The sequence below is a fragment of the Haloferula sp. BvORR071 genome (assembly GCF_000739615.1).
Classification (GTDB): domain Bacteria; phylum Verrucomicrobiota; class Verrucomicrobiia; order Verrucomicrobiales; family Akkermansiaceae; genus Haloferula.
The window spans coordinates 227,276-284,946 of sequence record NZ_BATP01000023.1; the positions used below are offsets into that span (position 1 = coordinate 227,276).

At 62.6% G+C, this 57,671-nt stretch carries 45 protein-coding genes, 1 tRNA gene and 1 pseudogene (2 of these 47 running past the window's edge); 24 read left to right on the plus strand and 23 right to left on the minus strand.

The features are described 5' to 3' along the window. Together BV071_RS12840 and BV071_RS12845 are read right to left on the minus strand one after the other, a co-directional pair. A protein-coding gene (locus BV071_RS12840) for a PVC-type heme-binding CxxCH protein (protein WP_035607442.1) crosses the window boundary here: on the minus strand, positions 1–3,507 show its 5' portion. Its footprint begins 1,431 nt before the window's first position; 3,507 of the gene's 4,938 nt are visible here — the first part of the coding sequence; the start codon lies at positions 3,505–3,507; its stop codon lies beyond the left edge, outside the window. Between the two features lie 104 nt (positions 3,508–3,611). Next, on the minus strand, positions 3,612–4,463 hold the full coding sequence (locus BV071_RS12845) for an AraC family transcriptional regulator (protein ID WP_035607444.1): 852 nt from the start codon (positions 4,461–4,463) through the stop codon (positions 3,612–3,614). A gap of 122 nt (positions 4,464–4,585) precedes the next feature. On the opposite strand from BV071_RS12845, the gene BV071_RS12850 reads away from it, so the two are divergent. After that, positions 4,586–5,026, plus strand: a complete 441-nt coding sequence (locus BV071_RS12850; RefSeq protein WP_035607447.1) for a cupin domain-containing protein — start codon at positions 4,586–4,588, stop codon at positions 5,024–5,026. A gap of 28 nt (positions 5,027–5,054) precedes the next feature. Here BV071_RS12850 and BV071_RS12855 read toward each other — a convergent pair whose 3' ends face one another. The 8 genes from BV071_RS12855 to BV071_RS12890 form a co-directional block, all read right to left on the minus strand. Beyond that, positions 5,055–5,438: a hypothetical protein gene (locus BV071_RS12855; protein ID WP_265594380.1), complete on the minus strand. Its 384-nt coding sequence runs from the start codon at positions 5,436–5,438 to the stop codon at positions 5,055–5,057. Between the two features lie 276 nt (positions 5,439–5,714). Continuing rightward, complete coding sequence (locus BV071_RS12860) at positions 5,715–6,158, minus strand: hypothetical protein (RefSeq protein ID WP_035607462.1); 444 nt, start codon at positions 6,156–6,158, stop codon at positions 5,715–5,717. Further along, the gene (locus tag BV071_RS12865; protein ID WP_265594381.1) at positions 6,155–6,445 is read right to left on the minus strand and encodes a hypothetical protein; all 291 of its coding nucleotides are present in this window, start codon (positions 6,443–6,445) and stop codon (positions 6,155–6,157) included. The genes BV071_RS12860 and BV071_RS12865 overlap by 4 nt, the downstream gene beginning before the upstream one ends. Further along, entirely contained in the window at positions 6,426–6,977 is a 552-nt protein-coding gene (locus BV071_RS12870) for an RNA polymerase sigma factor (protein WP_035607474.1), read from the minus strand. Before BV071_RS12870 ends, BV071_RS12865 begins: the two co-directional genes overlap by 20 nt. Before the next feature lie 12 nt (positions 6,978–6,989). Then, positions 6,990–7,463, minus strand: coding sequence for a Spy/CpxP family protein refolding chaperone (locus BV071_RS12875; protein WP_035607476.1), 474 nt, complete (start codon positions 7,461–7,463; stop codon positions 6,990–6,992). A gap of 252 nt (positions 7,464–7,715) precedes the next feature. Beyond that, positions 7,716–12,239 (minus strand): Calx-beta domain-containing protein, encoded by a 4,524-nt coding sequence (locus tag BV071_RS12880; RefSeq protein ID WP_265594382.1) that lies wholly within the window; start codon positions 12,237–12,239, stop codon positions 7,716–7,718. A 139-nt stretch (positions 12,240–12,378) separates the two neighbouring features. Beyond that, positions 12,379–13,692 (minus strand): homoserine dehydrogenase, encoded by a 1,314-nt coding sequence (locus tag BV071_RS12885; RefSeq protein ID WP_035607481.1) that lies wholly within the window; start codon positions 13,690–13,692, stop codon positions 12,379–12,381. A gap of 84 nt (positions 13,693–13,776) precedes the next feature. Further along, positions 13,777–14,097 carry a hypothetical protein gene (locus tag BV071_RS12890; RefSeq protein WP_052573281.1) on the minus strand — a complete coding sequence of 107 codons (321 nt, stop codon included), beginning with the start codon at positions 14,095–14,097 and terminating at the stop codon, positions 13,777–13,779. A 90-nt stretch (positions 14,098–14,187) separates the two neighbouring features. Between BV071_RS12890 and BV071_RS32890 the strand changes: the two genes are divergently transcribed. Both BV071_RS32890 and BV071_RS12900 read left to right on the plus strand, forming a co-directional pair. Beyond that, positions 14,188–15,540 (plus strand): OmpA family protein, encoded by a 1,353-nt coding sequence (locus BV071_RS32890; protein ID WP_052573282.1) that lies wholly within the window; start codon positions 14,188–14,190, stop codon positions 15,538–15,540. 88 nt (positions 15,541–15,628) lie between these two features. Then, the gene (locus BV071_RS12900) at positions 15,629–16,432 is read left to right on the plus strand and encodes an HAD hydrolase family protein (RefSeq protein WP_035607483.1); all 804 of its coding nucleotides are present in this window, start codon (positions 15,629–15,631) and stop codon (positions 16,430–16,432) included. A gap of 37 nt (positions 16,433–16,469) precedes the next feature. Here BV071_RS12900 and BV071_RS12905 read toward each other — a convergent pair whose 3' ends face one another. The 3 genes from BV071_RS12905 to glpK all read right to left on the minus strand — a co-directional run bounded on the left by BV071_RS12905 (position 16,470) and on the right by glpK (position 20,316). Next, positions 16,470–17,066: a trimeric intracellular cation channel family protein gene (locus BV071_RS12905; RefSeq protein WP_035607486.1), complete on the minus strand. Its 597-nt coding sequence runs from the start codon at positions 17,064–17,066 to the stop codon at positions 16,470–16,472. Positions 17,067–17,279: 213 nt separating this feature from the next. Continuing rightward, positions 17,280–18,839 (minus strand): glycerol-3-phosphate dehydrogenase/oxidase, encoded by a 1,560-nt coding sequence (locus BV071_RS36075; protein ID WP_035607489.1) that lies wholly within the window; start codon positions 18,837–18,839, stop codon positions 17,280–17,282. After that, positions 18,826–20,316, minus strand: coding sequence for a glycerol kinase GlpK (gene glpK / locus BV071_RS12915; protein WP_035607491.1), 1,491 nt, complete (start codon positions 20,314–20,316; stop codon positions 18,826–18,828). The genes BV071_RS36075 and glpK overlap by 14 nt, the downstream gene beginning before the upstream one ends. A 93-nt stretch (positions 20,317–20,409) precedes the next feature. On the opposite strand from glpK, the gene BV071_RS12920 reads away from it, so the two are divergent. The 6 genes from BV071_RS12920 to BV071_RS12950 all read left to right on the plus strand — a co-directional run bounded on the left by BV071_RS12920 (position 20,410) and on the right by BV071_RS12950 (position 28,177). Then, on the plus strand, positions 20,410–22,128 hold the full coding sequence (locus BV071_RS12920) for an ABC transporter ATP-binding protein (RefSeq protein ID WP_035607494.1): 1,719 nt from the start codon (positions 20,410–20,412) through the stop codon (positions 22,126–22,128). A gap of 26 nt (positions 22,129–22,154) precedes the next feature. After that, positions 22,155–22,454 (plus strand): hypothetical protein, encoded by a 300-nt coding sequence (locus tag BV071_RS12925; RefSeq protein ID WP_035607496.1) that lies wholly within the window; start codon positions 22,155–22,157, stop codon positions 22,452–22,454. A 423-nt stretch (positions 22,455–22,877) separates the two neighbouring features. Further along, a tRNA-Gly gene (locus BV071_RS12930) sits at positions 22,878–22,952 on the plus strand. A 1,146-nt stretch (positions 22,953–24,098) separates the two neighbouring features. Beyond that, complete coding sequence (locus tag BV071_RS12940) at positions 24,099–24,947, plus strand: 50S ribosomal protein L11 methyltransferase (RefSeq protein WP_035607504.1); 849 nt, start codon at positions 24,099–24,101, stop codon at positions 24,945–24,947. A gap of 219 nt (positions 24,948–25,166) precedes the next feature. Then, a complete protein-coding gene (locus BV071_RS12945) occupies positions 25,167–26,333 on the plus strand; it encodes a pyridoxal phosphate-dependent aminotransferase (RefSeq protein ID WP_035607507.1) in 1,167 nt (388 codons plus the stop codon). 251 nt (positions 26,334–26,584) lie between these two features. Beyond that, positions 26,585–28,177, plus strand: coding sequence for a CotH kinase family protein (locus BV071_RS12950; RefSeq protein WP_052573284.1), 1,593 nt, complete (start codon positions 26,585–26,587; stop codon positions 28,175–28,177). Positions 28,178–28,256: 79 nt separating this feature from the next. Here the strand turns inward: BV071_RS12950 and BV071_RS12955 are convergent, their stop codons facing one another. Continuing rightward, a complete protein-coding gene (locus BV071_RS12955) occupies positions 28,257–29,000 on the minus strand; it encodes an EI24 domain-containing protein (protein WP_035607510.1) in 744 nt (247 codons plus the stop codon). A gap of 172 nt (positions 29,001–29,172) precedes the next feature. On the opposite strand from BV071_RS12955, the gene BV071_RS12960 reads away from it, so the two are divergent. Together BV071_RS12960 and BV071_RS32895 are read left to right on the plus strand one after the other, a co-directional pair. Next, on the plus strand, positions 29,173–31,704 hold the full coding sequence (locus BV071_RS12960; protein WP_052573285.1) for a discoidin domain-containing protein: 2,532 nt from the start codon (positions 29,173–29,175) through the stop codon (positions 31,702–31,704). Positions 31,705–31,866: 162 nt separating this feature from the next. Further along, the gene (locus BV071_RS32895; protein WP_052573287.1) at positions 31,867–32,760 is read left to right on the plus strand and encodes a TIM barrel protein; all 894 of its coding nucleotides are present in this window, start codon (positions 31,867–31,869) and stop codon (positions 32,758–32,760) included. A 7-nt stretch (positions 32,761–32,767) separates the two neighbouring features. Here BV071_RS32895 and BV071_RS12975 read toward each other — a convergent pair whose 3' ends face one another. Further along, entirely contained in the window at positions 32,768–33,682 is a 915-nt protein-coding gene (locus BV071_RS12975) for a LysR family transcriptional regulator (protein WP_035607520.1), read from the minus strand. 91 nt (positions 33,683–33,773) lie between these two features. Between BV071_RS12975 and metE the strand changes: the two genes are divergently transcribed. The 3 genes and pseudogenes from metE to glyA all read left to right on the plus strand — a co-directional run. Continuing rightward, the gene (gene metE, locus BV071_RS12980; RefSeq protein ID WP_035607523.1) at positions 33,774–36,116 is read left to right on the plus strand and encodes a 5-methyltetrahydropteroyltriglutamate--homocysteine S-methyltransferase; all 2,343 of its coding nucleotides are present in this window, start codon (positions 33,774–33,776) and stop codon (positions 36,114–36,116) included. A gap of 29 nt (positions 36,117–36,145) precedes the next feature. Then, positions 36,146–37,042 carry a methylenetetrahydrofolate reductase [NAD(P)H] gene (metF, locus tag BV071_RS12985; protein ID WP_035607526.1) on the plus strand — a complete coding sequence of 299 codons (897 nt, stop codon included), beginning with the start codon at positions 36,146–36,148 and terminating at the stop codon, positions 37,040–37,042. Positions 37,043–37,095: 53 nt separating this feature from the next. Then, positions 37,096–38,310 (plus strand): annotated as a pseudogene (gene glyA, locus BV071_RS12990) (serine hydroxymethyltransferase); the annotation flags it as partial. 70 nt (positions 38,311–38,380) lie between these two features. On the opposite strand, the gene BV071_RS12995 reads toward glyA, so the two are convergent. Continuing rightward, complete coding sequence (locus BV071_RS12995; protein WP_035607529.1) at positions 38,381–39,049, minus strand: DUF4230 domain-containing protein; 669 nt, start codon at positions 39,047–39,049, stop codon at positions 38,381–38,383. A 195-nt stretch (positions 39,050–39,244) separates the two neighbouring features. On the opposite strand from BV071_RS12995, the gene BV071_RS13000 reads away from it, so the two are divergent. Then, positions 39,245–39,745 (plus strand): hypothetical protein, encoded by a 501-nt coding sequence (locus BV071_RS13000; protein WP_035607704.1) that lies wholly within the window; start codon positions 39,245–39,247, stop codon positions 39,743–39,745. Between the two features lie 20 nt (positions 39,746–39,765). On the opposite strand, the gene BV071_RS13005 is transcribed toward BV071_RS13000, so the two are convergent. From BV071_RS13005 to BV071_RS13015, 3 genes are all read right to left on the minus strand, one after another. Beyond that, the gene (locus BV071_RS13005; RefSeq protein WP_265594384.1) at positions 39,766–40,743 is read right to left on the minus strand and encodes a hypothetical protein; all 978 of its coding nucleotides are present in this window, start codon (positions 40,741–40,743) and stop codon (positions 39,766–39,768) included. A 108-nt stretch (positions 40,744–40,851) separates the two neighbouring features. Then, on the minus strand, positions 40,852–41,190 hold the full coding sequence (locus BV071_RS13010; protein ID WP_035607534.1) for a hypothetical protein: 339 nt from the start codon (positions 41,188–41,190) through the stop codon (positions 40,852–40,854). A 3-nt stretch (positions 41,191–41,193) separates the two neighbouring features. Beyond that, the gene (locus tag BV071_RS13015) at positions 41,194–42,219 is read right to left on the minus strand and encodes a hypothetical protein (RefSeq protein ID WP_265594385.1); all 1,026 of its coding nucleotides are present in this window, start codon (positions 42,217–42,219) and stop codon (positions 41,194–41,196) included. A gap of 274 nt (positions 42,220–42,493) precedes the next feature. Between BV071_RS13015 and BV071_RS13020 the strand changes: the two genes are divergently transcribed. The 3 genes from BV071_RS13020 to BV071_RS13030 all read left to right on the plus strand — a co-directional run bounded on the left by BV071_RS13020 (position 42,494) and on the right by BV071_RS13030 (position 45,572). Beyond that, the gene (locus BV071_RS13020) at positions 42,494–43,471 is read left to right on the plus strand and encodes a phosphoglycerate dehydrogenase (protein ID WP_035607538.1); all 978 of its coding nucleotides are present in this window, start codon (positions 42,494–42,496) and stop codon (positions 43,469–43,471) included. 83 nt (positions 43,472–43,554) lie between these two features. Beyond that, on the plus strand, positions 43,555–44,652 hold the full coding sequence (locus tag BV071_RS13025; RefSeq protein ID WP_035607542.1) for a sugar kinase: 1,098 nt from the start codon (positions 43,555–43,557) through the stop codon (positions 44,650–44,652). Between the two features lie 179 nt (positions 44,653–44,831). Beyond that, positions 44,832–45,572, plus strand: coding sequence for a hypothetical protein (locus BV071_RS13030; RefSeq protein WP_075090899.1), 741 nt, complete (start codon positions 44,832–44,834; stop codon positions 45,570–45,572). Here the strand turns inward: BV071_RS13030 and BV071_RS13035 are convergent. The 4 genes from BV071_RS13035 to BV071_RS13050 are packed head-to-tail and all read right to left on the minus strand — an operon-like array spanning position 45,556 to position 50,662. Beyond that, positions 45,556–46,863 (minus strand): MFS transporter, encoded by a 1,308-nt coding sequence (locus BV071_RS13035; protein WP_052573291.1) that lies wholly within the window; start codon positions 46,861–46,863, stop codon positions 45,556–45,558. The genes BV071_RS13030 and BV071_RS13035 overlap by 17 nt on opposite strands. 45 nt (positions 46,864–46,908) lie before the next feature. After that, positions 46,909–47,589 carry a response regulator transcription factor gene (locus tag BV071_RS13040; protein ID WP_035607545.1) on the minus strand — a complete coding sequence of 227 codons (681 nt, stop codon included), beginning with the start codon at positions 47,587–47,589 and terminating at the stop codon, positions 46,909–46,911. Continuing rightward, the gene (locus BV071_RS32900; protein ID WP_052573293.1) at positions 47,586–49,145 is read right to left on the minus strand and encodes a HAMP domain-containing sensor histidine kinase; all 1,560 of its coding nucleotides are present in this window, start codon (positions 49,143–49,145) and stop codon (positions 47,586–47,588) included. The genes BV071_RS13040 and BV071_RS32900 overlap by 4 nt, the downstream gene beginning before the upstream one ends. A gap of 38 nt (positions 49,146–49,183) precedes the next feature. Then, positions 49,184–50,662: a hypothetical protein gene (locus BV071_RS13050; protein ID WP_265594386.1), complete on the minus strand. Its 1,479-nt coding sequence runs from the start codon at positions 50,660–50,662 to the stop codon at positions 49,184–49,186. 169 nt (positions 50,663–50,831) lie between these two features. Here BV071_RS13050 and BV071_RS13055 point away from each other — a divergent pair, with 169 nt between their 5' ends. From BV071_RS13055 to BV071_RS13080, 6 genes are all read left to right on the plus strand, one after another. Continuing rightward, positions 50,832–51,986, plus strand: coding sequence for a vWA domain-containing protein (locus BV071_RS13055; protein WP_035607551.1), 1,155 nt, complete (start codon positions 50,832–50,834; stop codon positions 51,984–51,986). Between the two features lie 56 nt (positions 51,987–52,042). Next, positions 52,043–52,558, plus strand: a complete 516-nt coding sequence (locus tag BV071_RS13060) for a rhodanese-like domain-containing protein (RefSeq protein WP_081885971.1) — start codon at positions 52,043–52,045, stop codon at positions 52,556–52,558. Positions 52,559–52,605: 47 nt separating this feature from the next. Then, a complete protein-coding gene (locus tag BV071_RS34255) occupies positions 52,606–53,565 on the plus strand; it encodes a rhodanese-like domain-containing protein (RefSeq protein ID WP_075090900.1) in 960 nt (319 codons plus the stop codon). 47 nt (positions 53,566–53,612) lie between these two features. Beyond that, complete coding sequence (locus BV071_RS13070; protein ID WP_035607555.1) at positions 53,613–54,314, plus strand: response regulator transcription factor; 702 nt, start codon at positions 53,613–53,615, stop codon at positions 54,312–54,314. After that, the gene (locus tag BV071_RS32905; protein ID WP_052573295.1) at positions 54,311–56,059 is read left to right on the plus strand and encodes a HAMP domain-containing sensor histidine kinase; all 1,749 of its coding nucleotides are present in this window, start codon (positions 54,311–54,313) and stop codon (positions 56,057–56,059) included. The genes BV071_RS13070 and BV071_RS32905 overlap by 4 nt, the downstream gene beginning before the upstream one ends. Before the next feature lie 103 nt (positions 56,060–56,162). After that, on the plus strand, positions 56,163–57,671 hold the 5' portion of the coding sequence (locus BV071_RS13080) for an ABC transporter ATP-binding protein/permease (RefSeq protein WP_052573296.1). It continues 255 nt past the right edge of the window; only the first 1,509 of its 1,764 coding nucleotides appear in the window; its start codon is at positions 56,163–56,165; its stop codon lies off the right edge, out of view.

Sequence of the window (57,671 nt, forward strand, 5' to 3'; positions counted from 1 at the left end):
CGACTTGCCGGTATCCGTGCGACTGGCGATCTGCGCCCGCGGGATCTCGGTCTCGCCGCCCGCGCTCTTGATGAAAAGGCTGCCCTCGGTCTCACGGCTGACGAAGCCGGAGAGAGATCGTCCATCCGTGGTGCTGATGTTCCAGACATGGTAGCTCGGCTCGACCTCCCGGTTCGGATCGACAATGTGGGTCAGCAGGGCTTCCACACTGTGAACGCCGATGCCTTCCAGCACGGGGCCGATCAACGCGCCTTCACCACGGAAGTTGTGGCACACCGCGCAGGAGGCAAAGAGCGCCTTGCCGGCCTCCGGGTTGCCCGGTTTGCTGACTTCCGGGAGCAGGCGCGCGATCACCGCATCCTTCGCTTCCACCGCCCCGCGCAGTCGCTTGAGCATCGGCGCGGCGTGCTCCTTCACCGCAGCATCCGGGTGATCGGCCAAGCGCGCGAGCACCGGCGTGCCGGTGACCTGCACGGAGAGGCTGCCGTCGTTCAGCGCGTCGCTTAGGGCCATCGCCGAAGCCGGTCGGCCTAACAGGGCCTCGATCGCCTTGGCCTTTTCTCCTGCGGGCAAGGAAGGCAGCACCGCAAGCGTCAGCTTGGTCGCATCGCCCGACACATTCCCCAGCACGGTATCAAGGATCGCACCACGCTGCGGCGACTCGCGGGTAAGCCCGTCTTTCAGGGCAGCGATCAAGGCAGCAGGCAGAACCGGTAGATTTCCCAGCGAAGCAAGCACCTGGGAATCCTGCGGCGCTACCGCGAGGATCCGCTTCACCGCTTCCTCCACCTTCGCCGGATTGGCGGGCACCGCAGACAACGGCAGAGCCGCGGCGGCGATCTGCGGGGAATTGCTGGCCGCGAGTTGCTCCATCACTTCGCCCAGCTTCGGGCTCGCCGGCAACTTGCGTCCACGCAATGAAGCCAGGGAAGCCACTGCGATCTGCGGGCTCTTGCCACCGGACTTCGCGATCGCTTCCAGCATCGCAGGCAGGACCGCGGCATCGCCACTGAAGGCATCGAACAACTGCGCGGCAAGGCCCGCCTGTTTGTCTGCTTCACCCGAGGCCAGGGCAGCAGCCAGCACCTGTGCCGGCTGCTTGCGCGCAAGCCGTGCAATCGCGGCACGCGTCCAGCGGTCATCGGACTTCGCTTGGAGTGCCACCAGCACCTCAGCCGGCAAAGCGGCATCCGCCGGAAGCCCCGCGAGCCACTGCAAACGCACCCGGGCATCCGCTTCCCCCGGCAGGCGACGGCCCAACTCTTCCAACACCGGAGCTGTGGCAAGTTCCGGATGAGCACCGATCACACGGCCGACCGTCACACGCAGCGCAAGATCGCTATCGCCAATGGCAGAGATCAGTTCTTCGGACTTCAAAACGCCAGCGGCAGAGCGGATCCAGAGCGCGTGCAGTCGCGCCACACCCTTCGCATCGCCCAAACGGTTCGCGGCGGTCTTCAGGTCGCCTTCTTCAATCAAGCGCTGCGCCCGGAAACGGATATCGCGGTTCGGGTGCGACAGCGCGGCGATCTGACCATCGAGAGTCGTTAGCTCTGCCTTCGGCAGCGGCTTCGATTCCTTGTGGCTATAGCGTTGGATCCGGCCGAAGTAGTGATCCCGGTCAGGACGCGCCGCTTGATTGTACCACAGGTGGATCGGCCCACGCGGGTCGTTGTGCAAGATCGCCTGGTTGTAGAAATCGATCACGTAGAGCTGGCCATCCGGGCCGACTCGGGTGTCGATCGGCCGGGTCCAGAAGTCGCGGGTCGCGGAGAACTCCTCCTCGCGGGTCTTGGCCGCGGAGTAGGTCGGGCCATCCGGAGTGAGCGCCTCATGGTGGATGATGTGCACCGTCGGCTCGGCGGTGAAGTAGCCCATCTTCCAAACATCCGGCCAGGCACCGCCTTCATACACCGCGCAACCACAGGCCGCGGTGAAGGAACCGATCACATCGTTCGGCTGGTTCTCCACGATTTCCTCCCAGGACATCAGCGGCTTCACGGGACGCAGGTGCACCATCACCTGCCAGGACGGCTCGCGGCCCAGGCCACCCTCCGCCATGATCCGGTCGGACACCGGCACGTGCATGACCAGATCGCCGGAAGTCGGCTGGGTGAAGATCAGCTCGCCGTCCGTGGTCATGTCCACGCCCCAGCAGTTGCCCGACTTGGCGCTGACCATCTCGATCGCGGAGCCATCCGGCTTAAAGCGCACGATGCCCGAATTGATCGCACCGAAGTCCTTGCTGCCATCTCCCGAGGTCACCTGGCGCGAGCCGGCGTAGCCGTGCGTCGCGTAGATCCAGCCATCGAGACCCCAGCGGAAGTTGTTGATCACCGCGTGGCGATCCGAGGTGCCAAGACCCTTGTAGAGCACCGTGCGGGTTTCCGCCCGGCCATCGTGGTCGGCATCGCGCAGGTAGAGGATCTCCGGCGCTTGGCCGACGATCACTCCGTCACGGTAGAAACAGAACGCCGTGGCGAGATCGAGGTCATCGGCGAAGACCTTCTTCGAATCCATCACGCCGTCGCCATTCGTGTCCTCCAGCATCGTGATCCGGTCGCGACCGGGACGGTTCACCGGCGCAGGCTTCACCAGGTTGCTGTCGCGATCCCAGTACGCATACATCGACTCCGGACCACCGCCTTCCTTGCCCTCGGGATATTCCAAGCTCTCCACCACCCACAGCCGCCCCTGCGCGTCCCAGTCCAGATTCAGCGGCTTGGAGATCAGCGGCTCGGCCGCCACCAGGTTCACCTTGAAGTCCGGATGCACCTTCAGCGACTCCAGCGACTTCTCCGGCGAGAGCGGCCCGCCCGGCGGATAGACCAAGGTCGCAAGGTCCTCCTTGGTGTTGAACTCATCCACGTTGTCGCGCTTCGCGGACCACGACAGCGAGCGGCGCAGCATCGCCCGGATCGCCGGATGCGTGAGTGTCTCCGCGTTCTTGCCCGGCACGAAGAAGACCACCCGGCCCTTGCCGACTTCCTGCGACCAGATCATCGGCGAAACGCCATAGACATAGGGCTGCGGATCGGTGCCCTTGAGGTGTTTCTTGTTAGGCGACCAAGTGGTGGCCAGCACCTTCGAGCCCTTCTCCGGCTCGAGGCCATGGAACATCTCATCATTGATGTCGAAGTTTGAGACCCCCTTGGTCACCGCATCCTCGCGGCCCGGCGGGGTGAAGAAGAGCGGCACCTCGCCCGCCCAACGCTGCAGCTCGCCCTTCGCCCAAGGAGAGGCCGGAATCGCATCGTGCACCAGCACCACGCCGCCACCCTTCTCGGCATAGCCGCGGATGCGCTCGCGCTCCTCCGGCGTCCACTGGCCCTTGGTCACAAGGATGGCGTCGGCCTTTTGCAAATCCGCATCGGCCGGCATCGCCTCGTGCGCACTACTCGCACCGGCGATCGCCTCCTTGGATTGCAGATAGAACTCGGGCGCCGCGGCGTGGGCACTCGAGATGGCCAGCAGGATGGCCGTTAATCGGGAAAGTCCGGAGCTCATGGGTTGGGGTAAGAAGGAACGGGAATCAAACTTGCCCCTCATACCGTCCACCGGAAGGACTTCCTCGCAGCGGCAGCAGAAGGGATACGGACATGTGGATTTCTTCAGCGGCGCTGCTCGGAAGGCCGCCAGCCGATCCACTTCTTGAAGGTGTTCGAAAAGGTGTGCGGATTCGTGTAGCCGATCTGGCGAGTGATGGTTTCCACCTTCTCGTCGGTGGTCGCCAGCAAGTGCCTCGCCTGCTGCATGCGCAGGAAGGTCACCTGCTGCATTGGGCTGCGTCCCAGCTCGTTCCGGCACAGGCGGCGCAGGTGCTCCTTGCAGACGCACGCGCGGTGCGCGAGTTCCTCCAAGGACCACGGATACTCCAGGGAGTTCTGCACCTGCTCCCATAGCTTCCACAACCGGGCATCCGCCTGGTGCGGCTGGGCGAAACGCAGGACGTAGGAGTGGATCAGCTCTGTCCACAGGTGCAGCATCGCCGGCGCGGCATCACCCTTGCATTCGGCATGCAGCCCTTGGATCGCATTTAGCAAGGGCTGGGGATCATAGGCCCCGAGCACTGGCGAAGCGGCGGAGACGATCGGATTCGACTCCCGCGACTCGCGGTAGCGGACCCAGCACATCAGCCACGGTTCCTTGCCCGTCGCCTTCATCGCATTGCTCACGAAGGGCGGCAGCAGGCAGGCATGCCCCGCCGCGACCCGCTTCCACTGGCCGTCCACCTTCACCAGCCCGCTGCCACTCAGACAGGCGAGCATGAAGGTCCCGGACTGGTCCGGCCGCGACATCTCATACGGCTCGCGCATTTCCAGCAGCCCGAGGTGCGCGATGTGGTGCTGCGCCAGCAAAGGACACAAGGGACTGGCCAAGATCCAGTCGCGCGCATCGATCTCATCCCCCCGCACCACATGGCTGCGGATAATCTCGGCTTCGGCGGTCGACGAAGTGGGCATTCCTTCCAGCCTAGCCGGAAGCCGCCCGGGATCAAGGACGGGAAATGTGGATATTCGATATCCCGACTCGCACCTGAATAGCTTGTCGCCCCCCGCAGCCATCGTAAGAGTGCAGATCCGATATGAAGCGCTTCGTCCAAGAAGGTGAGCAATACTATGAAACCAACCCCTGGACCCACAACGAATGGCTCGTCCGCCCCGACCTCGTCGCCGCGGAAAATCTCCTGATGGTCCGCGCAACCATGCCCCCCGGCCACTGCCACCCCTTCCACCGCCACCCGCACCGCGAAGAGATCATCCACGTCGTCTCCGGCCGCGCCGAACAGTGGGTGGACGGCGAATACCGCATCCTCGGCCCCGGCGAGATCGCCCACCTACCAGCCGGAGTCGTCCATGCGACCTACAATCCCTTCGATGAGACCTTGGTCTTCCATGCAATCCTCTCGCCAGCAAAGCTGGAAGAAGGCTTGGAAGCCGCCCCGGATCCAGAGGATGTGTCCGCTGAAGAACCTTGGCGCTCGATTCGCAGTGGCATGACACCTTGCAAGATGCTGGGGGAGTGAGTGCGCCGCCCTGAAGCCCGACACGGACCTATTCAGTAGCGTTCTCCGGATCTTGCTGTGAAGCACCGCGAACCTTCTCAATGCCCGCAAGGAATTCCGCAGGGACACCATGCAACTTGCCTCCAAGAAGGGCATCGCGATCAAGACCAAGCCTCCCGTCTGCTCCGGTGCCGCAAAAGTGCTTTTCTGCGCCGGTTGAATGGAAAATCCAGATGGTGGATTCATCCTGAATGTATACACACCAAGGTTCCTTCGGATCGATATAACCTTCGACGCTCTTGAGGTCGGTAACCGCACCGGGATGCTGCGTTTCAGAGAGAGGTTTCAGCCGAGTCTCAACGTTGATTTCTCCATTCTTGTCTTCAAATACTTTCACCCAACATCCCGATTGACCGATGGGATAGTATCCCACCTTCTCCACCATACGAGAGTATGCAGAACTCTTTGGAGGATGGAGGGCTCGCGAGCTCCAAAGCTGCACTCCAACCAACGCGACGATCGCAGCAATGACAGGTACCCATATTCGCTTCATGACAAGCAGCCCCACCCCGGAGTCGATTACTGACAAAAAAGAGGTATCGCATGGTAGGATGCAAGCGGGAATCAAATGACGCAATCGGGGTCTGCTGATCCGGAAAATCTGACAATGTGCCCAATGCCGGAGAACGATCAGAGCAACAGCAGCCGGTCAATCCCCCAGCCCCCACGGACGCAGGCGCTCACCGGCATACTTGCGGAGCGCCTCGCGTTTCCCTTCAGGCAAGCGCGTCGCGATCCGCTCCACGCTATCGGCCGCCAGGACGCGCACATCGTGCCGCAATCCCGAGCGGATTTCCATCAGCTTGCCGCGGCTTGCTCCCAGTTCTTCCCGCACTGCCGCTTGTTCCTCCGGCGTCAGGTCGAGGCGCTTTGACAAGTCCCGCTCCACGCGATCGACGAAGCGCTTCGCCGGGCCCTCTGCCACGAGCGAATTGCGCAAGCTGGCCTGCAGGCGTTTTACCGTTACCACCCCGGTGATACCGACACCTGCCGCCACACCGAGAAAGAATACCAGAGCCAAGAGCAACAGGGCCTTGAGCCGGTTGCGTCCCTTCTTCGGCATCGCGGGATCGGGAGCTACGACATCGTTCATAGGGCAAATTCAAAGAGGAAGGAAACAGCCTCGGAACTACCGTAACCCTCGTAGGCAAGCCCCGCGGCAACAAGCAGCAGCACCACGAAGGCCGGCTTGAACCAGCGCCGGGCGAACAGACCCGCGACTTCATCGGCCAGCGTGGGCAGGGCGTCGGAATGAACCGGGCGCGCTCGCAATGCTGCAAGCACCGGTGCAGCCACGTCGATTTCCGGTGCAACCGCCTGGCTTGCCCCGCTCACCAGATCGGACCAATTCTTGTTCTTCTCAGGTTCCGTCATAGCCATGGCGTGAGAGGATTTTGCGCAGCGCATGTCGCGCGCGGAAGGCTTTGATTTTGGCTTTTGCACGGCTCCAGCCGAAGTGCTCGGCGGCCTCGGCCATGCTCATGCCGTGAAGGTGGACCAGAGTCAGCAAGGCTTGTTCATCCGCGGGAAGCTCCGCCAGCAAGGCGCGCGCCTCGTCCAGCGCGGTATTCGCCGGATCGTCCGCGGCTTCCGCTCCCGCCACAGCTTCCGGCACCCGGTCGGTGAAAACCAGTGGCTGGCGCTTGCGCCGCCGGCAATATTCCAAGCCGCTGCGCGCCGCGATCCGCTTCAGCCAGTGTAAGAATGGCTGCTCCGGCACCCAGCCCGGCAGCGCCTGCCATGCCTTCACAAAGCTCTCCTGCACCAGATCCTCCAGATCGGCGGGCGTGGCGGCGAAGCGGTGCAGCATGGCGGCGAGCACGGGCTGATACTTGGTGACGATCTCCCCGAAGGCGGCCGTATCTCCGGAACGCGCGCGGAGAATCGGGTCCAGATCGGGATCATCGCTCATTGCGGGGCGACCTCATTCACCGACCTTGGCGAAGCGCGCGTCGATCAGATTCTCGATCTCGGCCCAAGCGGACTCGATCTTGGAGACCTGATCCGCGGTCAGGATCGGCTTCACCTTGGTGGCGATCTCCGCGATCAGCAGGGCGCGATGTTCAGCAGAGGTGCCAACCGCCTTGGCTGCTGCCTTGGCCTCGGCCGAGTCGGCACCGTGCTCTTTCACGGCATCGCGCATCGAATCGCGCGTGGTTTTGGACTCGTCCCACTGGTCCTTGATGCGGCTCGTGTAGCCCTTGAGCACACCGCGGATCTCCTGCTTCTGGCTATCGGTAAGAGCCAGGCTTTCGCGGAAGGTGGCGAAACGACCCGCCAGCATCTTGCGCAGCGGGTGGGAACCCTCTCCCGTGGTGGCCGCTTTCAAGGGACCGGCAGCAAGCGATAAACCGGCAAGGACGGAAGCAAGTCCGACGCAAACGGTGATGATTTTCATGTTCGGTTCAGGTTGGTGATTGATTCGAAACCGGCAGGCTCGAGAGCCCGCCCTTCATCTACCCGAATGCCGACAAGGGGAAGGTGGTTACAGAATTCTGAAAAAACTCCCGGGCGCTTCAGCCAGAGGAGTGCCAGGACAGCTACCCGGGAAGAGACACGCGAACCCTTGGCTCGTTGGAATAGGTCCCATGGGAGATACGCATCCCATCGGACCTATTCCGAGCCAACGAACAGCATTGCCACAAAAAGCCTAGTATTTCACGCGGAAGAAGCGCTGTCCCACGCCCGCCTTGCCACGGATCGTCACGCGCTCGTGCTGGTCATTCTCCAGCACCACGCCGATCTCCACACCGGGATCGTCCTTCACGGACTGCCAGACCTGTAGGTCCGCACTCGACTCCACATCGAAGGCCGCTGAGCCATCACGGGGACGCAGGAAGCAGACGCCGGAGCCGGCAGGGCCGGAGATGAGTCCCAGCGGGGCACCACCAGCCTGCACCCCAAGCTGCGCTTCGAGCCAATCCGGTAAGCCGTCCCCATCCGAATCGGCAACGGCAGCGAACGCCTTGGCCGCGAAACCGGACTCTTCGAGGCGATCTTCAGGCGGCCACTGCCCTCCTCCCCACGCGGCACCGAAGCTGGCGGAAGGAAGATAGCGCAGCCGCAGCGCAGGCTGGGCAATCGAATCCGCAGGCAGATCCACGAGCAGGGACCCTGCGGCCGGAGCAGCGCCCGGCCCTGTCCAGCCATGATGACCTTCCCGCCAAGCGATCGCGCGCCATAGACCGGGCTCGATCTCCGCCTCCACTACAACCAGCACGTCCGGCGGTGGCAAAACGGCGGAGTCCACCCGGACCTTTCCATTCTCATGGACCGCAGTTGCAAAGGGTGCCGCTGGATTGAGACGATTCGCCACGTAGTCATCGAAGTCAGCGATACCGTTGCCATCGTGATCCTCCTTCGGACCGGCTTGAGCGAGTCTGAGACCTTGGAAGTAACGCCAGGAGGAGAAGTCGCCGAGCGCCGTCTTCGGCCACTTGGTTACCACGCCATCCTGCAGGGTGAAGACGCTGTCGCCCACAATCTCCGCACCGAAAAGGTCGCCGTATGCCTCATTGTCGAACTCGGTGGAGAAGCGCGCGGTCGCCGCATGCGAACCATCGGACTCAGAAAGCAGGATGAGATCGCGCAGGCTGCGCATCGAGACCATGCCGCTGCCGGCACCGATCGGCCCCTGATAACTCATGAAGTTGCCCTTGAAGGGTTGGCTCCACTTCATCTGCATGGTGGACCAATCGTAAGCGCGCAGGTGCAGCTCATTGCCTACGATAAGGCTGGAATCACCCGCGGCGAGTTCGCCGCTGGTACCGGTCGGCAGCGGCAGCTTGCCCTTGGCCTTCGCTCCGATCTTGAAGCCGAAGACCTTGCCCTTGGTGTAATCAATGCTCTTGCCGGGCGGCCGCTTGCCGGGCGCCGAGACGTAGAGCAGGTCGCCCTTGAAAACCAAGCCGGTGCCGAGGCCGGAGTTCTTGCCACCGGCCTTGCGGAAGGCGCTCTTGAAGTCAGCCCAGCGGAAGACCTCGACCTGCGAACCCGCGGGCTTGCCGAGGTCCATGCCGGGAATGCCAATCGCGAAGTAGTTGGCATTCGAGGCCAGCGTCTCTCCGAAGCCGGGCAGCTTGCCCTTGTAGGTGAGCACGGCGAGTGGCTGGCCGGTGGAGATCGAGAAGATCTCCGCGGTGCCGGTCTCGCCACCTGCCACCCGCGAGATGATCAAGACCTTGTCGCCCTGGGCAATGGCGTTGATGCCGAACATGCGGTTCGACAGCGGCACCGGATCACTGATCCGGCGCAGCAGATTGCCACTAGCCGCGTCGATGACATCCACGCGATGGGTCGGGCCCGGGAGGAACAGCCCATAGGGATTGCCAGAGTAGGCGGCCAGCTTGCCGTCATTGGCCCTGATGCCGAAGAGCTTGGGATTTCCTGCACCCGCGGGAGTGGTGGCCACCACAGTGCCGAGATGCGCGGCGGCGATGGGGATCCCGGAAACCATCGGCAGGATCTTCATTCCGGTGAGAGGCGGAATGCCGGGAGCTTCGATCTTGGCCCCGATCCGGAATTCCGGCCTGTGGATAGGACCATTGTCGGGCTGGACGCGATAAGGCACACCAACCGTGCTGCCATCCATCGGCAGGCTGACCGGGTTGGGATCCAGCGTCATCTTCGCGTAGGCCGTGCTATTCGCGTCGAGGTGATAGAGTGAGACCTGTACCGGGACATTGGTCTTTTCGACCGCGTACAGCGCGAAGCTTGCGCCATCGTGCGATTGCTCGACGGCTTGGTTGATCAACTGCACCGCAGGCCGGGTGCGCCGGTCGCTCAGCAAGCGCAGGCGGAAGCGGAGGCCGGTGTCCATGCTACCGGGAATCGGGACGACCTCGTAGTCCCGCAGCACGATGCCGCCGCTGCCATCCACGGCGACTTGCTCGATCGCGCTGGTGGTTTCCGCGAGGTAGTCCGGTCCATCGATCAGCGCTCCGGTCGCGAGGTCGTAGGCCTTCGGATCATAGCCACCCCCATACCAAATGCTATCGCCCACGGCACCCGCATCGAATTCCGCGGTCTGCTCCCAAAGAGTCTCGCGGGTCGGAATATCGATGGCGACCACTCTGCCAGTGGCCCCGAAGAGAAACATGTCGCCGCGGATGGCGATCGGAGTGGCATACGCGTAATTTCCCAATTGCATCTGCCAGACCGGTGCCAGCGTGGCGGGATCGAAAACACCGAGGAAGCCGGCAGTCTGCGAGGAAAGCGAATGGCTCCCCCAGGAAGCAATGAGGTAGCGGCCATCACTGATGAAGGTCGGATCATTGCCGTTGGAATGAGGCGGAGGATTCGGGAACGCCGTGCCGCCCGCTGGCCCGCCTATCGCGATGGTCCGGGCCGCCCAGTCACTGGAATTGCCGCTCGGAGAATAGCTGACCAGCGCACGGCCACCCCCGAGCAGCACAATGTCGCGGATGAAGCCGGGGATGGGGAAGCTGGCAGAGCTGAGCACCGCGCCGGTCTGGCGATTGAGGCGGGCGAGGATGATGTTCCCGTTCTGGAGATACTGCACCTCGATGCTGTCCGGCGTGGAGAGGAATTCCGCTGCCGACTCGAACAGACCGAAGACCGGAACGCTGGTGATACCGCGCAGGGCGCCGCTGGCATTATCCCAGATGCAGATCTTCTCCGGGCTGGTCGCCTGGGGCACCGCAGCAATGCCAACGGTAAGCTCGGGGTCACGCATCAAGGGAGTGGCCACAGTGAGTGGCGCTCCTGTGGAATTGAGCAGCTTCAGTTCGGTAAGCTGCAAGCCGCTGGCATCCACAATCAGATGACCGCGATGGATCTCCGGCAGATACATCCCCTGGGGCTCGGAAAAGATCAGCCCGATGGTCTCGTGCGACTCTGGCACCAGATCGGCGAGCACCTCCACTTCAAGGGTCGCTTCGCTTGATCCGGCGGGGAAGTTCACGACCTTGTTGATCGCCACGTAGTCCACATCCGCAGTCGCGGATCCACCGGCGCTGCGGACACGCACGGAGAGTGGACCATCCGAAGGGCGATCGAGCTTCAAGGTGACTTTCTGTTTGCCGCCATGGTCCTTGAGATGGATGCCGCCGGGCATGGTCAGGATCGGCCGGGACAGCGCGGGCACGTAGTAGTCCGTGACGTTTTGGCCCTCGGAGAAGCAGCCCTCCGCAGTGGCGATCAGCTCACCGAAGGGATTGTCGAATAGTGCCGGGCGATCGGGGCTGCCGCGGAATTCCATCTGCCACTGGCCACCCGCACCCTTGCGCCACATCTGGAGTTCCGCCCCTCCGGAGCTGACACTTTCCAGATAACCCTGGACCCAGAGTTCATTGCCACGCGCGGTCATATACCTCGGTGTCTTGATCGCACCCGCCACGCCATCGCCGAGGAAGGTCGATGCGCCGGTGTTTACGTCCATCGCCAGAATCTTGCCGTTCGCGAAGTGGAACTGCGTGTCGGAAGCGAAGGCATACATCGGATCCGCGACCATGAAGCCGCCCACAGTCGCTTCGCCCTTCTTGGCGGAAGTCGTGGAATCCACCGCGACCAGCTTGTTCTGGTTCTCCAAGGGATTGTAGAAATGGAAGGCCAGCCAGCCATCTCCGGCCCCGATCAGGTTCAGCGTGGAGAAATTCCCGAGGGCCGAGAGATCGTAGGTCGATTCGGTGATCGTCCGAGTAGTCGCATTGAAACGCAGCAGCTTGATCGGGCTGCTGAGATATTGGCTGGAAACGATGCAGCCGTCCTCCTGACGCAGCTCCTTCAACGAAGAGAGGCTGGTCGTCATCGGATAGGAGACAACCAGCTGCTGAGTGGCCACATCCAGCACGCGGAAGTCCTCCGGAAAGGAATCGCCGTTTTGATCGTTGTAGCCGTAAACAAGACCTTTCGCCACACCCTTGGGTAGGAATCCAGCGGGATAGGTGCTGGTCTGCACGCTCGCGGCGCTGCCATCGACCGGCATGGCATAGCGGGAGATCGTGACTTGCCGATTGCCGTCCGCGTAGCTCAGTGCGCGATAAACCGCATGCTGCTCCGCGCCGATAAAGGATTGCAGGTAATCCGTCGGCACCGTCTGCACCGGCGGATCCATCGGGGGCAGGGCCGCGGCCAAGGCCGGAGCCATCAGCACACAAGCAGCGGAAGCCCGCAGCCATGCGGGCGCAGGGAGAGAGAGGAGAGAAGCAAACATGACCATCGCCGGAGAGCCTTTGGGCGCGGAGGCTTCCCGAGACGAGTTATCTGGTCGATGTTATAGGTCCTCTTCGCGGAAAATTCACAGAAAAGCCCGCTAAAAGGGCAAATTGCAAACGTCCTCCGCCCTCCTCTGCTTAAAGCTTCTCAATCCGGAAAACCACCGGCGCGCTGTTGATGCAATCCAGCGCCTCCACCTTCGCGAGCGTCTCTTGCAAGAGCCCGAAGTTGCAGGTGTGCAGAATGAAGACCATATCGAGGAAAGCCGCGTCCGGTTGATCCGGCTTCACCGGTGAATGCGTGCCGGAAATACCGATGCCCGCATCCGCCAACACCCGAGCAACCTCAGCGATCACGCCCGGGCGGTCGGTCACGTCGAAGCGCACGTAATACGCCGTCTCGGTATCTTCCACCGGCAGCAGGGTGCCGTTCTCGCGATAGGGCAGGAAACCGCGGTGCCCGGTCGGCTGGCGCAATGAGCGAGCCGTCTCCACCAAGTCCGCAACCACCGATGAGGCGGTCGGATCCTGGCCCGCACCGCGTCCGTAAAAGAGCGATTCACCGGCGGCATCACCGTGCACCGCCACCGCATTGAAGACCCCATGCACGCTGGCGAGGATGTGAGTCTTGGCGATGAACGAAGGCTGCACCCGCAACTCCACCGCGCCATCCGGATGCTCGCGGACCACCGCCAGCAACTTGACGACATAGCCGAGGCGCGTCGCGAAATCGATGTCGATCGGACGGACCTGCTCGATCCCCGCAACGTGGACCTTCGCCGGATCGATCGGAAAGCCATAGGCCAGCGTGGCCAGCAGGATCGCCTTGTGGGCGGCATCCCAGCCATTCACGTCCAGCGCCGGATCAGCCTCGGCATAGCCCAGTGCCTGGGCCTCGGCGAGCGCGGCGGAGAATTCCAGACCCGCAGTCGTCATCCGCTCGAGGATGTAGTTCGAGGTCCCATTGATGATCCCGGTGATCGAGTGGATGCGGTTGCCGATGAAGGACTCCTGCACCGTCTTGATGATCGGGATGCCCCCGGCGACCGCAGCTTCGAAATGGATCGGCGCGTCGTGTTCCTTCGAGAGAGCGAAAAGCTCGACGCCACGCTCGGCGAGCAAGGCCTTGTTGCCCGTGACCACCGGCTTCCCGGCCTTCAGCGCCGCCGCCACGATCTCAAAGGCATCCGTGGTGCCGCCGATCAGCTCGACGACAATATCCACTGCCGGGTCCTCGACCACTTCCTTCCAGGAAGTCGTCAGTTTCTCCGCAGGCAAGTTGACAGGCCGCACCTTCGCGAGGTCGCGCACCAGCACCTTCGCCACCTCCAGATTTACCAGACCACCCGTGCGGTCACAGATCAGGCCCGCATTGCGTTCCAATGCCAGCACCACGCCGGAACCGACGGTGCCAAGTCCAGCGAGCCCGATACCAAGGGAAGAACACTTCACGCCCCGAGCTTCGGCGCGGACTGCCACCGGGAAAAGCGCAAAGCGGGTCAGGATGGCACCGTGCCCACAAACCCGTCCCGCTGATCAATCCTCTTCGGTCTTCTCCGCCGCCAGCCAATCCCCGAGCTGGTCACCATGCTCGCCCTTCTCCACCCGGCTCTTGTAGTTGAGATAGGCGGCCTTTGCGACGTCCTTGGCCTTCGGTGCAGCGGTCTTGCCCTTCGCGGCCGACTTGGTGGGGGCAGGAGCCTCCACCTTCGCGACCGGAGCAGGGGCAGGAGCCTCACTTTTGGCCGCCTTTCCCGCGGCTTTTTTGGCAGGAGCTTTCTTCGCGGCCTTCTTGGCAGCAGGAACTTCGGAAGCGGCTTTGGCGGCCGCCTTCTTTGCAGCTTTCTTGGCAGGCATCGCCCGAATTCCAGCACGGCGGGTGCCAAGCAGCAAGATCGATCGCAAGCCGGTGATTGTCAGGCAGGCCGCCCGGCGTATAGTCCGGCCGTGGAAAACAGCTACGGATGGCGCAGCTCGCGCGAGAGCACACCGATCCGCCTGCCCGGCCCGGATAATATGGGCTGGTGGGTGGCGGTAGCCTTCTTCGTGGCCGTGATCCTCCACGTCGGCGCGTTCTACTTCCTGAGCTCCATCAAAATCGCCCGCGCCATCCTGCCCGGTGACGAAATCTCCACACAGCCGGTGGCCCAGGAACCGGTGGAAGTCCTGCCGCCGGAGAAGGACATGATGATCCCGAAGGAAGTGGAAACCCCGCCTCCACCCACCGCTGCCGCCCTGCTCGATGAACTGGACGCGCTTACCAAGCTGCCGAAGGATACCGAGATGGAACTCAAGCCGGAGATCAAGGAGCCCGAATTCGCGGTGCGCCTTGAGAATCCCGCCATGGCCGGTGACCCGCAGGGCATCGTGGTCGATCCTGCCGCGGGCATCGACCTGAGCACCTCGATGAAGGAGCTCGGCAAGACCGCCAACAACCTGCCGCTCGCCGCAGAATCCCAGATCATCGTCGATCCCGGTGCGAGCATGGTGGATGAATCCAACCTCAACCGCTTCGCCGAGGACCTCCTCAAGAAGGGCGCGGGCGGCAAAGTGGATGCCGGCACGCTCGATGGTGTGGTGACTCTCCAGGACATGGTCGGCCTCTCGCCGGACGTACTGGTCGGCAAGAAGACGATGCTGCCCAGTGACCTACTCTTCGAATACGATAGCGCCGAGTTGCGCCAGAGCGCCAAGGTCGGGCTGATGAAGCTGGCGCTGATTATCGACCGCAATCCCGGGCTCTACTGCTGGATTGAGGGCTACTCCGACCTCTTCGGTGGCGAGTCCTACAATCTCTCGCTTTCCCAACGCCGCGCCGAAGCGGTGAAGGCCTACTTGGTCAGCTCGCTGCGCATGAATGGCGACAGGATCGTTCCCCGCGGCTACGGCATGGCTCGCCCGCTTGTCGGCTCCGGCAACGTGGAGGAGCAGGCTCCCAACCGCCGCGTGGAAATCCGCATGCGCCGCAATCAGCCGCCGACTCAAAGCACGGGACAACCCCAAGCTCAAGGCCAAGGCACCCCGGTAAAGCCGCAGCCCGCACCCGTGGTGGTGAAGCCGATGCGCGCCCTGCCGGTGGAAGAGGAAACCCACACGCCTGCCCCCGCTCCGCCGCCGCAGCGCACTCGACCCCAAACGCAGACCCCACCCAAGGCTCAGCCGGTGGAGGAAACGCCACCACCGCGCGCCAAGCCGAAGCCCGCTCCCAAGGCCCAGCCGGTGGAAGAAGAAGAGCAGGCACCCAAGGCCGAGGAAGTGGTCGAGGAGCCCCAGCGCGCCGAGCCGGTCGAGGAGGAGTAAAGCGTCCAGCTCTCCGCGCCCCTGCGCTCGCTCTCCGATAAGGAATACCCACCCTTGACCCCGCCGTCAGCGGCGTTATCCCCGGGGCGTGCAGCCGCTCGATCCGCCAGCCAAGCCCGGAGCCATCCTCTCCTTCGATTTCGATGGCACCCTGCACCACCCGGCCGACGAGCCACCAGTAAGCCCACGCCTGTTCCGGACGTTGGAGCGCCTGCGCCGCGACGAGGGCGCCCTTTGGGGCATCAATACCGGCCGCTCCATCGCCCACGTGATCGAGGGCCTGGTGGAAAGCGGCTTTCCCTTCACCCCGGACTGGGTAGTCGCCCGCGAGCGCGAGATTTGGTTGCCGCAGCCGAATGGCCGCTGGTCGCCGTTGCAACCGTGGAACCAGTCCTGCGAGGACGAGCTCAAGTCTTTCTTCATCGAAGTCCGCAGTATTCTCGACCTGATCCGCCGCGATGTGGAGGAACACACCGGTGCCACCTGGATCGAGCAACCCGGAGACCCCGCCGGCTTGGTCGCGCGCACGGAGGAGGAGATGGCTTGGATCATGCAGCGCGTGGAATCCCACGCCAACGGCAACCCTTTCCTCGGCTGGCAGCGCAATTCCATCTGGCTGCGCTTCGGCCACAAGAAGTACCAGAAAGGTAGTAGCCTGGCGGAAGTCGCGCGCCACTTCGGTCTTGATGCCAGCAGCACCTTCGCGATCGGCGACAGCCACAACGACTTCGAGATGCTCAGCCCCGGCGCCGCCGCCATGTTCGCATGCCCGGGAAATGCTGTGGCGGACATTCGAGAGCACGTCCTCGCCGGCGGCGGCCATGCTTGCACCGCTACCCACAGCCTCGGCTGCGTGGAAGCTCTGGAGAAGTTCTTCGGCGGACCGGTGTAGGGATAGAACCCAGCGGAGGGCTAGCACTCCACATACGCTACCCCTTCGACTGGTGCACCGCATAGCGGATTGCCAGCAAACGGATCGTCACGATAAGTGCGGTGGTGACGCCCACCACCACACCCTCGGGCCAGCCTAACAGATCCATCCCGAGCAAGGCCAGCCCGCCAATGATGCTGGCCGTCGCATAGATCTCCCTCCGCAAGATCAGCGGGATCTGGTTCCGCAGCACATCGCGCAGCAGACCGCCGAAAGTCGCGGTAATCACCCCAAGCGCGAGAGAGGACCACCAGGGCAAGCCATGCGCCTGCGAGATCCGGATCCCCGTCACGGTGAAAAGGCCCAGGCCGATCGCATCAAACAGGGAGACCACCCGGTGCACCTTCTTCCACCACGCCGCACCGGCGAGCGCCGCCAGCGTCCCCGCCGTCGCCAGACCGAAGATCCGCGGATCCTTCAGGAACTGCGGCGGCACATCGCCAATCAGCACACTGCGGATCATCCCACCGCCGGCTCCGGTCAGGAAAGCCAGTACGAACATCCCGAACCAATCCATCGCCCGCTCCCGCGCCGCCAGCGCGCCGGAGAGACAGAAGACGAAGGTCCCGAGGATTTCCCAGATATCGAGCAGCACGCAGCAACACTAACAGGCCAGCGGCGGAACCTCAAGGTAGCGGAACGGCAGTCGTTTAAGGCGACTTCCGGTAGGGCTGACTTTCGGTAGGGCTGCCTGGCCTCAGGCAGCCGCGGGCGATCCGCGCGGACCTCAGCAGTCTTCTACGCTCTCGGATGATCCCCTCATCGCTCGCGGCGCGCTGAGGCCAGCTCGCCCTACCGGAAACACCCACTACCCCGTGCTCGCCGGATCCCCGAACACATACCCCCGCGCCAACGCCGTAAACTCACTCGTCTGCGTCCATTCCCACGAGCTCCCCTTCCCCAACTCCTCCGCCAAGATCCGCGCGGCCGCCGGGGCCGCAGCAATCGCCGACCGCGCATCCAGCAGCAAACACCGGCTCCGCCGCGCCAGCACATCCTCCACAGTCCGCGCCATCTCCATCCGCGCATGCCAGCGCACTTCGCCCACCGTCAACTCCAGCGCTGGATGCACCTTCTGGGTCTCGCCAAGTTCACGAATCGCGGCGGCATCGCTGCCGTAGAACCGCAAGTGCTTCTCCTCGATCAACTCGGTCGTCGCGCCATGAATCGGCAGATCCTCGGTGCGGCACGCGCGCTTCTCCAGTCCTGCAACTTGCTCGGCCCGCCCGATCACATCCTCCGCCATCTTCCGGTAGGTCGTCCACTTGCCGCCGGTGATCGTGATCAGCCCGCTCTCCGCCACCAGGATCGTATGATCGCGCGATAGGCTCGCGGTCTTCAGCCCCTCACCCGACTTCACCAGCGGCCTCAATCCCGCGAAGACACTCAGCACATCCTCCGGCCTCGGATCGCGCGTCAGATACTGCGCCGTATGGATCATGATAAAGGCGATCTCCTCCGGCAGCGCGCGCGGCTCCAGCGACCTCTCGCGCAGGGGGGTATCAGTGGTACCCACCACCACACGGTCATGCCACGGCACCGCGAAAAGCACCCGCCCATCCGCCGTGCGCGGAATCATCATCGCCGAGTCTCCCGGCAAGAAATCCTTCGGCAACACCAGGTGCACGCCCTGACTCACCGCCACGATGTCCTTCGCCTCTGGATCATCACCGCGCCGCAACTCGTCCACGAAGATTCCGGTAGCATTGATCACGCAGCGCGCACGGATCGTGAAGCGCCGCCCGGTCTCCGTGTCCTTGGCTTCAATGCCGCAGACCTTGCCCGCCTCATCCTTCACCAGCGCGGTGCACTTCACATGGTTCGCCAGCTTCGCGCCATGATCGTCCGCGCTCATCGCCAGGTGAACCGCCAGCCGCGCATCGTCGAACTGCCCGTCATGATAGATCACCCCACCTGTTAGACCATCGGGCTCGATCGTCGGAATCCGTTCCAACGTCTCTTCCCGCGACAGTCCATGGCTCGGCCCGAAACCCAGTTTCCCGGCAAGCCCATCATAGACCTTCATCCCGATCCCGTAGAAAGGCCCCTCCCACCAGTGGTAGGTCGGAATCACGAAGGCGAGATCACGCACCAAGTGCGGCGCATTCTTCGCCATCCGCCCGCGCTCATGCAGGGCATCCATCACCAGCGGGATGTTTCCCTGCTTGAGATAGCGCACGCCGCCGTGCACCAGCTTCGTCGACCGCGAGGAAGTGCCCTTCGCGAAATCTTCCTGCTCCACCAGCGCCACCCGGTGCCCGCGCGATGCAGCATCCACCGCCGCGCCCAGCCCACTGGCGCCGCCGCCCACGATGCAAATATCGAAGTCTCCCGACTCCAAGGCGGCGAGATGCTCAGTTCGCGTCATCATCGGCCCATCCTTTCGAGCGCTCCACCGCCCTGTGCCAGCCCTTCATCAGGGCTTCCATCTCAGCCTTCGCACGCTGCGGCCGGAACTCCATGCCCGTTTCGTTCCGCGCAGCCAGCTCCGCCCGGTCATGCCAATATCCCACTCCCAAGCCAGCCAACCACGCCGCGCCCTTCGCCGTGCTCTCGATGTCCCGCGGCCGCATCACTTCCACGCCTAACAGATCCGCCTGGAACTGCATCAGCAGCTCACTCCGCGCTGCGCCGCCGTCCACTTGCAGTCGCTGTAGTGGGATGCCGCTGTCCTTCACCATGCATTCCGCCAGCTCCGCGCTTTGGAAGGCAATCGACTCCAGCGCGGCCCGACAGAAGTGCGCGCGGTTCGTCCCGCGCGTCATGCCGATCGCCATGCCCCTTGCGTAAGGGTCCCAGTGCGGCGCTCCCAGCCCCGCGAATGCCGGCACGAAATAGACCCCGCCGCTGTCCGCCACTGTCGCCGCTACCGTCTCACACTCCTCCGCGGTCCGAATCAGTTGCAGGTCATCGCGCAACCACTTCACCACCGCACCGCCGATGAAGACGGAGCCCTCCAAGGCATAAACCGTCTCACCAGCGATCCTCCAAGCCACCGTCGTCAAAAGATCGTTCCGCGACACCACCGCCTCCGCCCCGGTATTCATCAGCATGAAGCAACCGGTCCCATAGGTATTCTTCGCCGTTCCCGCACTGAAGCATCCCTGCCCGAACAAAGCCGCCTGTTGGTCCCCCGCGATCCCCGCAATCGGAATTCCCTCCTGCGACTCCCCGAAGATCCCACTGCTGTCCTTCACCTCCGGCAGCATCGAGCGCGGAATCCCCAGAATCCCGAGCAACTCATCATCCCAGTCGCCCTTGTGAATATCATAGAGCAGCGTCCGCGAGGCGTTGCTCGCATCCGTGGCATGCACGGTCCTTCCGCTCAGCCGCCACAGTAGCCAGCTGTCCACCGTGCCAAACATCAGCTTTCCCGCCTCCGCCCGGCTGCGCGCATGCGCGACATTTTCCAGGATCCAGCGGATCTTCGTCCCGGAAAAATACGGATCCAACCGCAAGCCGGTTCGCTGCACGAATAGCTCTTCCACGCCCTCCTCCTTCAGCCGCGCGCACTCGCCCGCCGTCCTCCGGTCCTGCCACACGATCGCATTATAAACCGGCTTCCCGGTCTCCCGGTCCCACACCAGCGTTGTCTCCCGCTGGTTCGCGATCCCGATCGCCGCGATGTCCTGCGGCATCAGGTCCGCCTTGCCCATCGCATCCACCGCCGTTGACCACTGGCTCGCCCAGATCGCCAGCGGATCGTGCTCCACATGCCCCGGCCGCGGATAGTGCTGAGGATACTCCTTCTGGCTTACGGCAACCTGCCGGCACTCGTGGTCGTATACAATCGCGCGCGACGAGGTAGTCCCCTGGTCAAGCGCGAGGATGTGGGTCCGGGGCATTTTCGGGTTTCTCCTTCTTCCTAACACGGATCGGCGGAAACGCGAAGCATCTTCCTTGCATCATCCCAGTTCCACGCCCTTTTTGTCGGCACCATGGCCGTCCTCAAACGCGTCTTCCAACTCGTCCTCCATTACCCCGGACGCGCCTCCACCTCGCTACTGATGGCAGTCCTCTGCACGGTGCTGGTGCTGGTCCTGCCCACGGTAACCCAGGTAATGGTCACTGAGGTCATGGACAAGGGGCGCCAGGACCTGCTCTTCAAGACCGCCGCCATGGGCATCGGTGCCATCTTCCTGCGCCAGGTCCTCTTCACCCTCCGCACCTATGGCAACAACGTCCTCGAGCAGCGCCTGATCCACGATCTGCGTCGCAAGTTGTACGACAAGCTCCAGCGCCTGCCGATCAAATGGTTCGATTCGAACTCTTCCGGCGAGATCATGTCGCGCGTCGCCAGTGACGTCCCTTCCACCGACCGCATGATCGTGGAGACCATCGACCAGGCCATCCCCGCGGTCCTGCAATTCCTGATCATGGCCGGCTGGATGTTCTACAACAGTTGGGAGCTTGCCTTGGTGACCCTCGCTCCGCTGCCAATCATCGGTCTGATCACCACGATCTACTCGAAGCGCGCGGAGCCACGCTGGCGCGAATCTTCCGAAGCCTCCGCAGCGCTCAATGCACTGCTGCATGACAACCTCGCCGGCATCCGCCAGATCAAGGCCTACACCGTGGAGCCCGAAGCACTCGACCGCTTCGATGCCGCGAGCAAACACGTCGGCGAGAAGCACATGCGCGTGATGAAAGGCCAGGCTCTCGTCTGGCCCGGCGTCTCGCTGCTCGCGGAGTCCGGCATCATCCTCATGCTCGGCTGTGGTGCCTATTGGGTGCTGCAGGGCAAGATGGACAAGGGCACCCCCATGGCCTTCCTGGTGGCATGGGGCTTCCTCTTCGATCCGATCTCGCGGATCAATACCCTCACCCAGCTCTATGTCGGAGGCAAGGTCGCAGCCAAGCGCGTCTTCGACATCCTCGATCTGCCGGATGAGGTCAATCTCACCGAAGGCCTGCGCCCCGCCGTCTTCAAGGGCAAGGTCACTTTCGAAAACGCCGGCTTCTCCTACGATCCCGATTCTCCCGCTGTGGAAGGCATCTCACTGGTCGCCGAGCCCGGCATGACCGTCGCCCTCGTCGGCCCCACCGGTGCCGGCAAGTCCACCGTGCTGAATCTGCTGACACGCTTCTACGAAACCAACAAGGGCCGCATTCTGCTCGATGACCATCCCATCGAAGACCTTTCGAAAGAATGGCTGCGCGACCACACCGGCTACGTCACCCAGGAAAGCTTCCTCTTCAATACCAGCCTCCGCGACAACCTCCGCCTCGCAAAACCAGACGCTACCGACGACGAAATCTGGGCCGCGCTCGACAGCGCGAATGCGTCACCATTCGTCAGGGAATTGCCGGAGATGCTTGATACCGTCGCGGGGGAGCGCGGCGTGCGCTTCTCCGGTGGCGAGAAGCAGCGCCTCTCCATAGCAAGAGCTTTGCTCAAGAACCCGCCGCTACTCTTGTTAGACGAAGCGACCTCCGCGCTCGACAATACCACCGAGCGCCTGGTGCAAGACGCCTTGGAAAACCTCCGCGCCGACCGCACTTCCTTCGTCATCGCCCACCGCCTCTCCACCGTCCGCAAAGCAAATCTGATCTGTGTCTTGCAAGACGGAAAATTGGTCGAATCCGGGAAGCACGAAGAATTACTAGCAAGAGGCGGCTTGTATTCGAGGCTATGCGAAGCTTCCATTCGTGAATAAGCTTCAGCAAGCTTCCCGCCCGCCACATGGAAACTGTCCTGCAACTGCCCGAGTCCGAAGATCCCTGCACCGTCAAAGAAGTCGTAGAGGCTCTTCGAAAGGAGAAACTCTTCCCGCGCCACGAATCGAAGAACTGGGGTGATTGGATCCACCTCGAAGGTTATCGCACCGTGATCAGTATCGAATCGATGCGCGGCCTTACCAGCTCCGCTACCATCGAGCATGCCGACGACGACGGCGATGAACTGACTCCCGCCATCTTCCGCGCCTTCGGCCGCCTGAATTGGATCGGCATCGGCGAAGACGGCGAGTTCACTTTGGATTGATCGATTCGATTCGCCCCGCAAGGGATCAACAAAAGACTCAGCCTCCCGACAAGCTGAGCCCGCGGCTCCGCGGCACAACGAAGGCGTGCACCAGCACGCCTTTCTTTTTGGGCATGCTGCGCCATGTGGCGAATGGCACCCACTCAAGGCGAGGTTCCGGTTTGCCCACGGCGCCAGGAACATCGCTCCACGCCATTCACAAGCTGCCACAGCTTTCGGAAGCAGCCTGCACCCCTTGAATGCGAGCCTCACTCCAAAGCGGTGACGCGCTTCCACATCCCACCTTCCCTACCCGATTTCTCACCGGCAAGACGCCCGGGAAGCCCTTCTTCCCCGCCTCATGAAAATTCTCGAAACTTTAATGCTACTTTTCTCTTGCCCCTCGTCGGTCCCCGTGTAGAAACCGCGCACGCGTTTCGCGACGCGGGCGTAGCTCAGTGGTAGAGCGCCACCTTGCCAAGGTGGATGTCGTGAGTTCGAATCTCATCGCCCGCTCCATTCCTTTCAGAATCAGGCCCTCGCAAGAGGGCCTTTTTCGTGTCCGGATCGCTCCTACTCCGGCGCGGCACCCACCTGCCCTCCATTTGCGGCCGGGCCGCTTTCGGAGTGCTGCGAGCGTCGCAGCCTTTTGCCCGAGGTCTCGCATCAGAGCGCCACACCAATTCCAGGCAAGGTCCCCCACCGCGACTCCTACCCGCCCTCCTCAACCAAGGAGCTATCGCGGCCCATCAGGCAGCGCGCGGCTCTCCAAGCCCACAAAGCCCTCTCCCGACCTCCTCTGCCCCCCTTCTTCCCGCTCTTCCGCGACGCCACAGGGCCCGCCACCAATCGGCAGGCGCCCAAGCTCCACCTTCCCCAACCCAAACATAACAACAACATATCCTAAATTTTGCGGACAAGCTTCCGCCAATCCGGCTCAAAATCCCTAACAAAACTTTACTTTAAATCACCGCCTCCCTACTCGCATCGGCATTCCGTTCACCCGGCGATTGAAAAACGACACACCGATTCATCCTATCTCGGCACTGCTGATGCGACACCGGGAACAGTTACCATCCCGAGTTTGAGCCCATCGCCCCAGCCGCCAAGCAGCTGACTTTTCCCCTGGATTGTCTGGGATGGGCGGGGAGGTCCCCCACAAAAAGATCGAGAGGTCCCCTACTGCCAGGGTTGAGAGACTGGCAAGGACCTCCTGATTCACGACCTCCCCGCCCAAACTTTTCCCGCAAGGCTCCGCTCAAAATTCCCCGGCAGGTCAGGCCTCGCAGCAGTTCGCGCCTTCTCCGGTTAGAGAAGCACCCGCTGATCTAACAGTCCGCAAATCCCACCGCGCGCCGTGTCGGTAAAACACCTTAAGTAAATCCCCCCGTCTTCCTGAATTTGCGCGAATGGGGAACTTGCACGATACTGAATCAAATGCGGAAACGCATGGCGCCCGCGGTTTGGGAGGGCTGCGGGCGCCCCTTTTCATTTTCCAGCTGTTCGTGAAGTTTCACGGAATGGTTTGTGCACCCGAGCCCGCGGTCAGCAATGGCCGCGGGCTCATTTCGTTTCGCCTGCGGCATTCCCCCAAGCAAGACAGGTCACCGGCGCTCTGAAAATGAAACTTGGACTCGGCTGCGCGGATTTCTACACCTTCCCGCCATGTTCGTCTGGTCGAAGCTCTCCGCCTCCAAGTGGCTCGATGCTTGGGAAGATCGTTTCCACGGCAACCCCAACTTCGTCCTCCACGTCATCAAGGGCGGCAAGTCGGTGCGCGTGGAAGTTTTCTGCGCCACCAAATCGGAGGGCGAAGCCATCGCCAAGCAGTTCGGTGGCACCGTCCGCAAGCTGTCCAGCGATTGGAAGAACGCCTCCCCCGTGATCCCGCCACCGCTCAAGGTCCGTGATGCTCTGGTGGTCACCCAGCTCTCCTCCGCCAAGGATCTCAAGCAGCTCGCCAAGGACCATCCCGGCCGCGACATCATCAGCATCCCGCCGGAAATGGCCTTCGGCACCGGTGACCACGCCACCACTTCCACCTGCCTGCGCTTCCTCGTCGATATCGGCCGCTCGCGCGAAGCGGGCTGGAGTTGCGCCGATCTCGGCTCCGGCTCGGGCCTGCTCGCCATTGCCGCCAAGAAGCTTGGTGCCGGTGAAACCTTCGCCTGCGACTACGACCCCTTCGCGGTGACGGTGGCAGAGCGCAATTTCGAGCGCAACGGCACCCCGGGCATCGAGGCCAAGGAACTCGACATCCTGAAGTGGAAGCCACGCAAAAAATACGACGTGGTCCTGGCCAACATCTTTTCCACGGTCCTGATCCAAGCCTTCCCGGTCATCATCAAGACCCTCAAGCCGAAGGGCGAGATCGTCCTCTCCGGCATCCTCGCCAGCCAAGCTTGGGACGTCTTCACCGCCGCCGCCAGCCACGGCCTCGGCTTCCCGGAAGTTGTCAAAAAAGGCAAATGGGTCACCGCACGGGGCGGCTGGATGAATGACCTGACTGCCTGAGTCATGGCTCATTGGTCATGAGTCATTGGGAAACAGGCAGAAAACGATGCTTTTTGCCTTCCCCCCAATGGCCAATGACTTCTGACGATTGACCCATAGCATTTCACTTGCGCCGGGCCGCTGGTCCGGGCAGAAAAGCCCCCCGCTCCACCGGGGGCTGCGCGACATCACCGTTGCTCCGGTCTCCGGAGGGCGTGAACCACCATACCGCGCGCTTCCATGGACAGCATTTCATCCCGAATTCTCGAGGTCACCCCGTCACTCACCCTCGCGGTCACCAATCAGACCAAGGCCTTGATCGCCAAGGGCGAAGAGGTCTACGGCCTCGCCGGTGGCGAACCGGAGGTGGACACCCCGCAGCACATCAAGGACGCGGCAATCGCCGCGCTGCAGGCAGGCAAGACGAAGTACACCCCTGCCAACGGCATCCCGGAGCTTCGCGACGCCCTGGCCGCCAAGTTCATCGCCGACAACAACGTCTCCTACGACGCGAAGCAGATCTGCGTGAGCGCCGGTGCCAAGATGGCTTGCTACAATGCCATCCTCGCCGTGGTGGAAGAAGGCGATGAAGTGATCATCCCGACCCCTTACTGGGTGAGCTACCCGGAGATGGTCCGCCTCGCGGGCGGCAAGCCGGTGCTGGTGGAGACCAAGGAGTCCAACGGCTGGAAGATGACCGCCGAGCAATTCGAGGCCGCCATGACCCCGGCGACCAAGATGGTCATCCTCAATACGCCCTCCAATCCGACCGGCGCGGTCTACACCGAGCAGGAGCTGCGCGACATCGGCGAAGTCGCCCTGTCTGAGGACATCATCATCCTCTCCGACGAAATTTACGAGAAGCTGGTCTACGGCGATAACAAGCACGTCTCGATCGCTTCCCTGAGCCAGGAGCTCTACGACCTGACGATCACCGTCAATGGCTTCTCCAAGGCCTACTCGATGACTGGCTGGCGCCTCGGCTACACCGCCGCTCCGAAGCCGCTGGCGGAGGCGATCGACAAGATCGCGAGCCACACGGTCTCGAATGCCACCACCTTCGCCCAATACGGTGCGGTGGCCGCGCTCCAAGGTGACCAAACCTTCATCAGCGACCTGCGCGACGAGTACGACGTGAAGCGCCAGTTCATGTTCCAGCGCCTCAAGGCGATCCACAACATCCGTGTGGTGGAGCCGAAGGGTGCCTTCTACTTCTTCGTCTACACCGGCCAGCTGGGCCTGAAGTCGACGAACCTGACCGACAAGCTGCTCAGCCGCTACAAGGTGGCCGCGGTTCCGGGCATCGCCTTCGGCTACGACGACGGCATCCGCATGAGCTACTGCACCACGCTGGACGTGCTCAACGAGGGTCTGACCCGCTTCGAGCAGTTCTGCCGCGAGCACTAAATCCATCAGGGCCTTTCCGCTTCCAAAAAGCCCGGTTCCAGCGATGGGACCGGGCTTTTTTTGGCTTTGTCGGCGAAACTTTTGGCCGGGCCGGGCGTTTCACCCGCAGCTTCCGTCCTCCGAGGCAACGACCCCTGTGTTGTCTCATGAAATACATACCCTCTGTTGCGTCACTCTCAGTTCTTCTCGTTCTTCCCGCACTTGCCCAGCAGCCGCCGCCCGGAAATGGAAACTTCCCCGGTGGACCGCCGATGCAGTCCGAGCGCAAGTTGCTCGCCGACTTTGACAAGGACGGTAACAAGCAATTGAACCAAGAGGAGCGCGCTGCGGCCCGCGAGTTCCTGAAGGCCAATCCGGCCCAGCAGCGCGGCGGCTTCCCCGGTGGTCCGGGTGGTGGCGGCAGACGTGGTCCGGGCGGATTCGGTCCACGCGGCGGTGCTGAGGAGACTCCGGCGACTCCCGGAGTGAAGATCTCGCCGTCTGAGGTTTCACCGGCCGGCAGCTCCGATCTCTATGCCGAGGATACCTTGCGGACCTTGTTCCTTGATTTCGAGAATGCCGATTGGGAGAAGGAGTTGGAGGACTTCCACGGCACCGATGTGGAGGTCCCGGCGACGCTCACGGTGGACGGCAAGAAGTACCCCGGCGTGGGCGTCCACTTCCGCGGGATGTCCAGCTACATGATGGTCTCCGCCGGCCACAAGCGCTCGCTGAATGTCTCGCTCGATTTCAGCGACAAGAAGCAAAAGCTGGACGGATACAAGACGCTCAACCTGCTGAATTCCCACGAGGACGGCAGCTTCCTGAGCGCGGTGCTGTATTCGCACATCGCCCGCCAGCACATCGCCGCGCCGAAGGCGAACTTGGTGCGGGTGGTGATCAATGGCGAGAACTGGGGCGTCTATGTGAACCAGGAACAGTTCAACAAGGACTTCATCCAGGAGAACTTCCGCAGCAACAAGGGCGCGCGCTGGAAGGTCCGTGGGTCCCCAAACGGCCGTGGCGGCCTCGACTACGCCGGTGAGGATCTGGCGGTCTACAAGGAGCGCTACGACATGAAGGACGGCACGGACGAGGACTGGCAGGCGCTGATCAAGCTCTGCAAAACGCTCTCGCAGACGCCGGCCGGGGAGCTCGAGGCAGCAGTCGCGCCGATGCTGGATATCGACAGCGTGCTGTGGTTCCTGGCGCTGGATTGCGGGCTGATCAATGGCGACGGCTACTGGACCCGCGCCAGCGACTTCAGCCTGTATCGCGACACAGATGGCCGCTTCCACCTGATCCCCGGGGATATGAATGAAGCCTTCAGGCCCTCCGGTGGCGGACCGGGCTTTGGACCCCGGGGAGGCGGCGGTGATCGCGGCGGATTCGGCCCTCCGGGAGGCGAAGGCCGGCCCGAAGGTGGCCAGCCGCGGCCTGAAGGTCCGGGCCAGCAAGGCCCGGGTGCGGGTGGCGGCAATCGCGGTGGCGAAGGTGTGAAGCTCGATCCCCTCACCGGGATGGACAACGAGCGCACTCCGCTGCGCTCGAAGCTGCTCGCCGTGCCTGCCTTGAAAGCCCGCTATCTGGAGAAGGTCCGGACGATCGCCCAAGAGAATCTCGATTGGAGCAAGCTGGGGCCGGTGGTCGCAAAGTACCGTGAGCTGGCTGGCAAGGAGATCGCGGCGGATACACGGAAGCTCTCCAGCACCGAGGAGTTTGAGAAGCTGACCGCGGATCAGCCGGCGGCAGCTAGCGGCGAGGAAGCACCGCGTGGCTTCGGGCCGTCGAGCATGGCGCTGCGGACCTTCGCGGACCAGCGCCGGGCGTACTTGCTTTCGGCCACCGCGGCCAAGAAGGAGTAGGAATCACGACAATTCCTCCAAAACCAAAGGAAGCCCGGGACAGTGGTTCCGGGCTTTCCTATTTCTGGCGTGCCGCCGTTCAAGCTTCGTCGGGCAGCATCGGCGGGCTCGCGGGCTGGGGATCGTTGGATTCGAGGTAAACGAGGGTGCCGGCGACGACGAAGACGGGCATCAAGAGGACATTGAGGAAGGGCACGATGGCAGCGAGGGCGATGATTGAGCCGAGGCCGAACATCGCGCCGCGCTGGCGACGGGCGAGGGCGAGGCGCTCGCGCAGGCGGCCAGCGGGGATGGTGGTGAAGGAGAAGCCCATGGCGAAGGCGCTCCAAGCGAAGACGATCAGAGGTCCGAGTGCAGGGACGAAGCCGACCAGCAGCACCGGCAGGGTGATCATGATCAGCACCAAGGACTGGATGGCACCGCGCAGGATGCCTCTCGCGAAACCGCGGAAGCCTACCGGAGGCTTCGGGCCGCCGCCATGGCGTTCGCGTTCGACCGCGGCGGAGATGAAGTCCTGGAAAGGGCCCGAAAGGGCGAGGAACATCCAGGCGAAGGCCCAGCCTAACAGAAGCACGACCGCGACACCCCCGAAGATGTTCGCGGCGCTGGTCAACCACTGGGCGTAGCCGCGACCGCTGAGGAATTCCTCGATCTTCGCGTGCATCCAGCCGAAGGCGAAGTAGAAGGCGACCGCGTCGAGGATCAGCGTCAAGATGAGGGGCGGCAGCATCCAAAGAAGGATCTGCGGGCGGCGCAGGAGGATGCCGAAGGCGGTGGGCACCGACTTGAAGCCATGAACGACGCCGAGACTGGGAGAGATCACAATGGGAACGCTTCTGTGATCGGGTGCAGGGAGTCAAGTAAACCGCTCTCCGGAAGACGGTGCCCGGAGAGGCGGATTTGAAATCTGAAATTCGGAATTTGAGATTTCAAATGGGAAGCGGTGGCAGAGTTCGTGGTTTGATGTTCGCGGTTTGGGGTTCAGATTTGAGGACATGTGGCGTTCGCTTCTCGTCCTCGCATTGGTGCCGGCCTGCTTGAATGGGCAGATTCTCGACAAGCAAGCACTGCTGGCGAAGCAGAGCTTTTGGGCGAACAAGGACTTCGAGTGGTATAAGAAGAATATTCCCTTCTTCGAGTGCCCGGACGAGGAGATCAACACGACCTACTACTACCGCTGGGAGCTGGTGACGAAGCACCTGACCTATGGCTCGCCGGATACGGGCTATGTGTTCACGGAATTTGCCAACCGGCCCTTCTGGTCGGGGGCCTATGGGGCGATCTCCTGTCCATCGGGGCACCAGATCAATGAGGTCCGCTGGCTGAAGGATCCACGCTATGTGCGCGATTTCACCCGCTACTGGTTCAAGACGCCGGGGGCGGAGCCGCGGAAGTATTCGAGCTGGCTGGCGGAGTCGACTTGGGCGGCGCATTTGGTGCATCCGGACAAGGCATTCACCACCGGACTACTGCCGGATCTTGTGAAGAGCTACGAAGAGTGGAGCAAGCGCCAGTGGGTGGCGGAGAAGAGCCTCTTCTGGCAGAGCGGCCACGACGATGGGATGGAGTACAACATCAACAGCCGGCAATCGAAAGACATCGTCCGCGGCGAGCGCGGTTTGCGACCGTCCTTCAACACCTACATGTGGGCGGATGCGCAATCGATCGCCCGAATCGCGGATCTAGCAGGTGATACCAAAACTGCCGCCGACTACCGGACGAAAGCCGACTCTCTCAAGAAGCAGGTGCAGACTCTGCTGTGGGACCCGAAGCGCGAGTTCTTCTTCCCCATGGCCTCGCGCGACGAGACGGATGCCGAGGGCAATGTGGTGAAGGCATTCACGCTGACCTATCAATCGGGGAAGCATGCGGGAGACATCCACGGCCGCGAGGAGCATGGCTACGTGCCGTGGGCCTTCAACCTGCCGGACCCGGGCTTCGAGGCCGCGTGGAAGTTCCTGATGGATGGCGACTATTTCAAGGCGCCCTTCGGGCCCACGACGGTGGAGCGGTATGATCCGATGTTCGCACTGAAGAACACCTGCTGCTGGTGGAGCGGTCAGTCCTGGCCCTTTGCCACCACGCAGACGCTGAAGGGACTCGCGAACCTATTGCAGAACTACGACCAGAAGGCGGTCAGCCGCGACGACTACAACACGCTGCTGCACACCTATGCGATTTCCCATCGCAAGAACGGGAAGCCCTACATCGCGGAAGGCTTGAATCCCGATACCGGCTCATGGGAAGGCCACGACGCGCAGGACCATAGCGAGAATTATTTCCACTCGGGCTTCACGGATTTGATCATCACCGGCCTGGTCGGCATCAAGCCGATGGATGACGAAAACCTGGTGATCGATCCGCTTGCTTCATCGAAGTGGGATTACTTCGCACTTGATGAGGTGCCATATCGCGGTCACTTGCTGTCGATTCTTTGGGATCGGGACGGCAGCCGCTATCACAAGGGCAAGGGCCTGCAGATCTTCGTAGACGGCCAGGCAGCGGCACAGTCGGATGAACTGCACAAGCTGACTGCACGGCTGCCGGAGTTCGATGCGAGCAAGACGCCGATGCCGCGTCCACTGCTGGTGAACCATGCAGTGAACAACGATGGGAATGCCTTCCCGCGCTTCAGCGCCTCCTTCACAGCGGAAGGTAGCGCTACCAGCAAGCTGGGCGACGGCGGCTACAGCTACGAGGTACATCCGGCGGACCGCTGGACAAGCGCAGGCTCGAAGTCGGAGAGCGATTGGGTGGCGGTCGATTTCGGGATGCCGCGGACGGCAAGCCACGTAAAACTCTATGTGCTGGATGACGGAGCCGGCAGCGGCATCACCGCGCCTGCGAGCATCGATATCGAGACCCGGACCGGCACGGAGTGGCATCCGGTGATCACCAAAGATTCGCCGCTGCCGCCGCGGGGTGGCACGCCTTACGTGCTGAGCCTGCCGGAGAATCCAATCGAGGGTATCCGTGCAACCCTGCACCACTCGGGGATGAGCCGCTCGGGACTGACGGAATTCGAGGCATGGGGGCCTTCGCCGCTGCCTTATCCGCTTGCGCCGCCGTCACCGGGGAATCTGGCCTTCAATCCGCGCGGGGAAGGATTCCCGAAGGCGAGTGCTTCATTCTCGGATCGCTTCGGAGGAGCTCCTACGAAAGCCTTCGATGGGAAGGTGGTATTTGACCCGAATCCGATGAACCGCTGGACCAGCTATGAGTCGGGCAAGCCAACGGATTGGCTGGAGCTGGAGTTTGAGAAGGAGACGAAGATGGGGCGCGTGACTCTGGACATCTATGATGACAAGGGCGGGGTGCAGGCACCGGCTGCGTATACGATCGAAACGTGGCAGGGGGACAAGTGGACCGAAGTGGCGGGGCAGAAGAAGGAGCCGGAGAAGCCCTTGGGAGGGGCGACAAATACCGTGACCTTTCCGCAAGTGAGCACGAAAAAGGTGAGAGTGGTATTTACGAATCGTGGGCAGGCGAAGAGCGGGGTAACGGAGATGGGGGTGTTTGCGGAGTGAGGGTGAGGGTTGGTTTCAACCGCGAAAACGCCGAAAGGCGCGGAATTTGAACAGCCGGAAAAGCAAACCGCGGAATACCCGGAATACACGGAAGGGAGACGCTCGTCAGGCGCTCACACTTGGAGATTGAAAGCCGGGGAGCTCCCTTCACGTTGGGAGAGCATGCACCGACGCCAGTTTATCGAACGCTCCGCTTTGACCCTTGCAGCTTCCTCCATTTCTCTGTCTTCAGCGTCGGCTGCGGAGGAGGCGGCTGGCACCTCGCGACCGCGCCTGGTGTTCACCAAGGGATTGGAGAAGGTGCCCTTTGATGAGCTGGCGGAGAAGGTTGCGGCGATGGGGGCGACCGGCCTTGAAGCGCCGATCCGGAAGGGCGGGCACATCGAACCGGAGCAGGCGCCGGACAAGCTGCCGGAGTTCGTGGCGGCCCTGAAGAAGCAGAAGCTGGAGCTGACGATCCTGACCTCCGACATCACCAAGGCGGACAAAGCAACGGAGACGCTGCTGCGGGCGGCGATCGCCCAGGGAGTGAAGCGCTATCGGCTAGGGCCCTACTTTTATGATCTGAAGAAGGCGATTGCGCCGCAGGTGGAAGAAGTGCGGGCGAAGCTGAAGGATCTGGCAGCAATGAACAAGGAGCTGGGAATCCAGGGACAGTTCCAGAATCACCGAGGGAACAACCGGGTGGGCTCACCACTGTGGGATTTGATCGAGGCACTGGGGGGGATCGATCCGGCGCAACTGGGGATCGCCTTCGACTTCGCGCACGCGACGGTGGAAGGCCAGAATGCCTGGGAGCTGAATTTGCGGCGAGCGCTGCCCCATGTCGTTGCGGTGTATTTCAAGGACTACAAGCTGGAGGGCCGCGAGTGGATGCCTTGTCCGCTGGGTGAGGGCTGTGTGACGGACAAGTCGGCAGCGCTGGTGAAGCAGATTTTGCCGGCGGATATCCCGGCCTCCTTGCATGTGGAGTACATCGAGGGAAAGGACACGGTGCCGCGGACTCTCGAGGCGATGAAGAAGGATCTGGCCACCGTGAAGGGATGGTTGGGATAGCAGTGCTTCACTTCACTGGCTCGATTCGCTTCAGGGTCGAGAAGCTGATGCGGCGCATGGTGTCCAGAAACTCCACCATGTACACTGCGGATGCTTTCTCCGAGGTAGTGGCTGCATAGAGATTCGCAAAGAGGCCTGACTTTCGGATTGGCCGCGAGGCGACGTAGTCCTTGTCGAGGTAAGGCTGGACCGCCCAGCCGGGCATGGCAGCAATGGCGCGGTGGCTGGCGACGAGCTGGAGAATCGCCACGGTGAGTTCGGTCTTGCGACGCGGTGGCTCGATCTTCGCGGGGAGCAACACTTCCCGGATCACATCGATCCGGTCATCGGGGATCGGGTAAGTGACCAAGGTCTCCTTCGCGAAGTCCTTCGCGGTGAGATATTCCTTCTGCGTGTAGGGATGTTTCTGAGCCAGGAGAGCGAGGACCTCATAGCGGAAGAGCGGATGGAAGGTGACGCCCGCGCGAGGCTTGGCCTGCGACACGATCACGAGGTCCGCGGCATCTTCCGCCAGCAGGCCCACCGGGTCGGGCTGGAATCCGGAGACAAGATCCATTTCCACCTCCGGCCAGCCTTCGCGGAAGGCATCCATGCTCGGCATGAGCCAGTCGAAGCATGAGTGGCACTCCACCGCGATGCGGAGCTGGCCGGCCTTGCCATCGGCAATCCGCGCGACGTCGCGCTCGCACTGCATCACTTGCTTCTCCACATCATAGGCGGTGCTGAGAAGACGCTCTCCTGCCGGGCTGAGTCGCAGCGGGCTACTCTTGCGCTGGAAAAGTTCGACCCCGAGGTAGTCCTCGATCGCCTTCATCTGGTGAGACAAGGCGGGCTGGGAAAGATTCAGACGTTTGCCCGCTTTCGAGATGCTTCCCGTCTCAGCGATGGCGACGACGGTGCGGAGATGGCGCAGCTCAAGCATGGGGCGAAGTCATCATTCATCCGGCGAATGGCCAGCATAAAAACAATGAGCTACCTGCATACCCGGGAGGCAGGGCATGCTAGCGGGAGCAATGTCGAAGATCCGCACGCACATTCTGGGTTACCCCCGCATCGGGGAGCAGCGCGAACTGAAGAAGGCCACTGAGCTCTATTGGAAAGGAGAGATCCCGCGGGCCGCGCTTGAGGCGATCGGCAAGGATCTGCGCAAACGCAACTGGCAGAAGCAAGCCGCCGCCGGCATCGATCTGGTTCCCTGCAACGACTTCTCTTTCTACGATCAGATCCTGGATGCCGCCTGCCTCTTCGGCAACGTGCCGCCCCGCTTCAAGTGGGACGGAGGGAGCGCGGGCCTGGACACCCGTTTCCAAATGGCCCGCGGTGCGCGCGACACAAAGGGAGATGGCTCCTGCTGCGGAGGAAGTTGTGGCAGCGCCGGTTTCGCCAGCGAGATGACCAAGTGGTTCGACACGAACTACCACTACATCGTCCCCGAGTTCAGGACTGATACCAGTTTCAAGCTCTCCGATACGAAAATCATCAACGAGTTCCATGAAGCGAAGGCCCTTGGCCTGAATGCCAAGCCGGTGCTGATCGGGCCGGTCAGTTATCTGACCTTGGGCAAGGTGCAAGACCCCGACAACCCGGACTTCGATCGTTTCGAGCTGCTCGATCGCCTGCTGCCCGTCTATGAAGACATCCTCTCGCGTCTCGCTGCCGAAGGTGCGGAGTGGATCCAACTGGATGAACCGGCCTTCGCCTTAGATCTCAATCCGCGTCAGAAGGAGTGTTTCGTGGAGGCCTACGGGCGTCTGGCCAAGGCCGCGGGATCCGCCAAGCTCTTGGTCGCAACTTACTTCGGAGAGCTCCGTGACAACCTCGCGCTTTTCCTCAGCCTGCCCGCGGCGGCGCTTCACTACGATGCAGTCCGAGGTGCAGCAGAGGTGGATGCATTGCTCGCAGCCTTCCCTACGGACAAGATTCTTTCGCTGGGTGTCGTCGATGGCCGCAACATCTGGAAGAACGATTTCGATGCCTCGCTCGCCATTCTTGAAAAGGCGAAGGCAAGAGTCGGCGACGAGCGACTGTGGATCTCCGCCTCCTCCTCCCTACTTCATTCGCCCGTCACGCTGGCCAGCGAGAAGAAGCTCGATGCGGAGATCAAGGACTGGCTGGCCTTCGCAGACGAGAAGCTGGCAGAGATCGTTGCGCTGAGCCATCTGCTCGCCGGTGAAGGCGATGGAGCGGGGCTCGAAGCAAACCGCGCCAGCCAGCAGCGCCGCCGCGACAGCGATCGCATCCACAATCCCACGGTGAAGGGTCGTCTCCTCGGCGTGACGGAGGCTGATGGCAGGCGCGCCTCCGCATTCCCCGTCCGTCAAAAGGCCCAGAGCGAAAAGCTGGGCCTGCCGCTCTTCCCCACCACGACCATCGGATCCTTCCCGCAAACTGCGGAGGTGCGCGCCGCGCGGGCGAAATGGAAAAAGGGTGCGCTCAGCGACCAGGACTACGAGACCTTCCTCAAGGAAGAGACCCGCAAGTGCGTGGCTTGGCAGGATGAGATCGGGATCGACATGCCGGTGCACGGTGAGTTCGAGCGCAATGACATGGTGGAATACTTCGGCGAGCAACTCGATGGCTTCACGTTCAGCCAATTCGGCTGGGTGCAGTCATACGGCTCGCGCTGCGTGAAGCCACCGATCCTGTTCGGCGACATCACCCGCCCGCACCCGATGACAGTGGAGTGGATCACCTACGCACAGTCGCTGACGAAGCAGCCGATGAAGGGCATGCTCACCGGCCCCGTGACCATCCTGAACTGGTCATTCGTGCGCGACGACCAACCGCGCTCGGTATCGTGCAAGCAATTGGCCCTCGCCATTCGCGACGAAGTGCTGGATCTGGAGAGGGCTGGCGTGCGCGTGATCCAGATTGATGAGGCGGCGCTGCGTGAAGGCCTGCCGCTGCGCAAGTCGGAGTGGCAGGAATACCTGGGCTGGGCGGTGGAATCATTCCGCATCACTGCCAATGGTGTGAAGGACGACACGCAAATCCACACCCACATGTGCTACTCGGAGTTCAACGACATCATTGGCGCGATCGCCGACATGGATGCGGATGTGATCACCATCGAGACCTCACGCTCGAACATGGAGCTGCTGGAGGCCTTCGTGGAGTTCAAGTATCCGAATGAAATCGGACCAGGCGTGTATGACATCCACTCGCCTCGGATCCCGAGCGTCGAGCAGATGGAGAACCTGCTGCAGAAAGCGAGCAATGTAATCCCCGAAGGCAATCTCTGGGTAAATCCCGACTGCGGCCTGAAGACCCGCGGCTGGGAAGAAGTGAGGCCCGCCCTCATCAATATGGTGGAAGCCGCCCGCAAGTTGCGGGCCGTGGCTGCCGCCACCGTCTAACAAGCAATCAACATCAAGGGGCGCAGAGCATGCACATCAGGGAAATACTCTCAGGAAAGGAAGCGAAGTTTTCCTTCGAATACTTTCCGCCGAAGTCGGCGGAAGCAGCCGAGAAACTGTTTCGCACGATCTCGGAGCTGCAGCTTTGCGCCCCGGCTTTCGTCTCGGTGACTTATGGTGCTGGCGGGACTACCCGCGGTGCCACGCATGATCTCGTCCTCCGGCTATTGCGGGAGACCAAGGTCAATACGATCCCGCACCTTACCTGCGTGGGTCACAGCGAGCGCGAGATCTCAGAGTTGCTCGAAAGCTATGCGCAGGCAGGAGTGTCCAACATTCTTGCCCTGCGCGGCGACCCGCCCAAGAACGGAAATGGCGGCACCGGTGATTTCCCGTATGCGGCTGACTTGATCGGGTTTATCCGCCGCTTTTCGGAGAAGCACGGGCACGACTTCGGGATCGGGGTGGCCGGCTTTCCAGAAGGCCATCCCTCCACTCCCAACCGGATGCTGGAGCTGGACCATCTCAAAGCGAAGATCGATGCTGGAGCCGACTACATCTGCACCCAGCTCTTCTTCGAGAACCGCGATTTCTATGACTTCCGCGATCGCTGCGAGCTTTCCGGCATCCAAGTGCCGATCCTCGCAGGCATCATGCCGGTGACCAGCCTCGGTGGGCTCAACCGCATGGCGGAGCTCGCGGCAGGGGCACGCTTCCCCGCGAAGCTGCTCCGCGCCCTCGCCCGCGCCAATGGCGACGATGCCGCTGTGCGACGCATCGGCATCCACTACGCGACAACGCAATGCGCCGACCTGCTGGACCACGAGGTGAAAGGCATCCACTTCTACACGCTCAACCAGTCCTCCGCCACGGTGGAGATCTTCAACCAACTCGGCCTGCGCAGCTCTGCGGCGAGTCCCGTTTGATTCCAACATTCACGTTCCCCACTATGTCCACCACCAGCTACGGAGACACCGAAGTATTCGCCGCGATCCGCGATGAAGAAGCCCGCCAGCGCAACAACATTGAGCTGATTGCCTCCGAGAATTTCACCTCGGCCGAGGTGATGAAGGCGCAGGGTTCGCACCTCACCAACAAGTATGCCGAGGGCTATCCCGGCCGCCGCTGGTATGGCGGCTGCGAGCATGTGGATGTGATCGAGCAACTCGCACTGGACCGGGTGAAGAGGCTCTTCGGCGCGGAGCATGCGAATGTGCAGCCGCACTCCGGCTCGCAGGCGAATGCCGCGGTTTATTTCTCCGTGCTCAATCCGGGAGACAAGATCTTCACCATGGACCTGGCCCACGGCGGCCACCTCACCCACGGCCACAAGGCGAACTTCTCAGGTCGCTTCTACGAGGTGACCCACTACGGCGTGGGTGCCAGCGATGAGCGGATCGACTACGATGAACTGGAGGCCACCGCCCGGACCTTGCGCCCGAAACTGATCACGGCTGGTGCCTCTGCCTATCCACGGGCGATCGACTTCGAGCGCCTTGGAAAGATCGCCAAGGAAGTGGGGGCCTACCTCTTCGTGGACATGGCCCACATCGCGGGTTTGGTCGCAGGCGGCGTGCATCCCAGCCCGGTGCCGCACGCGGAATTTGTGACTACCACCACGCACAAGTCCCTGCGCGGACCTCGCGGGGGAGTGATCCTGTGCAAGCAGGAGTTCGCGAAGAAGATCGACGCGCAGGTGTTCCCCGGAGTGCAGGGCGGCCCGCTCATGCACGTGATCGCCGCGAAGGCAGTCTGCTTCGGCGAAGCGCTGCAACCGGAGTTCCGCGGCTACGCGGAGCAGGTGGTGAAGAACGCCCAGGCACTCGCCGCACGCCTCGCCTCGCACGGCTATCGGATTGTCTCCGGTGGCACGGACAATCACCTGCTGCTCGTGGACCTACGGCCGAAGGGCCTCAATGGTGCCGATGCTTCCCATGCCCTGGATGAGGCCGGCATCACCGTGAACAAGAACGGTATCCCCTTCGACACCGGCAGCCCGATGAAGCCGAGCGGTATCCGCATCGGCACGCCCGCCGTCACAACCCGGGGCATGAAGGAGGGCGATGTCGAGAAGGTGGCCGATCTCATCCACAAGGCACTGGAGGCAAGGGCCGACAAGGACGCGCTTGAGGCGATCCGAAGTGAGGTCTTCGCCTTCAACAAGGCCTTCCCGCTTCCGGGGTCCTCGCTCTGAGTCAGGGCATGTCTGAGGACACGCCGTGGCCATCTAGGCTGAGGAAACGTCTCAGGATCTGAAGAGAGCTCTAGGGGTTGATTCCCTCGGGTTTCTTCTTCTCCGCCCGCTCGACCTTCACCTCGCCTGCGCCTAACAGATCCTTCAGACGCGTGCGGAGAGTCGACTCGGCGATCTCCAGCACGCCGCTGCGCGCGGCCTCCTGGCGCATCTGGAGAGTCAGGTCCTTGATCAACTGGTCGCGGTCGGCGCCGGTGATTTGGTTGGCCCAGCCGTCGCGTTCGTCGAGTTGCTGGAAGTCCTTCAGCTCGACCGAGAGGATCTGAGGCTCGGGGAAGCGGGCGATGGGGACGCCGTTCTCCATCTTGAGCGAAACGCCGGGCTCGAGCTTGTAGCCGGCGGTGATGCGAAACCTGCCCTTTGCGATCAGGCGCTTGGTGCCGGCCGGGAGGTATTTGAAGATGTAGGCTTCGTTCTCGAAGCTGCGGGTGGCGGTCATTTCGAGCTCGATCAGCGCGAGCTCGGAAATCTCCGAAGTCGAATTGATCTCGGCGCGGCCCTCGACAATGCGGGTGGTGGAGCCGGTGATGGCACCGAGCACCTTTTCCAAGCCGGTGACGGTGCCGCCGATGCTGCGGTTCACAAGGCCCACGCCCAACCAGCCGAGGGCGACGAGAGTCGCGAGCACGCCCAGCCAGCGGAGGGTTTTCCAGAGTTCGGGGCGCTCGTGCTCGCTCATGATCGTTCTTTAGTCGGGCAGGGTAAGGTAGGACTGTCGGGCGCGCCAAGTGGAGATCCCGCCGCGATTTCCAGTGGCTGGCAGGGTTAGCTACCGGCTGGAGCGGGGCAATTTATCCGGATGGCGGAAATTGGGGTTTGGCATTTCCGGGGGCATGGCATGGAGTCGCGGCAGCCGATTTTCCCGATTCCCGAAGTGAAAGCCCACGAACTGTACAACGCCGCCGATCCCGCCCTGGTGACCCAGATGCTCAACTGGTTCCGCGATCACGACCGGAACGTCTACAGGTCCGCTCTCGCCACCTTGGCCCAGAGCAAGAAGCTGCGCCTCGAATTCGTGCAGAAGAAGCCGGTGGCCGACCAATACGCGTGGATCCTCAAGACCCTGCGCAGCAAGCAGGCCGACACCATCGGCGAGCACCTGCTCCAAGCGTGGTTCATGGCGGGCAACCAGCCGATGCTGGCGAAGTTCTGCGACGAGATGGGGATCGAGCATGACGGCAAGGGCTCGGTGACGGGCGATCTGCCGGAAGCAATCGACGCTGGCACGCTCGACAAAGCAGTGGATGCGCTGGTCGAGGGCTACGACCCGAAGCTGGTGAGCCTCTATCTTTACGTTTTCAACCTCCAGACCCCGGGTGGCTGGGATGCGCTGACCGCGAAGCTGGCCTCCGACAAGCGCTTGGCGCTGGCTTGAGGCCCTCGTCGGCCGGGTGATTACTGGTCCTCCACCTGCTGGAGGAGGGAGTCGCGCGGGGCAAGCGCCGCTAGCTTGCCGCGCGCGGTCATGTATTGCCCACGCAGTTTGGTAGACGCGGCTTCCAGACGCACGGCGCGCTGAGCCCAGGTCTCGAGGCTGCCGGGCACCGATTTGCCGCGATTGAAGCCATTCGCCTCGGAGCGGGCCCGGGATGCTTCGGACTGAGCGGTGAGGTAGCGGGTGCGAGCTTGAATGAGTTCCTCGCGGGCGCCTTGGAGCTTGGTGTCGTCCGCGTCGTCGTTCGCCTTGGGCTTGGTAGCAGGCTTGGCGGGCGGCTCATCGTCGTCGCGGTCGTCCACCAATTGGTTGTGGCGCTCCTGACGGGCCTTTTCTTCGTCGAGGGCCTTGGCGAGCTCGCCGCGGGTCCATTGGAAGCGCTCGTGCCACGAGGGATCCAGGTCTTCCGGGAGCAGATGCGAATTCCCGTGCTCGTGGCGGAATTCGATGCCGTCGGCGGCGACCTTGCGGATGATCACCTCCTTATAGACCTTGCCGCTGCGGGATTGCAGCTCGGGGATCTTCTCGCCGATGGCTGCGGTACGAACCTGCACCCGGTAGCGGGCGCTGTAGGCATCGAAAGCCAAGGTCGCGGCGGAGATGGCGGCGGCAGCGCTATCCTTTTCCTCGCGGAGCTCGGCGAGGCGCGCATCACCGGCCTTCACCGAGGCAGCGGCGGTTTGCGCTGCACTGTTTTGGGAGGCCAAGGGCTCGTAGCTCTCGCGCCAAGTTTTGCGGAGATTCTCCAGGCGGGATTTAGCAGCCTCCACCTCGTGGCCCCCTTCGGCGACTTGCTGTTCGAGCGTGATACGGCTGCTGGAGAAGCGGAAGCGCTTGTCCGCCAGCAACGAGAACAGGATGCCGGCAAAGACCAGCACGATGATGCCGACCAGGAAGCCGACCATCCCTGAGTGGTCGCTGTTTTGAAATTGGTCCATGAATCGATGGAAGAAAGATAGGCACAAGGCCGCCCTGCGCCCCTCGGGTTTACCGGTGACGGGAGGCTTGAATGGCCGGAAAAATCCTTGGCTTTGGCCGGAGCGGCCTCAGCGGACAATATACTTGTGGCGATAGGCCTCGTGATCCTTCTCGATCTGCGCCTTTTGCTTCTGCAGGCCGTCGATCTCCTGCTCCAAGGAAGCGATCTGGGCCTGCTGGCCCTCGGCCTTTTTCTTGAGTTCCGCGATCTCGACGCTTCGGTCGGGAGGGATTTGGGAGATCTTCTCCTGAAGGATCTTCAGGTCACCGCTGAGCTGGCGGATTTCCGCTTCCTGCTCGTGCTTCTTGCGCACGAGCTCTGGATCATCACCACAAGAACTGAAGGAAAGGCAAGCGAGGCAAAGCACCACCGGGCGCGCAAGGGAGGTCAAGGCAGACAGTTTCATCAATCAAGGTACGGAAAAGGGATTGCTCGGAGTGGCGGTGGCCGAACCAGCAGGCCGATAGGCAGACGGAGTCGTCGTGCTCGATCGCGAGCTGGGTAGCACAGGAGTCACGCGACCACAGCTACCGACAGTCACCGCGAAGGCGCGGGCGTAATCGCGCATGCTCCCATTCACGCGATAGTAGCTGGTGGGATAATAGTAGCTACCCGTGTAATAGTAGCGGTTACGGGTGTAGCCGTAGTCCGGATACCAAGTCGTATAGGTCCGGCCGGTGCCGAAGGTCCGCGGCTCATCGTGGAGACGCGAGCGGTTGCTACCGCTATCGGAAGCGGCGAGCGCTTCCGCGCGGGCCTTGGCCAGCTCGAACTTGCGGTCAGCCTCGCGCTCGGCGGCGACCCGCTGGGTCTCCTTGCGCTCGGCGTCCACCTCGGCGATACGGGTGTCCATCCAGCTTTCGTAGGCGCTGGCGGCGGCATGTTCCTGCTCCATCGCGGCGACGGCGGTCGCGGTATCGAGGGCGAAGACCGCCTGCAACTCCGGGCCGATTTCAGCCGCAGACAGGCGGGCCGTGCCCGTAGAGTGGCGGAACTCGATACCGACATCGGTCACCTTGGTGATCACCACATTTTCGTAGGTCCGGCCCTTGGCGCCGGTGAAAGTTTCAAAGCCACGGCCGACCGCCGCGGCGCGGGTGTCCGCCACCCAAGCTTGGTAATCCTTCTCCAGCGAGGCGGTCAGGCCGGAAACATCCGAGCGCAGGGCTTCGGCTTTTGCCTTCAGCTCCACCAGCTTCGCCTCGCCTTTCGCTTGCCGCTCCTTCAGCGCGGCGTAATCCGCGCCTTGGCCGTGGTCATCCATCCGCAACTGCAGCAACTTGATCTCTTGGACCAACTCGACACGGTCCGCCTCCAGTTGCCACCATTGGGGATCCATCCGCGCGTTGGTGTTACGTTTGCACGCAGGGAGGGCTGCCAGCACCAGGAAGGGCAGAGGCAGAGTTATCAGGCGGAGAGGAGATATCGCCTTCATGGATGTCGTTAACAGGAGCTTGGGAAGATTTACGGCCGAATTAGTCCCACATGCGATAAGTGTTTGCCATGCCGGAATTGGAGTTCACCGATTTTTCACCGAACCCGAATACTGCGCGTCAAAATGCAGCCTCGACATGAAAGATCGCGAGCCGCGGAATCGTGCCGCGCTGCCCAGCCGGTAATTCCGATGGAGGCGACAAACCGACAAAGCTCATGCCGGATTTCCGACTTGTATGACAGCTTTCAACCCTTCACAACGCCTCCCGCCTGCCATGCCAGCCCGCATTCTACTCACCACCTGCAGCTTTCAAGACACTCCCGGACCGCATCATGCCCAATTGGAAAGCCAGAGCTTTGAAATCGTGCGGGAACGCGGCCCGTTAACGGAAGCCCGGATGCTGGAATTGGCCGGCGAATTCGACGGCTTCCTCTGCGGTGACGACGCCATCACCCGCGCGGTGATCGAAAAGAGCCTGCCGCGCCTGAAGGTGATCTCGAAATACGGCATCGGCCTCGACAAGATCGACGTCGCCGCGACCAAGGAGTTCGGCATTCCGGTGCTTTTCACGCCCGGCGTGAACCACACCACCGTGGCGGAGCACACTTTCTGCCTGCTGCTGGCGATGCAGAAGAACCTGGTGGAAACCGTGAACGCCACCCGCAAAGGGAATTGGCTCCGGATCACCGGTCACGAGCTGTGGCGCAAGCGCATCGGCCTGATCGGCATGGGCCGGATCGGCCAGGAGATGGCCCGCCGCGCCCATGGCTTCGACATGGAGATCCACGGCTACGGCAATTTCTGGCCGGAGGACATTGCCGCGCAATACGGCGTGATCCGCCACGACACAGTGGAGTCGCTCTTCGCCGCGGTGGACATCATCAGCCCGCACACCAAGCTGACCAAGGACACCTACCACCTGATCAACCGCGAGCGTCTCGCATTGATGCCGAAGGGCTCTTACGTGGTGAACACCGGCCGCGGTGAACTCGCGGATTCCGCCGCCATCCTGGAGGCCCTCGATTCCGGCCACTTGGAAGGCTACGGCACCGATGTGATGGAAGAAGAGCCACCGGCGCCCGATCATCCCCTGCTCTCCCACCCGAAGGTCATCGTCACCGCCCACATCGGATCGCGGACCTTCGAAAGCGTCCCGCGTCAGGCGAAGAAGTCACTCGATAACCTATTGAACTTCCTGTCCGGAAGCGGTCCGATCGCCTGCGCAAACGGGGTAATTCCCTCCGATGAGTGACTTGATCTAACATTCCGGTTTCCGTTCCGAGGCCCCGTTCTCAAATCCCAGATTTTAAATTTCAAATATCCCAAGTCCTTCCCATGTCCTTGACCCTTCGCACTGCCGCTTCCTGCCAATTCGACATCATCTCGCTGGGTGAAATCATGCTGCGCCTCGATCCGGGCGATGGCCGGGTGCGCACCACCCGCCAGTTCCAGGCGTGGGAAGGTGGCGGCGAGTACAATGTGGCCCGTGGTCTGCGCCGTTGCTTCGGCAAGCGCGCGGCGGTGGTCACCGCCTTCGCGGAGAATGATGTAGGACGTCTGATCGAGGACTTCATCCTGCAGGGCGGCGTGGATACCCGCTTCGTCCAGTGGAAGCCCTTCGACGGCATCGGTCGCCAGATCCGCAATGGCCTGAACTTCACCGAGCGTGGCTTCGGCATCCGCGGTGCCAAGGGCACACCGGACCGTGGCCTGACCGCCGCCAGCCAGATGAAGCCGGGCGATGTCGATTGGGATGATGTCTTCGGCAAGCACGGCGCACGCTGGTTCCACACCGGCGGCATCTTCGCAGCACTCTCTGAGACCACCGCTGAGCTCACCATCGAGGCCTGCAAGAAGGCCAAGGAATACGGCACCATCGTCGCTTACGACCTGAACTACCGCCCGTCCCTTTGGAAGTCCATCGGCGGCCAGGCCAAGGCCCAGGAGGTGAACCGCGAGATCGCCAAGTACGTCGACGTGATGATCGGCAACGAGGAAGACTTCACCGCTTCCCTCGGCTTCGAGGTGGCAGGCGTAAGCGAGCACATCACCGGCATCGAGGTCGATAACTTCAAGAACATGATCGAACGCGCGGTGAAGGACTTCCCGAACTTCCAGGTCGTCGCCACCACCCTGCGCGATGTCCACAGCGCGACGATCAACGACTGGGGTGCGATCTGCTGGCACGCCGGCCAATTCCACGAAGCGACCCACCGCCCGAAGCTGGAGATCTACGACCGCGTCGGCGGCGGCGACTCTTTCGCCAGCGGCCTGGCCTACGGCTTCATGGAGTTCAATGACGCCAAGCTGGCGGTCGAGTATGGTGCCGCACACGGTGCCCTCGCGATGACCACGCCAGGCGATACCACGATGGCAACCGTGGACGAGGTGAAGAAGCTCGTCGGTGGCGGGTCGGCGCGGGTGGACCGCTAAGTCAGCATTGCGCTGCAATTTGAATCATGGGCGGATCCAGCTTGGGTCCGCCCATTTCTATTTAGGCCAAGGATACCAGATCTAGCAGCCCCAAGCGATTCCGCACATGGGAAAACCCGCCGATTCTCCCAATCGCAGGAACCTTGCGTGAAACGCGCCGCTCCCCTAGACCAAGGTGCGTGGAAACCAAACGACCCGCATTCCTCCCCAAGTCGTGGGACTTGCCCGAATCGATCCGCAAGCGCCTCGGTGACGAGGCCGGCCGCCAGCGCCTGATGGACGAAGACGGCCACCTGCTCTTAATCCTGCACCAAGCGCCTGAGCCCGAGGACAACGAGATCCGCAAGGCGGTGCTGCTGTGGAACCAGCCGACCGGTGAGTGGAAAAGCACCCCGGATGGTGGCGGACTAGCGGCGCTGGACGCGCACATGCAGACCTACAGCAGGAACATCCACACGCTGGACGAGCAGGTGGAAGCAGCGAAGACCCCGCGGCAGTACTTCGATCTGATGAAGCACGTGACTCCCCTGCTCCGCGCCACCCGCAACATGCTGGCGGTAATGCAGGATGCCCGCGAGGCCCGCCCCGAGGACCGCCGCCTGATCAACTTCCGCGACCGTGCGGTGGAGCTGGAGCGTGCGATCGATCTGGTGGCGGAGGATGCCAAGGCGGGCATGGAGTTCTCGCTGGCGGAGAATACCGAAGAACAATCGCGCTTCGCCCACGATGCCGCGATCGAGGCCCGCAAGCTCAACCGCCTGGTGGCGACCTTCTTCCCGCTGGCCACCTTGGTCGCGGTTTTCGGCATGAGCCCCCCCGCGGAAGTGATCAAGGCACCTGGCTTTTGGCTGGTACTGGGGGCGGGAATCCTGATCGGCCTGATCGTGCTGGCGATGACCTCGATCAAGGGGCGGGACTGATTCTTCCGCGGCGCTTTCCCCAGGCGACCCACAGGAAGAAGAGCGCGATCATCACCGCCACAAAGGGAAGCTGCCACAGCAGCGCGGCACGGAAGGCATCCTCGCCCGCGGTCTTGCGCATCGTGGCCAGCAGCATCGAGAAGCCCAGCGAGAAGCTGCCGTAGCCAAGATTGAAGGCAAGGCCGCGGACGCTGAGCAGAGTGGCGCGTTGCGAGGGCTCGGCAGAGGCGTGCAGGTGGCGGTTCACGGTGAAGCCGACCAGTCCTAACAGGGCCATCAGCAGCATGGTCGGCAAGATGCCGAACCATGGCCATGCCGGGGCTAACAAGGCCAAGGCGATCACTGCGAGGAAGCCAGCGATGCCCAGCACACCCAATGGCGAAAAACGGGCATTCAGGCGCCGCGCAACCGCAGGGATGAAGAAGCCGACAACTCCGGACAGCGCACCGAGTAGGCCGAAGCTCCACTCCGGGATCTGGATCAGGCGATAGTATTCGCTGGTGATGGTGGCGAAGTTCCGCGCCACGGAATCGATCAGCATGCCGCCGATGATCACCACGGCGATGCTACGGGTGGTGAAGGCCTTTTTCGCGGTGCCAAGGGTGAGGCGGAATGCGGAGCCACAACGCTTGGCGGCAGAACCGCTGGCATGCGGGGTCTCCTGCAAACGACTGGTAATAACCACACAAGCGATCCCCTGGAGGAAGACCAAGGCAATCGGCAGGCGGTGAGAAATTTCCACCGGGACGGTGAAGCCGAGATGACGGGTCCACTCCATGTCGTAGAGCAGGCCGCCGAGGATCATGGTGATGAAGAAAGCGACCGAGCGCCAGCGCATCGCGGCGGACATCACATCGTCCCAGGCGGCTTCCCTGCCCTGCTCCGGCAGGGCATCATAGGCGATCGCCTCATCCGCGCCACTGGCCGCTGCCTCCGAGGTGCCGGAGAGGACTCGATTGAGGATACAGAGGGCGAAGAGCAGCGTGCCACCGTTCTTCGGCGCGGCGAGGAGGATGCCCATCTCGACGACCATGATGCAGGCGGAGAAGACCAGCAGCTTCTTGCGGCCGAGCACGTCGGCCAGCGCGCCGGAGGGGACCTCCAGAGTGAAGATCGCCACCGCCCACATCACGTTCAGGAACACGAATTGCTCCGCGGTCAGCCCTAGGTCCGTGAAGAAGATCGCCAGCACCGGATAGTAGGCCCGGGCATTGTAGAGCGTGGTGAAGAGCACGTAGAGCCGCGGATTCCGGTGCTCGAAGGGACCGGTGCGGGCGAGGACGGAGGACACGTGCTAGCTGTGGAGCAAGGAGGGGCCGGGCGCAAAGGGAAAGAATCACCCTGGCCCGGGAAAGCGATAACCCGCGCCACGCACGGTCTCGATCAACATCGGCCGGGAGGGATCCGCCTCGATCTTCTTCCGCAGGTTCAGCACGTGCTGGTCCAGGGTGCGGGACTCAGGGTAGTATTCAAGGCCCCAGCACTCATTGAGCAATTCGTCGCGGCTGACGACCTCGCCGCGGCGCTTGGCGAGGAGGCTGAGGACTTTCACCTCGCGGACGCTCAGCTCGATCTCACTGCCGGCCTTCCGCGCGAGCAAGCGCTTCGGTAGGATCTCCCATGGGCCGAAGGCGATCGTATCGCTGGCCGGTGCTTCCTCATGGCGGCGCAGGACAGCGCGGACCCGGGCCAGGAGCTCATGCTTGCCGAAGGGCTTTCTCAGGAAATCATCCGCGCCCAGCTCCAAGCCAAGCACGACATCCACCTCCTCCGACTTCGCGGAGAGAAACATCACCGGCGTGCGGCGGTCCTCGCGGCGGATGCTACGACAAACCTCGTAGCCGCTGGCATGCGGCATCATGATATCCAGCAGCACTAGGCCGGGACGGTGCGCGCTCCAAAAATCCAGCGCCTCGCGGCCATCCTTTGCGGCATAGACCGTGTGCCCCTCGCCTTCGAGGAGTTCGGCGACCGCGTCCCGGGTTACTGGATCATCTTCGGCGAGAAGGATGGTCATGGGGCAACGCTCTCTTGAAGGGGAACTTCGAGACGGAACTTCGCTCCGTGCTCCGTCTGCACGAGATCCAAGCGGCCACCCATGCGTTGTGCCAGCTCGCGGCTGATCGCAAGCCCGAGACCGGTGCCGCTGGCCCCTTCATCCACGCGCGAGCCCGCACGCTCGAAGGGCAGGAAGACCCGTTGCCGTGCCTCCCGCGGGATTCCAGGACCGTTGTCGAGGACCTCCACGGTGAGCAGCTTGTCATCCGCGGACACCCCGACCACGGCCTTGCTACCCTCCCCTGCGTATTTCTCCACGTTTGAGAGCAGATTGGAGAGGATTTGTGCGAGGGCGTCGCGATCGACTGGAACGGAGCTCACCAGATTCACCTGATAGTCGCAGACGATCGATTTGCGCTCGAAGAGTGGCGCAAAGCCTTCGCGCAATTCGCCGACCACTTCTCCTACATCACAACGGGCGACCCGGTTCTCATGCTTGCCATGCTCAATTCGGGCGAAGGCCAACACATTGTCGACGATCCGCGAGAGCCGAGAGGTCTCCTCCCGGATCAGGCCAAGGCGCCGGCGCAGCTTGCCATCTTCCACCGGCAGTTGGTCGAGCGCGAGATCGGCATTGAGCAAGAGATTGGTGAGCGGGGTGCGGAGTTCGTGGGAGACGCGATTGACGAAACTCACCCGCTCTTCGGCGATGCGGATCGACTTCCGCTGCTGAACCGCGATCCAGACGCCGCCGAACAGCACGAGTAAGGCGAGCGAAAAGGCCCCGGCAAGCACCGGCAGGCGGTGACTCACCTCCACCCGCACCGGATAGTAGCGCAGCAAGGTCCAGTCGCCGAAGCGCGAGACATGGCGCAGGATCTCGTCGGGCTTGGCTCCTTCCGCCAGCTTGCCGCTCTCTGCCCAAGGCTTTCCATCCGGCCCCTCAAAGCTCAATTGCCCCGGCTCTTCCGCCAGCCCTGCGGCTGGGGCCCGCGACTTCAGGTCATCTGCCACCACCTGCCCGGCCTCGATCGGATCAAGCAAAAGGAGGGCGGCCGAGCGGCCATTGCCGTGCCACCAAGCCAGCGGCTTGCCGGGCATTTCGATCCATCCGCTGCCATTCAGCACGCTCGCCTCCGGGAGCACCCACTCGTCCTTGTTGTCCTTGCGCTGGTATTTCTCCAACACCGGATACCAACTTTGGGGCGCGGGAGAAGAAAGCAAATGAGAGCGGGATAGATCGTAACTACCCTGCGAAAGCAGTGAGCGCTGCGCCACGCCACTGATCACCCTACCGTCCGGCGGCAGGGAGAGCCCCTTATCTAACAAACGGACCGCCTCTGCATCCAGCGCCTCCTCCCACAGCCGCTCCATCTCGGCCACCCGCCGGTTCGACTCGCGGAAGGCATCCTCCACCCGGTTCCCGGCAGGCTTCTGCGAGATCTGCGCCTCATGACGGGACAGCACCACTCCGGCAAGAACCAGGGTCAAGGCGAGCGCGGCCGCCACCAGCACCGTCGCCGCCCAAGGCGTGCGCAAGGAGCTTCGGTGTCCGGTGGCGGTCGGCGTTGTCATGGGCAGCTAGGAAACTCAAGACGGCCAAGGAAGGTCTGTCACTCCACTTTGATGAAGAGCAGCAGGCAACGGCCGGGATCCGATTTCCCGAGACCGGTGAAGCGGGTCCCCGTCCCGACCAGAGTCCACGCGCCCGCAGTCACCCGAGCTGTGGTGTTGAAATGACTCGAGCCGAAAAGCGGCATCTTGCAGTCGGGAATCCATTCACCCCCATCTTCAATGCGGCGCGAAACGGTGTCTCCCAGCCGGATCACATGGCGGCACTCCAACTCCGCCAGCAGGCCCGACTCGTCCTGCGCCGGCTTGAACTCGATCGTCGTGCCGGTATTGCGGGTCTCGAAGCTAGTGGCGAGGCCGGCACCGGCCAAGCCGGGCTTTGAGTCCACCTTCACCCGCTCGAAGGTTCCCAAGCCTTCCACCATCTGACCGTTTTCCTGCTGCTTGTGAGGACTCTGCCAACGCCTCAGCACCGTCCTCTCGTCCATCGGCTCATACTCGGTCGGGTAAATCTCCTCACGGATGTTCTCCAGCATCCATTTGGAAGCGCCTTTGCCAAAGCTATCGCCACTGCTGATCACGGCGGTCCCGCCGGCCCTGCGCATACCCTCCACAAGCTCCCAGGCGCCTGACGGGATGTCGCCCGGTTTCTTCGCGCGCTGCCATTCGGAGAAGGCGGCGTGCGGGACTTCCACCAATTCGTAGGAGAGATGCCGGGGCATCACGACTTCCGCGGCCGGCTTGGTCCGGGCCGCGAAAGCTCCTCTCAAAAAGACCAAGCGGGTCTGCGCACCCGCTTCGCGCTCCTTCTCAAGCGGATCAGCACGTGCGATGAGCTGGTATTTTCCGATCGGAAGAGGGTTGGGGGCTTGGGCGGCAGGGGTCACCACGATGTCCCGCTGCGAATTGAACGGATTCAGGATCAGATCGTGATCCGCCCCCCAAGACGCTCGGATGCTGCGGAACTCCGGCATGAAGATATCGTCCGGCTGGTGCGTCCGGGAGGAGAGAATGTCCCAAGCCCGGCTTCCGGTATAAGTGACATCATCCACCCAGAGCGATAGCTGCGGTCCATTTTGCGGATAGGTCGCCGGGGCGAGTTCAGTCGAAAGGCCCGTGTTCCGCGTCTCGAAGGAAGTCGGCATTGGCCAGACTCCAGCACCCGGGGGCTCGTATTCGGTGGGGTAGATAAGTTCCACGATCGACGCGAACTCCGACTTCCTGTCGGCCACGCCGCTGCAGACCACCGTGTGCTCCAAGGTGGCCTTGCCCTCGCCGATCCATTGCTGCACCACGGCACGCAATCCGTCGGCATCGTTCACGATGTTGTTCTTGCGGATCCACTCACCGACGAGATCCGGCGGAGCAAGAATGTATTCGAGCACGGCGACATAGGAATCTCCCGGGGGAGTTACGGCCTTCGCCTCCTCGCTCTTTTTCACGAAAGGATTCGGCTCTTGAGCCTGCACCGGAAGCGCCAGTGCCAGCGCAGCAAACAACAGTGAGTATCGGATTTTCATTGGTGATCGGAGCTTGGTTCCACGCTCCGGGAGCCACGACAGCAGATCCTGCGGAGGCCTGCGCCAAACGGCGATGAAGTGTTTGCAAAATCTCCGCAAAAACCGAGGCCTGCGAATTTACCGGCCCTTGACGGACGCCCGCTCCAAACCGGGCTACCAAGGGGATGTTATGAAGACATTCATTTCTCTCTCACTCTTCTGCACGGCCTTGACCGGCAGCGTTCTCGCCAAAGGTGCCGTCGAGGGCACGCCGCTGCCCACGGATACCCCTCAGGACAAGGTCCAGATCGCCATCCTACTCGATACATCGAACAGCATGGACGGCCTGATCGGCCAGGCGAAGACCCAGCTCTGGAAGGTGGTAAACACCTTCACCACCGCCAAGCGCGACGGCAAGGCGCCCTTCGTGGAAGTGGCGCTCTACGAATACGGCAACAACGGCCTCAACATCGCCAACAACTGGATCCGCCTGGTCGAGCCCCTGACCCGCGACCTCGATGAGATCAGCCGCGAGCTCTTCGCCTTTCACACCAATGGTGGCGACGAATACTGCGGCGCGGTGATCCAGCGCTCGCTCGCCGATCTGTCCTGGGACCCCTCGCCGCGGACCTACAAGGCGATCTTCATCGCCGGTAATGAACCCTTCACCCAAGGCCCGGTGGACGCCCGCCAAGCTTGCCGTGATGCACACGCCAAGGGCATCGTAGTGAATACGATCCACTGCGGCAGCCGCGAGGAAGGCATCGCCGGGGCATGGCACGACGGGCCCGCGCTGGCCGAGGGGAAGTTCCTCTCGATCAACCAGGACAAGGCCGTGGCCCACATCGATGCGCCGCAGGACAAGGAGATCGCGAATTTGGGAATCGAGCTCAACAAGACCTACCTCGGCTACGGGGTGCTGGCCCGCGAAGGCATGGCCAAGCAAGTCTCCGAGGACGCCAACGCGACCGCGAACGCCGCCGCCGGCTCCGCCCAGCAGCGGGCGGTTTCCAAAGCCAGCGTGAACTACTGCAACACCTCGTGGGACCTGGTCGACGCCTGCCGCGATGGCACCAAAAAGCTCGCCGATGTGCCCGTGGACCAATTGCCCGAGGCCATGCAAAAGATGACGCCCGCCGAGCGCGAAGCCCATCTCGCCAAGATGAGCTCCGAGCGCGCGGCTCTGCAAAAGAAGATCGCCGACCTGAATGTCGCCCGCGAGCGCTTCGTCGCGGAGGCCGAGAAGAAACAGGCCGAAACCAGCGGTGAACAGACGCTCGACCAGGTAGTCGTGGCCACCGTGAAGGCCCAGGCATCCAGCGTCGGCTACAGCTTCGGCGAGTGAATTTACACAACATTGACAGACCCCAAGCCCATCCACCCCTCACCATGAAGCGCTCCATGAAAACCACCTGCTTCTCTCTCGCCGCCGCCGGCCTCGCCCTGATGGTCGCTGGCGTCGCGCTCGGCCAAGAACCACCGAATCCGAAGATCGACTACAAGGGCTTCCAAGCCCTGACCAAGGAGCTCGAACCGATCCGCGAGCAGCACCGGGTCTCGGAGGATGAGTTCATCCGGCTCGCCAAGGAGCCCGGCGTCCTCGTCCTGGATGCCCGCACGCTCGACAAATACGAGCAGATCCACGTGAAGGGAGCGAAGCACTTGGCCTTCACCGACTTCACCGATGAGGCCCTCGCCAAGGTGATTCCGGCCAAGAACACGAAGATCCTCATCTACTGCAACAACAACTTCGACGGCGAGCCGCAGAACTTCCGCAGCAAGGCCGTGAGGGTGTCCCTGAATGTCCAGACCTTCATCAACCTGCACGCCTACGGCTACACCAATGTGTATGAGCTGGGGCCACTGCTGGACGTGAAGACCACCAAGATCCCCTTCGAGGGCAAATCGGTGAAGTAAAGCAAGCCCCGCTGACCCATTGCGTCCGTGCCCGCTTCGATTGAACCATGAAGCCCATCATCATCTCCACCTTCGCCAGCGTGGCTTTTGGACTCTCCGGATTTACCTTCGGCCAAGAGCCGCCGAATCCGAAGATCGACTTCGACGGCTTCCGGGAAGCTTCCGCCGAAGTGGCGAAGCTCCGCGAGAAACGCAGGATCTCGGAAGCCGAGTTCCTGCGACTCGCTGCCGAGCCGGGAACCATCGTGCTGGACACCCGCAGTTGGGAGGCTTTCGAGCAGTTGCACGTGAAGGGCGCGCGGCATCTCGACTACTCCGACATGAGCGCGGAGACCCTGGCCAAGGTGATCCCGGAAAAGGGGACCAAGGTGCTCATCTACTGCAACAACAACTTCGAGGAGCAAAAAGTCGAAGCCGGGCAACTCTTCCCCTCCAAGATGAGGCGGGTCGCCTTGAACATTCCCACCTTTGTCACCCTCCACGCCTACGGCTACACGAATGTAAACGAACTGGCCCCCTTGCTGGACCCCAAGACGACGAAAATCGCCTTCGCGGGCACGGCGGCGGCCGAGCAAAAGGGCATGAAGGGAGCCGAAGTCCCGAACTGGGTCGTAGGCGAGATGGTGAATGTCACCGCGGATGGTTCGCTTGCCAAGGAGGCTCCGGACGAATCGCAGCAACACCCCGTCGGGTTCCCGGCCTTCGAGCAACTGAGCATCCGCAAGGACGAGAAGAACGGCGGCTGGATCGTTTCCGGCACGGTCTGCTCCACCAATAGCGGGATCAGGTACCAAGGCGTCGCCATCTACGCCATCTACGGCCAGTGGACGAAGCTTATCGGCATGTCGGACATGAAGGGCGAGGTCCTGCTCCGCATCTCTTCCAGCGCGGACAAGGAGGGCAAGACCGTGACCCCGGACTTTCTCTTTGTCGGAGATCATCCCGATGCCCCGCCGCTGCGGGAAGGCACCCGCCTGCGGAGATATCCGCTCGCGCCACGGAAATAAGCCGTCTTGCCGGATACCCGCCCTTCCGATATTCATGCCAAGCTGCAATGCCCGATACCACCATCCTCGTGATTGAAGACGACCCGGCGATCCGCCGCGGGGTCGTGGATGCCTTGGAGTACGGCGGCTACCGTACTTTGGAAGCCGGCGAAGGCATCACCGGGCTCGATCTCGCGCTCAAGGCGAACTACCGCCTGCTGCTTCTCGACCTGGTCCTGCCAGGCCGCGACGGCTTTTCGATACTCTCCGAGCTGAAGAAGAACCGCCCCGGCCAAGCCGTGATCATCCTCTCCGCCCGCGGCGAGGAGAATGACCGGGTCCGCGGCCTGAGCCTCGGGGCGGATGACTACGTGATGAAGCCCTTCAGCGTGCGCGAGCTGCTCGCCCGGGTGGAAGCGGTGCTGCGGCGGACTTGCGAGCGCCCCCCGCCCACGGAGGAACGCACCCTGCGCGACGGCAGCCGGGTCGACCTCACCACCGGTCGCATCGTCTTCGAGGACGGCACCGACAATATCCTCTCCGATCGCGAGACCGGCCTGCTGCGCTACCTCCTGGACGCCGCCGGCCGCACCGTCTCGCGCGATGAGATCCTGCGCCACGTCTGGGGACTCGATCCCGAGCGCACCGAGACCCGCACCCTGGACATGCACATCATGCACCTCCGCACCAAGCTCCGCGACCGCAGCCAGGAAATGCTGGTGACGGTGCGCGGCAAAGGGTGGAGATTCCACGCGGAACCCGAACTATGAGCAGGCGCGGCAGAACCGTTTGGCTGGTGCACGGGCTGATCGTCCTTTGCGCGGCACTGATCCTCGGCGCGATGGCTGCGCTGACCCGCGGCGTGGTGAACACCGAGCGCAATCGCGCGAGCATGGAGATGCACGCGAACGAGCAGGAACAGGTCCGCCTCGCCCTCTGGCGCATGGACGCCGCCGCGGCCAACTGGATCGCCGACGAGGCCCAGCGCCAAGTCCCCGACCCCGTCGCCAAGCCCGGCGACAAGCGCGAGGTGAAACTCCGCTTCGACGCCCGTGAGGATGGCCTGCTGCTGGCCGACGACCCGGACAAGGTGCCCGAATTCTGCACGGCTGTGGGCCTGAACAGCAAGTCGCAGGCCTTCTCCGCGATGTGTTCTCAGATCCCGGAGATCCCGAGCAGTTGGTCTACTCCCATCCCGCCGGTCCAGGCTGACCCCTTCCAGCAAAGCGAAGGCGTCTCGCAAAACCAGCAAGCCGTGATTCCCCAGTCACGCGCCAGCAACGCCTATCAGACCTTCGCCAACTCGAAGGAAATCGCCGACCGCGGAAAGGCCGTCAAAAACGCGGTCGAAAGCGGGAAAACGCAGTTCGAGGCTTGGAACGCCAACAGCGGCAACAACATCGGCTTCACCAATGTGGGCGACTGGAACTTGCTCCGCAGCAGCTTGCCACGCCCCGCCCGCTTCGGCGATGAACTGCTGCTGCTCCGGCACCTGCAGTGGAAGCTGCCCAGCGGCATCACCTCGCGCTCGATCCAAGGTGCATGGATCGACGAGACCGCCATGAAGGGACTTCTGTTAGGCGAAATCTCCGACCTCCTTCCCGGCTCTATTCTGGTAAATTCCACCGAAGCCGATGCCGATCAGGGCAACGCGCTCGCCTCCTTCCCCTGGAAGCTGAAGCTGGCCCAAGCCGTGGAGATCGTGCCGCCGCTCCCGGATACCATCCGCTATCCACTGATCGCCGGTTGGTGCGCGGCGGTGGTCGCGATTCTGGCAGCGTGGTTGCTGGTGATCGGCCTGCTACGCCTGAGTGAACGCCGGGCCTCCTTCGTCTCCGCGGTCACGCATGAATTACGCACCCCGCTCACCACCTTCCAGCTCTACTCGGACATGCTCGCCAGCGGCGCGGTGAAGGAGGAGAAGCGCGGCGAATACTTCCGCACCCTGCGCCGCGAGGCCGAGCGGCTCTCGCATCTGGTGGAAAACGTCCTCGCCTTCTCGCGGATCGAGCGCCGCTGCGGCATCTCCGCGCCGACCACCCGCATCGCCGGCGAAATGGTCGCACCGATGGTCGAGCGCTTCCGCGGCCGCCTGCAAGAGGCTGGCATGGATCTATCCATCGATCCCGAGGACAAGTCATGGGAGACGCCCGTGAAGGCGGACCCCGCTGCGGTCGAGCACGTGCTCTTCAACCTGATTGACAATGCCGCCAAGTATGCGGCTCGTGGTATCGTGCGGCTGGATGCCGAGAACAATGGCCGCGGCCTGAAGATCCGCGTGAGCGATGAAGGCCCCGGCATCCCGCCCAAGGAGCGGGGACGGATTTTCCACGCTTTTCACAAGTCCGCCGCAGCAGCAGCCGAGAGCCGGCCGGGAGTCGGCTTGGGCTTGGCACTCTCGCGGCGCTTGGCGCGTTCCGGCGGAGGAAACCTCGAATTTGTCGCGGGAGAGAAGGGCGGCTCCAGCTTTGTGCTGACCTTGCCGTCCTGCGGCTTGGGCGTTCCGCTGCTGTAGCAAGGAAAAGCGGCCGCGCAGATCGCGCATTTGTTAGGTTTCACGCCGTGGAACAAGAAAATCGCTGGCGATCAGGCGATTCCGCGCTGACTGGTCCGGCCCAATGGATCAAGCCCCCAAGTTCACACGCCACGTCTGGGCCCAGCTCTGGCGCCTGATCCGCCCTTATTATTTCGGCCGCAATCCCGGCAAGGCATGGCTCCAGTTGGGATCCCTGATTGCCCTTTCCGTTGCCGTCACCGGGGTCGGGATCTGGTCCGGCTTCGTGATGAGCGACGTGATGAACGCGATGGAGAAGCGCGATACCCCCGCCTTCAGCGCGAGCCTGTGGATCTACCTGGGCACCTTCGCCGCCACCATTCCCCTCGCGGCCTTCTACCGCTACGTCGAGGAACGGCTGGCCCTGAATTGGCGCGATTTCCTCGCCCGCACCCTTACCCTCCGCTACTTCTACAACCGCGCCTACTACCGCTTGCTCTCCCAGGAAGAGATCGACAACCCGGACCAGCGCATTTCGGAAGACGTGCGGAATTTCACCTCCACCGCGCTGTCCTTCTCCCTGATCGTGATCAATTCGATCATCCAGGTCGTGGGCTATTCCAGCGTGCTTTGGTCGATTTCAAAAATCCTGATGGGCGTCCTGATCGGCTATGCGGTCTTCGGCACCTTGTTCGCCTACCTGATCGGCCGGCGCCTGATAGGCCTGAACTACCTGCAATACGAGCGCGAGGCGAACTTCCGCTACAGCCTGGTGCGGGTGCGGGATAATGCGGAGTCCATCGCCTTCTACCGCGGCGAGCGCCGTGAGCTGCGCGACCTGCGGGCCCGGCTGGGTGGCGTGGTCGGCAACATGCTGGTGCTGATCCGCTGGAACCGGAACCTGACCTTCTTCACCACCGGCTACAATTCGCTCGCCCTGATCCTGCCGATGGTAATCGTCGCGCCGATGTTCATGCGCGGCGAAGTGCAGTTCGGCAAGATCGGCCAAGCCACCGCGGCCTTCGCAACTATCCTGGCGGCAGTGTCGCTGTTCATCACCCAGTTCGAGCGCCTGAGCACCTTGGCTGCGGGAATCACCCGTCTTGGTGGGCTGTGGGATTTCCTCGACGAGCGGGACGTGGAGGATGACTTCGAGGCGGAAAGTGACCAGATCGAGATCGATGAGGAGCAGCGCACCATCATCCTCGAAGACCTGACCGTCTCCACTCCGGGCGGAGGCCGCGAACTACTACGCGACTTGAACTTCCGCCTGCCACCGGGCAAGAGCCTCCTGATCATGGGCGAGAGCGGCTCCGGCAAGAGCTCGCTGCTGCGGACCATCGCGGGACTCTGGACTTCCGGCGCTGGCAAGATCGGCCGCCCGCCCTATCGCAACATGATGTTCCTGCCGCAGCGGCCCTACATGGTTCCCGGCTCGCTGCGCGCCCAGCTGGAATATCCTGGCTCCGGGCGTAATACCGATGACGAGGAATCCCAGGAGGTACTCGAAACCGTCAATCTCCCGGATCTCGCCGAGCGCGTCGACGGCGACTTCGAGCGCGAGGCTGACTGGGCGAATATGCTCTCACTTGGCGAACAGCAGCGCTTGTCCTTCGCCCGCCTGCTGCTCAAG

Bases quoted from the DNA above. Each gene is read 5' to 3' on its own strand.
- BV071_RS13020 (WP_035607538.1), top strand. From the start codon at position 42,494: ATGCCAGCCCGCATTCTACTCACCACCTGCAGCTTTCAAGACACTCCC.
- BV071_RS36075 (WP_035607489.1), bottom strand. From the start codon at position 18,839: ATGACGCGAACTGAGCATCTCGCCGCCTTGGAGTCGGGAGACTTCGAT.
- BV071_RS12850 (WP_035607447.1), top strand. From the start codon at position 4,586: ATGAAGCGCTTCGTCCAAGAAGGTGAGCAATACTATGAAACCAACCCC.
- metE (WP_035607523.1), top strand. From the start codon at position 33,774: ATGTCGAAGATCCGCACGCACATTCTGGGTTACCCCCGCATCGGGGAG.
- BV071_RS32905 (WP_052573295.1), top strand. From the start codon at position 54,311: ATGAGCAGGCGCGGCAGAACCGTTTGGCTGGTGCACGGGCTGATCGTC.
- BV071_RS12860 (WP_035607462.1), bottom strand. From the start codon at position 6,158: ATGAACGATGTCGTAGCTCCCGATCCCGCGATGCCGAAGAAGGGACGC.
- BV071_RS13055 (WP_035607551.1), top strand. From the start codon at position 50,832: ATGAAGACATTCATTTCTCTCTCACTCTTCTGCACGGCCTTGACCGGC.
- BV071_RS12950 (WP_052573284.1), top strand. From the start codon at position 26,585: ATGCAGTCCGAGCGCAAGTTGCTCGCCGACTTTGACAAGGACGGTAAC.
- BV071_RS13010 (WP_035607534.1), bottom strand. From the start codon at position 41,190: ATGAAACTGTCTGCCTTGACCTCCCTTGCGCGCCCGGTGGTGCTTTGC.
- BV071_RS12920 (WP_035607494.1), top strand. From the start codon at position 20,410: ATGGCCGTCCTCAAACGCGTCTTCCAACTCGTCCTCCATTACCCCGGA.
- BV071_RS13060 (WP_081885971.1), top strand. From the start codon at position 52,043: ATGAAAACCACCTGCTTCTCTCTCGCCGCCGCCGGCCTCGCCCTGATG.
- BV071_RS32895 (WP_052573287.1), top strand. From the start codon at position 31,867: ATGCACCGACGCCAGTTTATCGAACGCTCCGCTTTGACCCTTGCAGCT.
- BV071_RS32900 (WP_052573293.1), bottom strand. From the start codon at position 49,145: ATGACAACGCCGACCGCCACCGGACACCGAAGCTCCTTGCGCACGCCT.
- BV071_RS12875 (WP_035607476.1), bottom strand. From the start codon at position 7,463: ATGAAAATCATCACCGTTTGCGTCGGACTTGCTTCCGTCCTTGCCGGT.
- BV071_RS12960 (WP_052573285.1), top strand. From the start codon at position 29,173: ATGTGGCGTTCGCTTCTCGTCCTCGCATTGGTGCCGGCCTGCTTGAAT.
- BV071_RS12995 (WP_035607529.1), bottom strand. From the start codon at position 39,049: ATGAGCGAGCACGAGCGCCCCGAACTCTGGAAAACCCTCCGCTGGCTG.
- BV071_RS12940 (WP_035607504.1), top strand. From the start codon at position 24,099: ATGTTCGTCTGGTCGAAGCTCTCCGCCTCCAAGTGGCTCGATGCTTGG.
- glpK (WP_035607491.1), bottom strand. From the start codon at position 20,316: ATGCCCCGGACCCACATCCTCGCGCTTGACCAGGGGACTACCTCGTCG.
- BV071_RS13070 (WP_035607555.1), top strand. From the start codon at position 53,613: ATGCCCGATACCACCATCCTCGTGATTGAAGACGACCCGGCGATCCGC.
- BV071_RS12870 (WP_035607474.1), bottom strand. From the start codon at position 6,977: ATGAGCGATGATCCCGATCTGGACCCGATTCTCCGCGCGCGTTCCGGA.
- BV071_RS12975 (WP_035607520.1), bottom strand. From the start codon at position 33,682: ATGCTTGAGCTGCGCCATCTCCGCACCGTCGTCGCCATCGCTGAGACG.
- BV071_RS12945 (WP_035607507.1), top strand. From the start codon at position 25,167: ATGGACAGCATTTCATCCCGAATTCTCGAGGTCACCCCGTCACTCACC.
- BV071_RS12845 (WP_035607444.1), bottom strand. From the start codon at position 4,463: ATGCCCACTTCGTCGACCGCCGAAGCCGAGATTATCCGCAGCCATGTG.
- BV071_RS34255 (WP_075090900.1), top strand. From the start codon at position 52,606: ATGAAGCCCATCATCATCTCCACCTTCGCCAGCGTGGCTTTTGGACTC.
- BV071_RS12890 (WP_052573281.1), bottom strand. From the start codon at position 14,097: ATGCCTGCCAAGAAAGCTGCAAAGAAGGCGGCCGCCAAAGCCGCTTCC.
- metF (WP_035607526.1), top strand. From the start codon at position 36,146: ATGCACATCAGGGAAATACTCTCAGGAAAGGAAGCGAAGTTTTCCTTC.
- BV071_RS12865 (WP_265594381.1), bottom strand. From the start codon at position 6,445: ATGGCTATGACGGAACCTGAGAAGAACAAGAATTGGTCCGATCTGGTG.
- BV071_RS13025 (WP_035607542.1), top strand. From the start codon at position 43,555: ATGTCCTTGACCCTTCGCACTGCCGCTTCCTGCCAATTCGACATCATC.
- BV071_RS13040 (WP_035607545.1), bottom strand. From the start codon at position 47,589: ATGACCATCCTTCTCGCCGAAGATGATCCAGTAACCCGGGACGCGGTC.
- BV071_RS12925 (WP_035607496.1), top strand. From the start codon at position 22,155: ATGGAAACTGTCCTGCAACTGCCCGAGTCCGAAGATCCCTGCACCGTC.
- BV071_RS13015 (WP_265594385.1), bottom strand. From the start codon at position 42,219: ATGAAGGCGATATCTCCTCTCCGCCTGATAACTCTGCCTCTGCCCTTC.
- BV071_RS13005 (WP_265594384.1), bottom strand. From the start codon at position 40,743: ATGGACCAATTTCAAAACAGCGACCACTCAGGGATGGTCGGCTTCCTG.
- BV071_RS12880 (WP_265594382.1), bottom strand. From the start codon at position 12,239: ATGTTTGCTTCTCTCCTCTCTCTCCCTGCGCCCGCATGGCTGCGGGCT.
- BV071_RS13050 (WP_265594386.1), bottom strand. From the start codon at position 50,662: ATGAAAATCCGATACTCACTGTTGTTTGCTGCGCTGGCACTGGCGCTT.